The following is a 40957-nucleotide window of genomic DNA, read 5'->3' as shown; positions in this document are numbered from 1 at the left end:
TCTCGAGGTCATAAGTCACACAGGAATTGAAGGTAAAGTGCACCTTCTATTCCTGTGCGTCTTATGCATGTCGAGGCTTTCAAGGCGCTTGCGCTTTTTTTTTGCCATTTTTTCGCTGAATATTTAATTGAAAAAGACGGATAGTAAACATATAAACATTATAAAGGAGTGAAGGGAAATGAAGTTTGCTGTAGCAGCAAGCGGTGCTTTGGCGCTTTTTATCGCTGGGTGTGCCGCTGATCATAATAATGATGGAAAAAGAAATCTAGGGTTGAATACAAGCAGCCATAAAGACCGCAATAACATGATTGATGTCAGGAATACTGGAGACAATAACCGCCCTGATATTATGAATAATGATCCTGCAAATGATGGTACTATTAATCAAATGACAAATCGTCATGACAATGATTACAGCTTCTCTGATAAAGTAGCTAATCGTGTGGAAGCACTGAAAGACGTCAAGCATGCAAGAGTAGTTCTGGCAGACCATACTGCATATGTAGGTGCAGTGCTGGCTGATAAGAATGTTAAAGATGTTACTGGCAGCCTGGAAAATAAGATAGCAGATCAGGTTAAAGCAAGCGACAAATCTGTTGACAAAGTTTACGTGTCAATCAGCCCGGACTTTGTTCAGCGTTTGGATAACTATGCTAATGATTTCAAGAACGGTAAACCCGTAAAAGGGTTTGCAGATGAATTTAGCCAGACAATCAAGCGCATCTTTCCTGATGCAAGATAAATTAAAAAACGGCAAAGCCAAGTACCTTTGGTTTCGCCGTTTTTTTTTTGCTGGTTTTGTTTATTTCTCCTGCAGCAGCAGCCTATTGGGGAGGTTAGGGTAAGCCAGCCGAATGACGCACAAAAAAGAAGATCAATTTGATCTTCTTTCATGTATCTGCTTTATGTTATTATTTATCTTTTTTCTTTCTTTTCCTGATCGATTGGATAATGATCGTCAATATAACGATGATAAGAACCCATATCGCTATTGACCAAAGAGAGAAAAAAGCATGGCGTGCTGGCGTGGGCTTTGAATGAGCGTTTTTTAGATCCGGCTTTTCCTCAGCATATGCAATATGCTGGAGGTTAAAGGATTGGATAACCTGGCCCACTTGGTTTTTTATGGAAAGTTTTCCGTCTTTCATAGCTAAGACTTTTGGATGGTCGGCTTTTGCCTGTGTATAATAGACATCATTTTTTAATGAGTAGGTTGTGTCAGCCAGTTTAAACTTTTCGTTTTTATTGAGCTTTGCTGTCACAAAATGATTGAAACCATAGTCCAGCAGTTTTTCTGTATCTAGATAGGCATTTTTTGAAGAATTATTTTTCAATGTGACTGCAATCAAATCCAGCTGGTTTCTGTGGGCTGTAGTTATCAGAGTATGCCCGGCCTGGCGAACGTAACCGGTTTTTCCGCCTGTGATGCCTTCATATGGGAATTCGCCTTTTAGAAGCTTGTGATGGGTAACCAGTGTCGTATTCCAGGTTTTAACATGCCAAGGCAGTTCTTTAGTTCCTATAAAGGTTCTGAAATCAGGGTTCTGAAGTGCGAACCGGGTGATTTTCGCAAGATCCTCTGCTGTTGTTACATGCTGAGAATTGAAGAGACCATGCGGATTGGTAAAATGTGTGTGTTGAACATGCACCTCACTCTTCAAGAAACGATTGAGGTCAATGGCAAATTGCTTTTCGCTGCCAGACAGATGTTCAGCAATTGCATCTCCGGCATCATTGCCCGAGTTAATCAAAAAACCTTCGATAAGCTTTTTCAGCTGTATCTTTTCGCCCTTTTCAATATATACGGAAGAGCCAATTTCATTAGCTGCCTTCTCGCTGACAGTTACAAGTTCTCTTGGGTCTGCCTTTTCCAGTGCGTAAATGGCTGTTGCTACCTTCGTCAAACTGGCAGGGTACATTTTTTGCTCAGCATTTTTGCCGAATAGAATTTTTCCGGTTTTAGCATCCATTACAACGCCAGCACCGCTTGTGATGACAGGAGCTGTCAGTGATGAAGCATCAGAATGGGTTACAGAAGCCGAAAAAATGAAAATAAATGTGAAAAATAAGATGCGCAAGGGGTTCATATATCTGCTCATGTCTCTTTTCCTGATATTTTTTTATTTAATCCTTCACCATCATAAGGCAAAACGGGAAGGGAAAATGGCTGTGTCTTTATTTATATTGAAACTGTAATCCTTCCTTAATGCCTCCTTAATATTAAAGGAAGGATTCCCTCATAATATGAAGTATTTGGGATTTTTGCGGAGCAGCCTTTTTTAGTCTTTGCCATTAGTGCCGGATCTATTTCCGCGTATGTAAATTAGTTGCGGCAGTGCTTTTTAAGTTCGTAAACCTTGCTGCTATGAAACAAGGCGGCCGGTTTTTGCTTTTAGGATGCTCGCTTTCTGCGTGGAGGGGGGGGAGCATCCCCGGCTGCGCATGCAGGGTCACACCTGTTCCGCTGAATCTAAGCAGGTGGCTCGCACTTATGCTTCGCATGCTGATGCCAAATAAAAAAGGAAAAGCATTCGTGTACAGCGCATGGCTAATTACGAATGCTTTTCCCTGTGTAATTTTTTGGCTCTTTTCTTAAAAGTTGTTGTTATTTAATAAGTTTTCGAGGGCAAATCTATTGTTAAAGCAGGTTGATTGGAGCATCCTGTAGCGGAAATCAACCCCTTGTTCCATAGCAACAAAGTTTACAAAAACAGCCCATTTTTTTAAACACCTGATTGGATATAAAACGCTTATTTCTTAAAGTTCATTTTCAAAATCGCACTCTTTCAAAGGAACCATCTTTGTTTTGTAAATGAATTTATGTCCAAGCCAGAATATGAGAAAAAGCGGAAGGCCGATATAGGAAACTAATGCACCGCTCCAGTCAATGGAGCTGCCTGTGAAGGCGGTATAGTTTTGCCCTAATATAATCACGATGCAAATGACCAGGGCAAAAAGCGGTCCAAATGGGAACCATTTTGAACGGTAGGGAAGTTCATTTAAATCTCTTCCCTGAGCCACATACGCTTTTCTGAAGCGATAATGGCAGATTGCGATTCCGACCCATGCGATGAAGCCTGACATACCTGAGGCATTCAGAAGCCAGATATAAACGGCTCCGTCGCCAAAGAATGTCGTCAAGAAAGCAAGTGTACCGACAAGTGCAGTCACTATCAAAGCATTTACCGGAACGCCTCTTTTATCTAGATTTCCTAAGAAGCGCGGGGCCTTCCCTTCGCGGGCCATGTCCCATAGCATCCTTGTAGAAGCATACATTCCTGAATTGCCGGCTGATAAGACAGCTGTCAGTATGATGGCGTTCATGACGGAGGCCGAGAATGCCAATCCTGCTTTTTGGAAAACTAATGTAAATGGACTGACAGCAACATCGCTGCTTAAAAGACTGCTATTGGTATAAGGGATAATGAGCGCGATCACCAGGATAGCCAGTATATAAAACAGAATAATACGCCAAAACACCTGGCGGATTGCCTTAGGTATGGTTTTTCGGGGATTTTCACTCTCGCCCGCGGCAATTCCTAAAAGCTCTGTTCCCTGAAAAGAGAAGCCTGCTGCCATAAAGATGCCAAGGATAGTCAGGAACCCTCCGTGGAAAGGAGCGTCTCCAATTGTGAAATTACCGAAACCAATGGCTTTGCCGCCCATAATTCCAAAAATCATTAAAGATCCGACAATAATAAAGATAATGACAGTTATTACTTTAATCAAAGAAAACCAAAATTCAGCTTCTCCAAAACCCTTAACAGACAGATAATTTAAAAGAAACATGATGATTAAACAAATGGCGCTCCAAAGACTTGAAGGAGAGTCAGGAAACCAGAATTTCATAATAAGCACGGCTGCAGAAAGCTCAGCTGCTATAGTAATTGCCCAGTTATACCAGTAGTTCCAGCCAAGCGCAAATCCGAACGCCGGATCCACAAATTTATTAGCATACACCCTGAATGATCCGGCGACAGGCATAAAGGCTGCCATCTCAGCCAGGCCAGTCATAAGGAAATACACCATAATGCCAATAGCTGCATAAGCTGCCAGAGCTCCGCCGGGTCCTGCTGTATGGATGGCTCCCCCGCTTGCTAAAAAGAGCCCTGTGCCAATGGTGCCGCCTAGCGAAATCATGCTGAGGTGCCTTGCCTTCAGTCCTCTTTTCAGCTGGTTATTTTGGTTCCCCGCTTGCTTTGTCATGTATTACACTCCTTTAGATTTGGAAGAAAACACAAAAAACAGCCGTCGAAAAAGATCGACGGCTGTATATCCGTGTAATCCTTCCGAAGATAGCTCCCCACGTTTATAAAAACGTGACAGTGATGTTCCTGTTCGAAAACATCGCCAGAGTGGAAAAACAGGAATGATTCCACTCTTCGGCAGCTTATCCTTTTTAACGGAGTCTTTAATATTCACTGTATCTCGTCCGTTATACTGATATAAGCCGCGGCCTCTACCTCATCGGTTAATGAGGAATATTCAATTAAGTCCGGCAGCGATGCCGGTTTGATATGTTAGCAGTATAAATGAGTTTTTGTGATTCCGCAATAGTTTTATTTTACCTTTCCTGGCTTTTACTGCGAAAAGCGGAAAGTGCAGCTTAAACTGATTTCCTCTCGATAAGTGAGTAATCCAGCTTCACTTGCCGGGTTTCAGTTTGGCTGCTAAGAAGCTCAAAGGAAGTTATTCCAATCTGTTCTAGCGGCAAAGAAACGGTTGTAATATCCAGCATTTTTGAAATATAGTTATTGTCAAAACCAACAATTGCTAATTGTTCTGGTATCTGAATCCCTGACTTTCTTGCTGCAATCATACAACCGGCTGCAGCTTCATCATTGGTGATGATCAAGGCATCTGGCCTGTTATTCAGCATACTCCATTTATGAAAAAGTTCTTCGCCGTCCTTCATGGTATAGCAGCCTTCGAATATCCAGGTTTCCTGATACTCTGCATTGTATTTCTGGATCATATCTCTATATGCCTTTGTACGCTGGGAACTATTTCTGCTGTTTTTTCTTCCAAGGCTGTAGCCGATTTTTTTATGTCCTTTTTCTGCTAAATGCATGAGTGCGCAGGAAAAGGCAGCATAGTGGTCAATGCTAACCGATGAAAAAGCTGTCTGTGACGTATCTTCGCACAAAATGATGGGCCCGTAAGCCAAGTATTCCTTTAATAGGGAAATATCGCTGCTTCTTGAGCAGATGATGACACCATCAAGCTGTTTCATTTTCAGCATTTCCAGTGCTTCCTGTTCTTTTTCCTTTATATAATCCGTCTGGAAAATCACCAAATGGCAGCCGGCCTCCTGGGCTTTCTTAGAGATGCCCTCAATGATTCCCCCGTAGTAAGGGTGGTTGGAATAAGGGGTGACAACCCCAATCAGATTGGTTTTCCCCCGGGAAAGGTGGACTGCATTTATATTCCTGGAATATTGAGATTCCTCAATAGCACGAAGGACTGCTTCTTTTTTATCATTCCTTACATATGGGTGATTATTGAGCACCCTTGAAACTGTTGTCACTGATACTCCAGCGAGCTGTGCAATCTGCCGGATATTTGCCATTTTATCACCATTCTTTTTTTGCTCTTTCTCATATTTTACCTGATGTTAAAAGGCTCCGCCAGAAAAGGGTTAATCAATCGGATTTTTCTCTTTTTTAAGAAAGTCTCTTTTCTTATAGATTTTATGAATCTGTGCGGCGAACGTATTGATAAATCCGGTGACTGGAGCGTAAGTGTGGGAATCGGGAAGGTGAGACCCCGGGGAAAGGAGCTTCCTGAAGAGGATAACAGCCATTTGTTCAAGATCAACGTTGTTCACGAAAATAATCTTGCGGGAAAAATAAGAAAAAATATCCAGGCCTATATATTGTTGAGATTTTGTCTGATTAAAGTATAATGAGAAGGTGTATTTTAATTGGATTATTTGCGTTGTCCTCTTTAAGGGAGAGTTATCATGAAATCAGAAAAAAATGGTTCCACACGATTAGATTACGGCTTGGCATTTATATTATTTCTTATGTTTATAGCCAGTGCTATTTCCATATACAGTGCACAGAAGTCAGGACAGTATCATGGCGAAAACTTTTTGTTAAAACAGATTATCTGGTATGGAGTAGGCGCGGGTTTAATTGCCGCTACCATTACCCTTGATTCTGATCAGCTAAAGAAAATATCCTGGTATACATATGGATTTGGGATTTTTCTCCTTATTTTACTTATAGTTGCACCCGCAAGCATAGCCCCGCCCATTAATGGTGCTAAAAGCTGGTTCAAAGTCCCGGCAATGGGCTCCTTGCAGCCGTCGGAGTTTATGAAAATATTTCTGATCATGGCACTGGCAAATGTCAGTTCAAGCCATCATCTTAAGAATCAGGTCAAAACCATCCAGACGGATTTTTGGCTTCTCATTAAGCTCGGAATCGTAACACTCATTCCTTTGGCATTAATCATGCAGCAGCCTGACCTTGGAACATCTCTCGTATTAATAGCGATTTTATCCGGTATGGTTATTATATCCGGAATCTCCTGGAAAATTATCGTACCGATTTTTTCGGGAATAGCAGCCTTTGGAGCAGTTATCATTTATCTGGTTTTATGGCAGCCGAAAATATTGGATAAATATTTGGGAGTAAAGCAATATCAATTAGGCCGGATTTATTCGTGGATCGATCCTTATAATTATCAAAGCAATGAAGGCTTTCAATTAACCAAATCCCTATTGGCAATAGGTTCGGGACAGACGACAGGAAAGGGTCTGGACGGGCGCGAGGTCTATCTTCCAGAGGGGCATACAGACTTCATTTTCACCGTTATAGGGGAAGAGTTCGGATTCATCGGCTCGAGCATCGTCATCAGTTTATTCTTTTTGCTCGTTTATCACATTACGAAAATAGGCATGGATACCAAGAACAATTTCTATACGTACCTCTGTGTAGGCATTATCAGCATGATTACCTTTCACGTATTCCAAAACATTGGAATGACAATCGGTGTCCTGCCGATAACAGGTATCCCGCTGCCATTCATTAGCTATGGAGGAAGCTCGCTGATGGGCAACATGCTTGGCATGGGGCTTATCTTCAGCATCCGTTACCATTATAAAAAATATATGTTCTCAACTGATTCCTAATCGGCAGAGTCTGTATGTTAGGAGGGCAAGCGCATTTTATGTGCTTGTCTTTTTTTTGCCGTTTGACACAGGACTAGGGCAGACCATGCGCTTGCGCTTTCTGTGTATTTTGGAGTGGGTTTTTAGGCTTGTTTTTGGGTTTTTTATCCTGATTATCAGGGTACTATATACTATTCGAGAACAGCGGGAGGACAGGTACATGAATGGGATTAGGAAAAATCACCTTGGAATTTCTCTCCCTTTTGATTTTATTATTTTGATTTTAATAGATGCTGCTGCTGCGGTTTACGGAGAAAACAACGGGCTTGTCTGGCTGCTGTTCATTCTTCTGCATATTGTCTGTGCTGCAGGTTATGTAAATAGACGTTCCTTCCAAAAGCCAGGTCATCTTGAACCATGCATACCAGGCGGATATGGAGTTACGGATGCGGAGGGGAAGATCCTTACTCTTAATGAAGCAGGAAAACAAATTCTTGGAATAGAAAGCGGAGAAGGATTTGCCGGCATCTGGGATGTTACAGACAGAGACGGCAAGGTAAAAAAAACATGCCCTATTCTCCTCGGGCTGGAAAACCATGCAGCGGGACAAAAAGAAATTATAGGCCTAAAAAGCAAAAAAACTGGGCGTATTGAAAAGTGGCTTATTGTTCAGTGGCAGCCTTTTTCATCCTCTGCAGGCAGTAGCAGAACTGCTCTTTCTTTTACAGAAATCACTGAAGTCATGAGGGTGGATCACTTATTAAAAGAGAAGAATAAGCAATTGCAGAATCTGTCACTTACAGATGGTTTAACGGAGATTCCCAACCGCCGTTACTTTGACATTCTTATTAAAGAGCTTTGGAGGGAAATGAAGGATAAAAAAGGTGATCTTTCATTAATCATGCTGGATATTGATTGCTTTAAAAGCTATAACGATACTTATGGCCATATTGAGGGTGATGCCTGTTTAAGAAGCACGGCTGAGGCTTTAAAAAAAGCTGCGGGCGAAAAGGGGACGGTTTTCAGATACGGCGGGGAGGAATTTGCTGTTCTTTTGCCGTATACAGACTACCGTTCTGGGAGGAAGCTTACTGAAGAATTGATGTCTGCAGTTGAAAATCTCCGGATCACCCACGAATCATCTTTTCATAAACCTTATGTGACAGTTAGTGCGGGAATCGCAACTATAAGGCCGAATATGCCGGAAACGCTCCAGGATTTCATACAGCTTGCAGATGACCGGCTATACGAGTCAAAAAGAAACAGATCTTATAGAACAGAATCTGTTCTAACTAAATGAGCATTAACATAATGCAGGGCGCCAAGTCTGCCTTGGTGCCCTGTGCAAGTTAAGAACTTTTGTTTTTTAATATGTTCTGTGATGCGATCCCGTTGTTATACCGGGTTGATTGGAGTATAACGTGCGAGACTCATGCGGGATTAGCGGGAAGCTGAGAAGGCTCACCGCCTCCCCGCGGAAAGCGAGCATCCTGGAGCGGAAATCAGCCCTTGATCCATAGCAACAAAGTTTACGAAAACAGCCTATTTGAAAAGATTATGCTATTGAAGCTCCTGCTGGCTGTAGGGAAGCTGGTTTTTATAACCCGTAAACTGCTGAAATGATTGGCTTATTTTCTGAGGTTCCGCTTTTTCAAGAGAATACCATCCCATCTCGAACATTAAATTATACAATGTGCGCTGCATATTCTTCGTCTCAGTGGAAATGTTCAGCAATTCGTTGTAAAGCCCTGAATGGCTGGCTTCATTTAATGCAATAGAATATGAAGAATTAAAATACTTTTCTGTAGAAAGCATATCATTTAAAAAGTCGCGATCATTCATTTGGGCTGTCTTTGGTACGGATGTTTCCGGATTTTGAATCTTATTCTGATCTGGCATCTTATATTCTCCTGTTCTATAAATGTTTATTGGAGCTGATTTCCGCTTGATTGCTGTCCTTTATTTAAATGTGAAAGGATGGTTTCATAGTGGCGCTGATGCATTTGGCCACATTGATTCAGTGCCTCCACCACTTTCTGGTCCTGGCACTGTTCGGCGAAGAAGCGGGCCTTTTTTACAGCCAGCAGGTTCCAGGAGAGCATGTCTGTCAAATACATGGCATCTTTTGAAGATAAAATTTGGGGCGGCTGTTGCATGATTTGTGCACTGGCGCCTTGCTGGTTTTGATTTGCATTTTGCTGTTGCATGGTTTTGCCTCCTTGTCAAATTCATTCCTCTATAAACTTCCCTGTTCCCCGTGGTATATACCTCAATAATTTGTATCCAAATATAGTTTTAAATGATAAAATAATGGTGTCGAAATTTTGGTTATTTTCTGTTTTAACAAACTATAAACCGTTTTCAGGGGGATGCAATATGGAACAAACAATGAGGAATTTTTTTCTCTTTTTATCTAAAAATAGAGGCTTGACCAAGATGGCCAAAAGATATGGTTTGAGGTTCGGCGCTTCCCGATTTGTAGCAGGAGAAACAGTTGAGCTTGCTTCAGAAGTTATAAAGGATTTAAATAATAAGGGGTTGTCTGTAACTATCGATTACCTTGGAGAATTTGTGGATAATGAAAAGGAAGCCAATGAAATGGCGGATAATTGCATTGTGGCAATCAAGGAAATCGGCAGGCGCGGATTGGATTCTCAGCTTTCTCTTAAAATGACATCAATGGGTCTGGATATAAATGAGAGCGTTGTCATGAATAACATGAGGAGAATTCTGGAAGCGGCAAAGGAAAATCAAGTGTTTGTCACGATTGATATGGAAGATTTCGCCCGATGCGGAATAACAATTGATATTTTCAAGAAGCTTAAATCAGAATACGATAACATTGGCACAGTCATCCAGGCATATCTTTACAGGACTGAACAGGATATTAAAGACCTGAATGTATACAGCCCAAATCTCCGTCTTGTAAAAGGTGCGTATAAGGAATCACCTGAGGTTGCTTTTCCGGAAAAGAAGGATGTAGATGATAACTACAAAAAAATCATAAAAATGCATCTTCTGAACGGTAACTATACAGCAGTTGCCACCCATGATGATGCTATAATTGAGTACACCAAAAAACTGGTAAAGGAATATAATATTCCGAACGACCAGTTCGAGTTTCAAATGCTGTTCGGCATCCGCAATGAACGGCAGCTTGAACTTGCTAAAGAAGGCTATAAGATGCGTGTGTATGTCCCTTATGGAACAGACTGGTACGGATATTTCATGCGGCGCCTGGCAGAGCGGCCTGCCAATGTTGCCTTTGTATTAAAAGGAATTTTTAAATAAACGTTTAAGGGAAAAGCCAGGCCGCCATAAGCATGGCTTTTCCCCGATAAAACGGGAAGCTTCCCCGCTTTGCTTCTTAAAGGTAAACGGGGTATGACTGTCCGGAAATGCAGGTTCAGCTATCCGTCAAAAGAAGCCTGATGCAGGAAATTGGCTTCAATTTATCTTTTATACTGATTGTTCTGGCTGTTCACCTTATTTTTCCCGCCTTGCTCCGGAGATGGACCGGCGTTTCCTTTTACGCTGGCAGCACTTACTGCAGCCTTTGTGGGATCTTGTTTTCTTTTCATGCTATTTCACCTCGCGTTCTATAATAGTTTCTGCAGAGAAGCCGCCAATCATGAGAGGAAGTTATTTTCAAAAAAGTAATGGACAATAAATTCAAATTTTCTGGTATTTTTTGATTGCGGAATTTTCTAAAATATTCTATAGTTATTATAGGGAAAATGAATTTATATTTTTTTGCGAGAAAAATGAATGAGCATTCATTCAATACACTTCGTAAGGGGGATATGATTTTGGTTCGTCAAATACGAAAGGCTGCAGTTCTTGGATCAGGAGTAATGGGATCAGGAATTGCTGCACACCTTGCTAACATCGGCATTCCAACTTTATTATTAGATATTGTTCCTCGGGAGCTTTCTGAGGATGAAAAGAAAAAGGGCTTAACACTGGAAGATAAACAGGTACGCAACCGGATCAGCCAAACAGCCAAGCTTAAGCTTCTTAAACAGAAACCGGCTCCATTGACTGCGAAAAAAAATCTCGCTCTTATTGAAGCAGGAAACCTGGAAGATGATTGGGAGCGCCTCAAAGATATTGACTGGGTCATTGAAGTTGTTGTTGAAAATCTGGAAGTCAAAAAAAATGTTTTTTCAAAAGTAGATCAATACCGCAAGCCTGGAAGCATTATAAGCTCTAATACTTCAGGGATATCAATTGAAGCTATGGCAGAGGGCCGTTCAGAGGACTTTCAGAAAAATTTCCTCGGCACCCATTTCTTCAATCCGCCACGTTATTTAAAATTGCTGGAAGTGATCCCTACTCAATTCACAGATCCTGAAGTGCTGTCATTCATGAAGCAATTCGGTGAAGATATATTAGGCAAAGGCGTTGTAGAAGCAAAAGATACACCAAACTTTATCGCGAACCGCATTGGTACATACGGGCTATTGGTGACTGTCCGTGAAATGCTTGAAGGCGGCTATAGCGTAGGTGAAGTGGATTCAGTAACTGGCCCGATGATCGGAAGGCCGAAAAGCGCTACATTCCGCACTTTGGATGTTGTAGGTTTAGATACCTTTTCACATGTTGCCAAAAATGTGTATGACCAGGTAGATGGAGCAGAAAAAGAAGTTTTCCAATTGCCTGATTTCATGAAAAAAATGCTTGATCAAGGATGGCTTGGAAGCAAGTCCGGACAGGGCTTCTTTTTGAAAAAAGGCAAGGAAATCCTGGAGCTGAATCCTGAAACACTTGAATATGAAGAAAGAAAGAAATTAAAAACAGCATCGACAGAATTAAGCAAGCAGGCTAAAGGCGTCCCTGCTAAAATGAAAGCGCTTGTATACAGTGAGGATCGTGCCGGCCAGCTTTTATGGAATGTATTAAAACCTGTACTCCTTTATTCTGCGGAACTCCTTGGTGATATCGCTGATGATATCCTTGCCATCGACCAGGCTATGAAATGGGGATTCGGCTGGTCAATGGGACCATTTGAAACATGGGATGCAATTGGCCTCGAAAAATCGGCTGCAAGGATGGAGAAAGAGGGCCACACTGTGCCGCAGTGGATAAAGGATATGGCTGGAAAAGGATTTGAATCTTTTTACAGGCAGGAAGCTGGAGAAACCTCCTACTACAGTAACGGAGAATACAAGGAGATCACTGAGAATCCAAAGGTGATCAATCTTAAAAAAATAAAACAGCAAAACGGAGTAATTAAGAAAAACAGCGGTGCAAGCCTGATTGATATCGGAGATGGTATTGCCTTGCTTGAATTCACGTCCCCTAATAATGCAATTGGACTTGATATTATCCAGATGATCAACTACGCAGTGGATGAAGTAGAAGCGAATTACAAGGGCCTTGTCATCGGGAATCAGGGGAAAAACTTCTGCGTCGGCGCCAATATCGCCATGATGCTCATGGAAGCGCAGGATGACAACATCTTTGAATTGGATATGGTGATCAGCCAATTCCAAAAAGCGATGCTGAAAATTAAATATAGCGCAAAACCAGTTGTAGCGGCTCCTTTCAATATGGCTCTTGGAGGGGGAGCGGAGGTTTGCCTCCCTGCAGCACATATCCAGGCCTCCACAGAAACCTACATGGGGCTCGTGGAAGTCGGAGTAGGATTAATACCAGGAGGCGGAGGCACTAAAGAGCTTTATTACAAGCATCTGAAGAGCATGCCGCACGGGGTTGAATTTGATCTGCAAAAGGTAGCCAACAAGGTGTTTGAATCTGTAGCCATGGCTAAAGTATCCACTTCAGGAGAAGAAGCACGGGAAAATAATTTCCTGAATTTTGCTGACGGGATTAGCGTCAACCCTGATCATTTGCTGTATGATGCCAAACAGGCAGCACTGTCGCTGTATGAAGCTGGATATACAGCTCCTGCGAGGGTGAAGATTCCTGTAGTCGGTGAAACAGGATATGCTGCCTTATTACTGGGAGCAGAGTCGATGCGTCTGACAGGATTTATTTCTGATCATGATATGAGCATTGCCAAGAAATTGGCCTACGTTCTTGCGGGAGGCAAGGTGCCATATGGTACAGAAGTCGATGAGCAGTACCTGCTTGATCTGGAAAAAGAGGCATTTTTAAGTTTGATAGCACAGCCTAAATCTCAGCAGCGGATGCAGCATATGCTCCTTAAAGGCAAGCCGCTGCGCAATTAAGATTAAATGAAGAATGTAAAAAATGATTAACTAACTAAAAGCGCCGGTTTATGTGCAGGCAGATGTATCAGCGGGAAGAAAATCGGCTGGGCAGCAAAGAAATCTTTGTCTGCTGCAGCCGTTCCATACTGATTCCAAGGAGTCTGAACTATTCAATCAGGCGCTGCGTTCTAATAAGGAGGATCCCTCATGAGAGAAGCGGTAATAGTGGCTGGAGCAAGGACTCCGGTTGGTAAATCGAAAAAAGGGTCGCTTGCAAACGTCCGTCCGGATGATTTAGGGGCTCTTGTAGTAAAAGAGACTTTAAAACGCGCCGGAAATTACGAAGGCAATATTGATGATTTGATTATTGGATGTGCCATGCCTGAAGCGGAGCAAGGGCTAAATATGGCAAGAAACATCGGTGCTCTTGCCGGGCTTTCGCACAATGTGCCTGCCATCACCATTAACCGGTACTGCTCAAGCGGACTTCAAAGCATAGCATATGCAGCTGAGAGAATCATGCTTGGCCAAAGCGATACGGTGATTGCCGGCGGTGCAGAGTCTATGAGCCTTGTGCCAATGATGGGTCATGTAACCCGCCCTAATGCAAAGCTTGCTGAAACGGCTCCTGAATATTATATGGGAATGGGCCATACAGCAGAGGAAGTCGCGAGGAAATTCGGCATTTCACGTGAAGATCAGGATGCTTTTGCTGTAAGGAGCCACCAGAAAGCAGCCAAAGCGATTGCAGAAGGAAAATTTGCTGATGAAATCGTGCCAGTGGATGTTACATTGCGTTCCGTTGGAGCCGATCATAAGTTAAAAGAAAAGACATTTCAATTTACACAGGATGAAGGCGTACGTGAAGGAACGACTTCAGAAATCCTTGCTAAATTGAGGCCTGCATTTTCAGTTAAAGGAACTGTAACGGCGGGCAATGCTTCCCAGACGAGCGACGGTGCTGCAGCGGTCATGGTGATGGACAGCGAAAAAGCTTCCTCATTAGGACTGAGTGCGATGGGCAGGTTCAGATCTTTTGCTGTTGCCGGGGTTCCTCCTGAAATTATGGGAATCGGCCCGGTTGCCGCTATCCCAAAAGCTCTCAAGCTTGCCGGACTTGAACTATCTGATATTGGATTATTTGAGCTGAATGAAGCATTTGCTTCACAGTCCATTCAAATCATCCGGGAACTTGGCTTGAATGAGGAAATCGTCAATGTGAACGGGGGCGCAATTGCTCTGGGACACCCGCTTGGATGTACAGGTTCAAAGCTGACTTTAAGCCTGCTGCATGAAATGAAGCGCAGAAATACACAGTTTGGAGTAGTGACCATGTGTATTGGCGGAGGAATGGGTGCTGCAGGAGTATTTGAGCTTATCGGGTAATGCGGAAGGAAAACGTCTAGATTAATAGATATTCATTTCATTTAATATATTAGGAGGTAACAAGATGTCAAAATCAACTGAAAGCATAGTAAAAGGCGGCGGGTTTCTTGTAGAGGATGTTACGTATGACCAGGTTTTCACCCCTGAAGAATTCTCTGATGAACAAATTATGATTGCAAAAACGACAGATGACTTCCTGGTAAATGAAGTTCTTCCTCAGGTCGAATACCTGGAGAAGCATGAGTTTGACCGCTCCGTAAAGCTATTGAAGCAAGCGGGTGAACTTGGCCTTCTTGGAGCGGATGTTCCTGAAGAGTATGGCGGCCTTGGGCTTGATAAGGTCAGCTCAGCACTGATTTCGGAAAAACTTTCCCGTGCTGGCGGATTTTCCATCACTCATGGAGCACATGTTGGAATCGGTTCACTGCCAATCGTCCTTTTTGGAAATGAAGATCAAAAACATAAATACCTTCCATTACTGGCAACAGGAGAAAAAATTGCAGCATATGCACTCACGGAACCAGGTTCAGGTTCTGACGCGCTTGGCGCAAAAACAACGGCTAAATTGAATGCTGAAGGCACACATTATATCCTTAATGGAGAAAAGCAATGGATTACTAATGCAGGTTTTGCTGATGTATTCGTTGTGTATGCGAAGATTGATGGAGAAAAGTTCTCTGCCTTTATCGTAGAGCGTGAATATCCAGGAGTTTCTACGGGCGCTGAAGAAAAGAAAATGGGCATCAAAAGTTCATCAACACGCACGTTGATCCTGGAAGATGCCAAGGTTCCTGTTGAAAACCTTCTGGGGGAAGAAGGAAGAGGCCATGTAATCGCCTTTAACATCCTTAATATCGGACGTTATAAATTAGGTGTAGGAGCTGTGGGTGCCTCCAAGCACGCCTTTGCCCTTACAGCAGCTTATACAAACCAGCGCCAGCAATTCAAGACGCCAATTTCTTCTTTTAACTTAACAAAAGAAAAAATTTCTACAATGGCATCTAAGATTTATGCTGCAGAAAGCTCCGTTTACCGTACGGTCGGTCTATTCGAAAGCAGGATGAGCCAGCTTACAGACGAACAGGTAAAAGACGGCAAGGAAGTGGCAAATTCTATTGCAGAGTATGCCATTGAGTGTTCACTGAATAAATTTTTCGCCTCAGAAGTTCTCGACTATGTAGTGGATGAAGGCGTTCAGCTGCACGGAGGCTATGGTTTCATGCAGGAATATGAAATCGAAAGAGCTTACCGTGATTCCAGAATCAACCGGATCTTTGAAGGAACAAATGAAATCAACCGCCTGCTGGTTCCAGGCACATTCTTAAAGAAAGCTTTCAAGGGTGAGCTTCCTCTTCTTCAAAAAGCGCAAAGCCTGCAGGAAGAGCTGATGATGCTAATGCCGGAAGAGCCTGGTGAAGAGCCGCTGGCACAAGAAAAGCTGCTGGTGAAAAACGCCAAGAAAATCGGGCTGCTGGCTGCAGGGCTTGCCGCACAAAAGTTTGGGAACAAGCTTGAGCAAGAACAAGAAATCCTGATTAACATTGCTGACCTTGCTTCACTTGCATATGCCATGGAATCTGTTGTGCTTCGTACAGAAAAAGCCATTGCACAATCCGGAGAAGAAAAAAACCAGCAGAAGCTTCTTTATACTCAAATTTTCTGCCAGGAGTCATTCAACCAAATCGAGCAGCATGCGAAGGAAACCTTGGTTGCGGTAGAGACTGGCGATACGCTTCGCATCATGCTTTCTTCACTGCGCAAATTAACAAGGCATAATCCTGTTAATGTCATTGCTAAAAAACGCGAAGCTTCTGTGAAATTGTTAGACGCAGAAAAATATGTGCTTTAATTCGTAAGGCAAGCGGAGCCGCAGGGATATCCAAAATGGATATTCCTGCTTTTGCATGTGCAGCAGCTGTTTTTTTTGCTGGAAGCATAGCTTATTTTTTGAATTAATGCTTAAAAACGGGTATCCTATCGTTAGGTGGTGAAACCATGGGATTGATATTTTATTGGTATCCAAAATGCGGCACATGCAGAAATGCGAAAAAATGGCTGGACGATCATGAGGTTTCTTATGAAGCTGTCCATATAGCAGAAAATCCCCCTTCAAGGGAGCAGATTGAAGAGCTTTACCTGAAAAGCGGCTTGGAATTAAAGAAGTTTTTTAATACAAGCGGACAGAAATACAGGGAGCTTGGTTTAAAAGACAAGCTTAAGGATGCTTCTGATTCAGAAAAGCTGGATATTCTGGCCTCGGACGGAATGCTGCTGAAAAGGCCGATTGCTTCAGACGGAAATCAAGTGACAGTCGGGTTCAATGAACAGGAATACCAAAAGATTTGGCAATAGAAGAAGTTTTTTGCACCAAATCAGAGAAATCTATTTTATACTATAATAGATCATAATTTTACATAACTTGGAGGGGTATACCATGGCAACACCAAAGGATCTTCGTTATTCAGAGGAACACGAGTGGGTAAAAACAGAAGGTGATAAAGTCCGCGTCGGGATTACACATTTTGCACAATCAGAATTGGGCGATATCGTTTTTGTTGAGCTTCCTGAAGTGGGGGACGAGCTCAAGGCGGATGAGCCATTCGGCAGTGTAGAGTCTGTTAAAACGGTTTCTGAGCTTTATGCTCCAATCAGCGGCAAAGTGGTAGAAGTCAATGAAGAGCTGAATGACAACCCTGAGTATGTAAATGATTCACCTTATGAAAAGGCATGGATGGTTGTTATTGAGCCTTCTGACAGCAGTGAAGTGGAAAGCCTTATGACTTCAGAGCAATATGATGAAATGACAAACGAAGGATAATGCATGACGGGAAGGCTTCTTGCCTTCTCTATTTTTTTACGGTGCTTTTCTCGTAAACGCTGCTGCAATGGAACAAGGTGGCTGATTTTTGCTAAAGGGATGCTCGCTTTCCGGGGGCTCACGTGTTACCCGGAGTCTCGCACATTATGCTCCAATCAAAGCGACTCAACTCGGGAATCACCTAAGAACTTATTAAAATACAACAAACTTTAAGAAAAGAGCCTGCTTTTACAAAGAAAGCACTTTGGACACTTTTTTTTCCGTTTTGGGTTATTATATGAACAGGGTACGCATTTCTGTCCCGTATGTGGGCAGTGAATTCAACCCTGCCTGAAAGCCCGATTCGTTCAACCCATCATCAGCGGGGATGAGAGTGCCCTCTGCTGATGGAGGTTCACTTTATCCTTTAGCGGCGGTGATTGCATGGAATTCGGACAACCTGATAAAGTAATTATTGTAGAAGGGACTTCAGATAAAAGAAAAGTGAAAAGTGTATTGAAGGAAGAAGTGGAAATCATCTGCACCAATGGCACCATTTCAATTACAAGGCTTGACGAACTTGTTGATGAACTGGCTGAGAAAGATGTTTATATTTTAGTGGATGCTGATGAATCAGGGGAAAAGCTGCGCAAACAGTTTAAAAAAGAAATGCCAGAGGCTTACCATCTTTATATAGACCGAATGTATAAAGAAGTTGCTGCATCGCCGATGAATCATATTGCTACTGTTTTATTGGCGGCAGATATTGAGGTAAACCCCGTGTATTTAGAACAAAGGATGAATTAAGTAATTATGCAAGAGTGGAATGAAGAACAGTTAAATAATTCCTTGAAATGGAATCGGACATTTTGTTTATACCTTTACACCCCAATGTGCGGGACTTGCCAGGTTGCCTCGAAAATTCTAGCCGTTTCCCTGGAGCTGTTTCCTGATCTGGACTGCGGCAAAATGAATTTAAACTATATGGCGAATATTGCAGCTGAATATGAAATAGAAAGTGTTCCCTGCTTATTGGTTTTTAAAGAAGGAAAGCTTGATAAAAAAATATACGCCTTTCATTCTGTCCCGTATATATACGATATCCTTAAAGAAATATAAAAACATCACCATTCTTGCCCAAAAAGGCAAGAATTTTTTTATGCAGTTTAACGAAAAAGGAGAAGAGCTGCGTCGCTGTTCGGACATATAGTGTTTGGGAGTGTCTGGTTAATAGGTCAGGGCAGTTTTTGAAGAAAAGTAAAATAATTCAAATTATTATTTACATAGCATGGAGCAAGCATTAATATTTAGGGAGACGAAATAGTAAAGGGCGGATTATCAGCTATGTTTAAATTTACTGTAAAGCGTTTTGCATCTTATAACCGCAACATCAGAATGCTGCTTCTGGGCAATATTTTCATGCAGTCAGGCTTTGGCATCTTTATGGTCATTTATAATTTTTATATACGGGAGCTTGGATTCAGCGACAATGTGAATGGCCAGGTCATATCCTACGGATCGCTCGCGACCGCCTTGCTCTTGATTCCTGCAGGTTTGCTTGGAGACAAAATCGGAAGAAGAAAGCTTCTGATCTCAGGAGTGGCAGCTACCGGTTTTTTCATGCTCCTGAGATCCCTGCTTCATAGTGAAGTCAGCCTTTTGGCCATGGCTTTTTTAGCCGGAGGGGCAACAGCCTTTTTTCAGGTTTTGATCATCCCCCTTTTAGCTGAAAACTCATCAGTAAGGGAGAGGGTCCAAATCTTCAGCCTGCATTTTGCCGTAATGACAGCCGCTAATGTGGCAGGCAGTCTTTTGGGAGGTGCATTGACCGATATCCTCAAGCTTTTCATCTCTGATCTTTATGCCATCCGAATATCCTTATTGTCAGGGGGAATCATGTTCCTTTGCTCCATAGTGCCATTCCTGGCCATTGCAAAAGAGGAGCCTAAACCAATTGAATCCCATGAAAGCGATCCGGCGGGATTTGACAGGAAAAGCCTCAAGGTAATCATTCTCTTTTTTATCTCGCAGCTGCTGATTGGTACCGGGTCTGGACTTGTCATTCCTTATCTCAATTTATATTTTGCTGACCGCTTTTTCGTTTCAAACTCCATGATTGCTATTATTCTCTCGGCAGGACAGGGAGCCACGGCAGCTGCTATGCTTATCGGCCCAAGGTTTGTAAAACGCTTTGGAGAAGTTAAATCTGTTGTTATTCTGCAGATGCTGTCCCTGCCATTTTTATTGCTTACAGCATATACCCATCAATTATGGATAGCGGCCATCGCCTTTTTATTCCGGCAGGCTTTAATGAACGCAGGAAACCCCATACAGATGTCTTTAATGATGTCGCTTGTCAGCAACCGTTCTAAAGGACTGGCTAATTCAATGAACCAGATGGCCTTTAATCTGGGCTGGGCATTCATGGGGCCGGTATCAGCCTCTCTTGTCATATCATTGGGCAGCTATTGGGGATATGCAGCTGTATTTTCCATTACCGCAGGGATTTATTTGCTGGCAACAACCTTTTTCTTTATAGTGTTTAAGTCTTTGTCCAGCCGGCCGTCTTTCAAGGAGGGCGTTAGTAAGAAACCTGTATCGGGTTAATTTACATGCTTCAGGGGTGATGCGGCTGATGTCAAAACAACACGAGGCAGCAATGAGCTTCCCGCTTTTTCTTATTTCTTAGGAAATAAAGTCAAATTTTCAGTTATTTTCTGCTAATAGTCAGAAACGCTTTGAGATTATGTCGGCAATTAAGGTTAATGACAAAAATCACGGCAGGAATTTAGACGCTTTTTATCTATTCGTGATTTCCTTAGAATGTGTCTTCCTTCGGCGTATTTTTGCAGCAAGAGTAACATCGGGAAAAAATCCCAAAATAAAAATTGACTACCTCCTTAAGGGTATGCTATATTTTTGACTAAGCAAAATTTTCTGATTAATTAACTGAATCTTATCAAGAGTGGCGGAGGGACTGGCCCATCGAAGCCCGGCAACCGGTATATATCATACACGGTGCTAATTCCAGCAGAGTATCGGCTCTGGCAGATAAGGAGAGATAGCAAAGCCTCTTCTTTTTGAAGAGGCTTTTTTGTTTCTCGTTAACCTTCCAGGAATGATTTCAGACTCAGAGCCATGATTTCATTAAAAGTTGGGGGAGAAGAAAAATGGCAGAAAACAAAAATTATCGTTTTGAAACCTTGAGTATTCACGGAGGGCTGAAGGAAGATGCTACAGGAGCCAGGGCATTGCCTATTTATCAAAGCAATGCATATTTGTTCAAAGATACAGATCATGCAGCCAATCTATTTGGACTGAAGGAACCAGGGTATATTTACACGAGAATCCATAATCCGACTGTAACTGCTTTTGAAGAAAGAGCGGCACTCCTGGAAGGCGGGATCGGGGCTCTTGCCGTATCAAGCGGAATGGCTGCAATCACACTGGCCATCTTGAATATTGCTTCAGCGGGAGATGAAATTGTATCAGCTTCAACTTTATATGGAGGCACATATAACTTGTTCGCCAATACACTTCCAAGGTATGGAATCAAGGTTACCTTTGTAAAACCGGATGATCCTGAGAACTTCCGTAAAGCTATAACACCAAAGACGAAGGCAATATTCGGTGAAACAATCGGCAATCCAAGCCTTCGTGTACTTGATATAGAGAAGGTAGCAGAAATAGCCCATGAAGCAGGAATTCCGCTTATTGTGGATAATACCTTTGCAACGCCTTATTTGTGCAAGCCAATTGAATATGGTGCTGATATTATTGTGCATTCTGCTACCAAATGGCTTCTTGGCAACGGAACTGTACTAGGGGGCATCATCGTGGATGGCGGGAAATTCGACTGGAATTCCCCAGATTTTCCGGGGTTCACGGAGCCTGATCCAAGCTATGGAAATATCGTATACAGTGATGCAGCGGGCCCGGCTGCTTTTATTACCAAAGCACGTGTCCAGTTACTAAGGGATCTGGGGCCTTCGCTCAGTCCCCAAAGCGCCTTTCAATTCACTCTTGGGCTTGAGACCCTGCATGTAAGGATGAAAGAGCACATATCCAATACCGGGAAAATCATTGATTATTTAGAAAACCATCCGGCCGTAACTTGGGTGTCACACCCAGGGCATAAAGATCACCCTGATAGGAAACTGGCAGATAAATACCTTCCAAGAGGAGCAGGGGCCATTGTCATTTTTGGGATTGAAGGCGGCAGAGAAGCAGGAGCCAAGCTGATTAACTCCATACAGCTATGGTCACATGTAGCAAATGTTGGAGACGCAAAAAGCTTAATCATCCATCCTGCCAGCACAACCCATCAGCAGTTAAATAAAGATGAACTGATTCAATCTGGCGTAAGCGAGGATTTAGTAAGGCTATCAATCGGCATTGAAAATGCAGACGATTTGATTGAAGACCTTGAACAGGCGATTGAACAGGCAACTGGCCTGGCGTCCTTGGCTGTAAAATCTTTATAATTCGGAAAGAGAGGGTGCACATGCATTCTCTTTCTTCACTGATTCACGAAAAATTGTTTATCAAAGGATTTAAAATTTTTACTAACTTTTAAACGTTATGCATTGACACTTTTTCTTTCTGTATGTTACGATCACTTTCGTAATTAAAAATGAACATAATTGATGTGAACCGTCAATTACATATATCTGTTGCTCTTATCGAGAGAGGTGGAGGGATGTGCCCTATGAAACCCGGCAACCGGCAAGGATTTCCTTGAAAAGGTGCCAATTCACAAAAAGCTGATAAAGCTTTTAGAGATGAGAGAAAGGCCTTAGCTTATCTTGCCTTTCTGCTCATGCAGAAAGGCTTTTTCTGTTTAAGGCACTGATATTGGCCTTGCGCCATGCATGAAGAACAGATAATGCGCAATGATATATTGTAGATGGATACATGATTTAGCAAAAGTTTACTATGTTCATAGGCTTATACGGATAAGAGGTGGATTCAATGATAACGGTATCGAAAGTAAGTAAGCTATTTAAATCCAGCCTTGCGAAAGGCGAACCTATAAAAGCTGTTGATTCTGTAGATATCTCAATTGACAAAGGAGAAATTTTTGGGATTATCGGCTATAGCGGTGCCGGGAAAAGTACGCTGATCCGGATGCTGAACGGTCTTGAAAGGCCGACTGAAGGCTCGGTTCTTGTAGCAGGCAGAGAGATTTCCCGAATAAAGGGCGCGGAGCTTCGAAGCGCAAGACAAGAAATAAGCATGATTTTCCAGCACTTTAATCTATTATGGTCCAGGACTGTCGAAGAGAATATCTCCTTTCCCCTGGAAATTGCAGGCGTCCCGGCAAATAAGAGAAAAGAAAGGGTCAGCGAGCTTATTAATCTGGTCGGCCTAGAAGGGAGAGAGCGTGCATATCCCTCGCAGCTAAGCGGCGGACAAAAGCAGCGTGTCGGCATTGCAAGGGCGCTTGCCAACAATCCCAAGGTGCTCTTGTGTGATGAAGCGACTTCAGCACTTGATCCCCAGACTACTGATTCCATCCTGGAATTGCTCGTTGATATCAATAAAAGGCTGGGTCTTACCATTGTTTTGATTACGCATGAAATGCATGTCATCCGCAAAATCTGCCATCGTGTTGCTGTCATGGAAGGCGGCAGGGTTGTGGAGCAGGGACGTGTTTTGGAGGTTTTCCGAAATCCGACTGCGCAGATTACCAAACGTTTTGTCCAGCAGGTCACAGAACCAGAGGAAACAAAACCCGTATTGGATCATATTGGAGTCCGCTATCCAAAGGGCAAGGTCATACAGTTAACATTTATAGGAGAAAGTACAGAAAGTCCGCTCATTACCGGGCTAATCCGAAACTTCAATATCGATGTTAATATCCTCCAGGGGAAAATATCGCATACGCAAAATGGCCCTTATGGCACTCTGTTCATACATGTTGATGGAAAAAGCGATGAAATCACCCGTGCGATCACGTATTTAAATGAGCAGCAGGTAGGCGTGGAGGTGATATCAAATGCTGACTGATTTACTTCCAAATGTGGTTTGGGCAGATATGTGGGCAGCGACGAAAGAAACCTTATACATGACTGGTTTTTCATTGGTTGCTACATTTATTTTAGGCATTTTGCTTGGAACACTATTGTTTCTGACTTCTAAAGGTCAAATGTGGGAAAATAAAGCAATTAATGTCCTTGTTTCCGCGGTGGTCAACATTTTCCGTTCCATTCCTTTTATCATCCTGATTATTTTGCTGATCCCATTTACCCTGTTTTTGGTGAAGACCATGCTGGGTCCTGAGGCAGCTTTGCCAGCCTTAATTATTGGAGCAGCGCCCTTTTACGCCAGAATGGTGGAAATCGGGCTTCGCGAGGTTGATAAAGGTGTTGTGGAAGCAGCAAGATCAATGGGTGCAAAAACAAGTACTATCATCTTTAAGGTGCTGCTGCCTGAATCCATGCCGGCGCTTATTTCTGGCATTACTGTAACTGCAATAGCCCTAGTCGGCTATACTGCGATGGCCGGGGCAATTGGAGCAGGAGGGCTTGGAAATCTTGCATATTTGCAGGGATTTCAGCGGAGTAATAATGATGTTACTTTTGTTGCTACAATCACCATATTAATCATCGTATTTATCATTCAGTTTATTGGAGACATTATTTCATCCAAATTGGATAAAAGATAAAAAAAAATGAAATCTGGAGGAATACACAATGAAAAAGAAAAAGTGGTTTGCGGCTTTTGCGGCTTCGGCGGCACTGGCATTGGGGCTTACAGCCTGCGGAACAAGCGATAGCGGGAAGTCAGGGTCTGATGATAAGAAACTGATTGTGGGGGCTTCAAATATTCCCCATGCTAAAATATTGGAACAGGCAAAGCCTCTCTTGAAGAAAAAAGGCGTGGATCTTGAAATTAAAGTATTCCAGGATTATATTCTTCCGAATAAAGCACTTGCCAATAAAGAAATTGATGCTAACTATTTCCAGCATATCCCTTACATGGAATCACAAATGAAGGACCAGGGCTATAAATTTGAAAACGCCGGCGGAATTCATATTGAGCCAATCGGCATCTACTCGAAGAAATATAAAAAACTTCAGGATCTTCCAAAAGGCGGAACAATCATCATGAGGGACGCAGTGGCAGATGAAGGCCGCATTCTTTCCATCTTCCAGCAAAATGGACTTATTAAGCTGAAGCCGGGTGTGAAGAAAACAGATGCGACTATAAAGGATATTGTGGAAAACCCTAAAAAATTAAAATTCCAGCCGAATATCGAAGCAGGTTTATTGCCTCAGGTATATAAGAATAATCAGGGCGATGCTGTAGTCATCAATGCAAACTATGCACTGGATGCAGGCTTAGACCCGGTACATGACCCAATTGCGGTTGAATCAGGCAAAGATAATCCTTATGTCAATATCATCACGGTCCGCAAAGGCGATAAAAACAGAAAAGACATCAAAACGTTAGTTGAAGTTCTGCATTCGAAAAAAATCCAGGATTATATCACGAAAACATATAAAGGCGCTGTATTGCCTGTAGATAAATAAGTAAAAGGAGCGGCCTATAATGGGCCGCTTTTTCTATATTGCTCTCGCAGCAGTTCCTGCATAGTTGATCATTAACCGTCCATACTATGAAGGAAAATGAAACAAGGAGATGAAAGCATTTGAATAATGAACCCAGGAATGTAACTGAAAGTGTACTTCATGATTATAAAACCGGAATCGGAGTATTTCTGGAAAAAATGCCTGAGCTCGGCAGCAAATTCAATGCATTTACTGAAGCATGTTTCCAGGCAGGCGCACTTTCTCAAAAAGAGAAACAGCTGATTGCACTTGGGATAAGCCTATATACACAAGATGAGTATTGCATCATTTATCATGTTAAAGGATGTCTTGACCAGGGGGCCAGTGAGCAGGAGATTCATGAAGCAATTGGCGTAACGGCTGCATTTGGCGGAGGAGCGGTAATGAGCCAGGCAGTTACCCTGGTACAGGATACGATCCAGGAATTATCGGAATTTCATTAATCATGAATGCAAAAGCTTTAATGTTTTCTGTAAGCTTAAGCAATCAGAGGGTATTTGGAGCAATTCTCCATCTGGCAGCGATTTTCCTGAGCAAAGCCCATATGTTACGTTTTAACCCATTTTCATAAGGGTATAAGGACTTTGAACAATGATTTTGACTCATGTTAAAATTAAGCTGTTCTATAAAAGATGAAAGGATTGATTCATTATCAACTCTCTAGATTTACAAGTTACAGGTGAAATGGAAAAGGCTATGCAGCAATCACATGGAATTGGCTACAGCGAATACAGCAGGAGATTGGATACCCGGATCCAGGTCGAAAAACGAAGAGAGAAAGATTATGAACAAGGCAATCTGTTAGTGAATCATCTTAATCGAAGAATTCATTCTTAATGGATTTTAAATGAAAATTAAATATGACTGCCTCCCGCGGAGATAATGGTGAGCGAATCAAGAAGAAGGTATGCTTGATTTCTTAAACTTTATGCATCGCGGGTTTTTTTATTGAATAGGCCCGTGTTTTGAGGAAGAAGAACAGGATTAGTAAGTGCCCGAATGAATAATGCGATATTAAGAGATGCTATAATATGGAAGGAAGCGGAAAACTTATAAATATGTTTTCATTTTGACTTATAAGGGCCATGCGGTGATATTAGGGGATACAATGAAAATCCCTCTTTATTAGTTGCTTCCAGATTTCATTTGATATAAGATTGTAATGAGAATAAATTGAGAATCACTTTTGAAAATAAATAGAAGGAAAAATGCGTAATTTTTCAGTCTATTATTATGATATTAGTTTACGGAGGTATGAAAATGTCAGGATCAACTTTAACGATTAAAGATCTGCACGTATCAATCGATGGAAAAGAAATTTTAAAAGGGGTTAACCTTGAAGTGAAGGGCGGAGAAATCCATGCAATCATGGGCCCGAATGGTACAGGTAAATCTACTCTTTCTTCAGCAATCATGGGACATCCTAAATATGAAGTAACAAGCGGAAGCATTACATTTGACGGTGAAGACGTTCTGGAAATGGAAGTTGACGAGCGAGCAAGAGTCGGCCTTTTCCTTGCCATGCAGTACCCAAGTGAAATCAGCGGTGTAACGAACGCGGACTTCCTTCGTTCTGCGATTAACAGCCGCCGCGAAGAAGGCGATGAAATTTCATTAATGAAGTTCATCCGCAAAATGGACGAAAAAATGGAGTTTCTTGAAATGGACGAAGACATGGCACAGCGTTACCTTAATGAAGGATTTTCCGGCGGAGAAAAGAAGCGCAATGAAATTCTTCAACTAATGATGATTGAGCCTAAAATTGCCATTCTTGACGAAATTGACTCCGGTTTGGATATCGATGCTCTTAAAGTTGTTTCAAAAGGAATCAATGAAATGCGCAGCGAGGATTTCGGCTGCCTGATCATCACTCACTACCAGCGTCTGCTGAACTACATCACTCCTGACTTTGTCCACATTATGATGCAGGGACGCGTTGTTAAATCTGGAGGTCCTGAACTGGCACAGCGCCTGGAAGCAGAGGGCTATGATTGGATTAAGCAAGAATTAGGCATTGAAGACGAAACTGTCGGCCAAGAAGCGTAAGTAGGGGGATTGGAATGACTACCGAAACAAAACTACCATTTGATCAGGAGTACATCAGCTCCTTCTCTAAACAAAATAATGAACCTTCATGGCTTATGGAGCTCAGGACCAAATCACTTTCCGGTCTTGATGCGCTTCCAATGCCAAAACCTGATAAAACAAAGATCGATAAATGGAATTTCACTGCTTTCAGCAAACACATTGTTGAAAGTGAAGCTTTTGCATCTTTGGAAGACCTTCCGGAAAGCGTGAAAAGCCTTGTGCATCTTGAAGAAAGCAAAAACCTGTACATCCAGCGGAACAATACTGCTGCGTTTTCAAGACTTTCTGATGAATTGAAGGAGCAGGGTGTCATCTTCACCGATATTTTCACAGCAGCTCGCGAGCACAGCGATCTTGTCGAAAAATATTATATGAAAAATGGCGTTAAAGCAGATGAGCACCGCCTGGCAGCTTTGCATGCTGCTTTGGCTAACGGCGGTTCTTTCCTTTATGTTCCGAAGAACGTGGAAATTAAGGAGCCGATGCAGGCAGTATTCCTGGTCGACAATCCTGAGACTGCATTATTCAACCATGTATTGATTGTGGCTGAAAGCAACAGCTCAGTGACATATGTAGAAAACTACATCTCCACTGTAGAATCCAGCCAGGGAATTGCAAACATCGTAACAGAAGTTTTTGCAAATGATAATGCACGCGTTGCTTATGGTGCGGTTGATACCCTGTCAAAAGGCTATACAACGTACGTAAACCGCCGCGGGGTGGCAGGGCGCGATGCACGGATTGAATGGGCCCTTGGATTAATGAATGACGGCAATACCATTTCTGAAAACATCACTTATCTTATGGGAGATGGATCATTCGGAGATACAAAAATGGTTACTGTAGGCCGCGGAGAACAAAAACAAAACTTTACGACTTCCATTATTCATTACGGGCTTCGCTCTGAAGGGTATATTTTAAAGCATGGCGTCGTGAAAGACAGTGCGTCTGCCATTTTTAACGGAATCGGTAAAATAGAGCACGGTGCAACAAAAGCAAATGCTGAACAAGAATCAAGAGTTCTTATGTTAAGCGAAAAGGCACGCGGAGATGCAAACCCGATCCTTCTTATTGACGAAGATGATGTTACTGCAGGACATGCAGCATCGGTTGGCCGCGTTGACCCAGTCCAGCTTTACTATTTAATGAGCCGCGGAATTCCGAAGCAAGAGGCGGAAAGGCTTGTAATCCATGGTTTCCTTGCACCGGTTGTTAATGAACTGCCTGTTGAAGGAGTTAAGAAGCAATTGGTTGAGGTAATCGAAAGGAAAGTTAAGTAATGAATCCATACGAAATTCGCAAGCATTTCCCTATCTTAAATCAGGAAGTGAATGGCAAGCCATTGGTATACCTTGACAGTGCAGCCACTTCCCAAAAGCCATCTTCTGTAATTGAGTCAATTGATAAGTACTACCGCGAATATAATTCCAATGTCCATCGCGGTGTCCATACACTTGGAACAAAAGCAACAGATGCATATGAAGGGGCTCGTGAAAAGGTTCGGAAATTCATTAATGCTGCTTCTACAGAAGAAGTCATCTTTACAAGAGGAACGACTACTGCCTTGAACACAGTGGCAAGAAGCTATGGAAAAGCAAACTTGTCGGAGGGTGATGAAATTGTCATCTCTTATATGGAACACCACAGCAACATCATCCCTTGGCAGCAGGTTGCCAAAGAGACCGGCGCTTCATTGGTATACCTTCCGCTTCAGCAGGATGGCACGATCTCCCTTGAAGATGTCAGGAAAACGGTGACAAGCAAAACCAAAATCATTTCCATTATGCAGGTGTCCAATGTTTTGGGAGTAATTAATCCTGTTAAGCAAATTGCTGAGATTGCCCATGACAATGGTGCTATAATGGTAGTAGATGGTGCACAAAGCACACCGCATCTTAAAGTCGATGTCCGCAGCCTGGATTGTGATTTCTTCGCATTTTCAGGACATAAAATGGTTGGACCCACTGGGATTGGCGTTTTATACGGAAAAAAAGAGCTTCTGGAAAATATGGAGCCCATTGAATTCGGCGGGGAAATGATCGACTTTGTAGGCCTATATGACTCTACTTGGAAAGAGCTGCCGTGGAAATTCGAAGGCGGGACACCGATTATTGCCGGTGCCATCGGACTCGGTACTGCTATCGATTTCCTTGAAGAAATCGGGCTTGAACATATAGAAGCACATGAACATAAACTGGCAGCATATGCCCTAGAGAAAATGTCCGCGGTTGAAGGACTGCAGATTTATGGACCAATGGATGCTAAGCAGCGCGCTGGCGTTGTCACCTTCAATATTGGAGATGTTCATCCGCATGATGTGGCAACCGTCCTTGATGCTGAGGGAATTGCTGTAAGGGCAGGACATCACTGTGCACAGCCGCTTATGAAATGGCTCGATGTTTCAGCAACGGCCAGAGCCAGTTTTTACCTCTACAATACAGAGGAAGACATTGATAAGCTTGTAGAAGGGCTCGTCAAAACAAAGGAGTATTTCAGCAATGTCTTTTAATAACTTAGATACACTCTACCGGCAAGTCATCATGGATCATTACAAAAATCCTCGCAACAAAGGAACACTTGAGGATGGAAGCCTGACTATTGATATGAACAACCCTACTTGCGGCGACCGTATTCGTTTAACCATGAAAGTGGAAGACGGGAAGGTAAGTGACATAAAGTTTGACGGAGAAGGCTGTTCAATCTCTATGAGTTCCGCTTCTATGATGACTCAGACGATTAAAGGGAAAGATATAGATACAGCTTTAAAGCTTGCGGGTACTTTTTCTAACATGGTTCAGGGTAAAGAATATGATGACTACGGTGTTGACTTAGGAGACATGGAGGCCCTTCAAGGAGTTACCAAGTTCCCTGCACGAATCAAATGCGCTACCCTGGCTTGGAAAGCAATGGAAAAAGGCTTGCAGGAAGAAAATTGATAAATGAAGTTTGAAGCGTTTGGTTTATTAAAAAGATAAGAAAGTTCATCTTAACTTTCTTAACCCAGCGCCCAGCCCATCCAGGCCATAAGGGCCATCTGTAATAAGGCGTTTTATGCTTGCAGCGGCTGAGCTGACGCCTGGGCTTTTTAAGCGAAACGCTTCATCCATTTATGAAATGGAGGAATATGAACTATGGCTAAGAAAATGCCTGAAATCGGCGATTACAAATATGGTTTTGCAGATCGCGATGTGTCGATTTTTCGTTCAAAACGGGGACTTACCAAAGAAATCGTTGAAGAAATCTCACGCATGAAAGAAGAACCGCAATGGATGCTTGATTTCCGTCTTAAATCTCTGGAGCATTTTTATAAAATGCCTATGCCTCAATGGGGCGGGGACTTGATGAGCTTAAACTTTGATGAAATTACCTATTATGTTAAGCCGTCTGAGAAATCTGAAAAGTCATGGGATGAAGTTCCTGATGAAATTAAACAAACCTTTGATAAATTGGGAATCCCTGAAGCTGAGCAAAAATATCTTGCGGGTGTTTCTGCACAGTATGAATCGGAAGTTGTTTATCACAATATGAAGGAAGATCTTGAAGAAATGGGCATTGTCTTTAAAGACACTGATTCCGCTCTTAAAGAAAATGAAGACATTTTCCGCGAGCACTTCGGAAAAACCATTCCTCCTACCGATAATAAGTTCGCTGCATTGAATTCTGCTGTCTGGTCCGGAGGCTCATTCATTTACGTGCCAAAGGGCATAAAAGTGGATACGCCGCTTCAAGCTTATTTCCGGATTAACTCAGAAAACATGGGACAATTCGAACGTACGCTAATCATTGTTGATGAAGGTGCATCTGTTCATTATGTAGAAGGCTGTACAGCACCGGTTTATACGACGAACTCTCTTCACAGTGCAGTTGTTGAAATCGTAATCAAGAAGGACGCATATTGCCGTTATACAACAATCCAGAACTGGGCGAACAATGTCTATAACCTGGTTACCAAGCGCGCTGTTTGTGATGCAAATGCAACAATGGAATGGATTGACGGAAACATTGGTTCTAAGTTAACTATGAAATATCCGGCAGTCATCCTAAAAGGCGAAGGCGCCCGCGGCATGACCCTTTCCATTGCAATTGCAGGAAAAGGGCAGCATCAGGATGCTGGAGCAAAAATGACCCACCTTGCACCAAATACATCATCAACTATTGTGTCTAAATCCATCTCCAAGCATGGCGGAAAAGTGACATATCGAGGAATTGTACACTTCGGCCGCAAAGCAGATGGCGCACGTGCTAACATCGAGTGCGACACATTAATCATGGATAATCAGTCTACTTCTGATACGATCCCTTACAATGAAATTCTTAACGACAACATTTCCCTTGAGCATGAAGCGAAAGTTTCCAAGGTTTCTGAAGAGCAGTTATTCTATCTGATGAGCCGCGGAGTTTCTGAGCAGGAAGCAACCGAAATGATCGTCATGGGCTTCATTGAACCATTCACAAAAGAACTTCCTATGGAATATGCGGTTGAAATGAACCGTCTGATCAAGTTCGAAATGGAAGGGTCTATTGGATAATAAAGAAAAAACCTTTATATATCATGGGTTTGAGTGGTTTATATAAAGTGTAAAATTATTGGCATACCGATTTGAAATTAATTATCTCTTAATGAAGAAGGCGAACTTTTGAAGTTCGTCTTCTTCAATTTTTTCAGGTAAGTATCCACTGTTGTTTTGATGCTTTTATTCCCCAATCGATTTGAAACATATTTAAGGCTTGCACCTGATTCGAGAAGAAGGACAGCATGTGTATGTCTAAATACATGGGTGCCTTTATATTCAGCACCGGCTTTTTTATAATAACTTTGGATTGTTTCACGAATGATAGAAGGTGTTAAATAATGTCCCTTATAATCTTGAAAGGTTAGGCAATCTGCATTCTTGCGGAATCTTTCATTTCCTAAAATCAATTCATTTTGCTTTAACTTTTTTAATTCCCGTAATAAATCTTGGCCAATTTTAATTGTTCGATAAGAAGCAGCATTTTTTAATGTTGTTTTTAACTTTGTTATTATCATCACGGTTTGTTTGTTTATCGATCTTAATCTTATCACCATCAATATCTTCCCATCTTAAAGATGACCGAAGAAATAGAGCAATTTCCCAATCTCATGAACACGTACTCGAATGGTACCGGGTTTTACATCTTTTGCTTCACTCCGGAGAGCTAAATAAAGGAGACATCACGCTTGTGAATAGACAGTACCGCATTATTAACAACCAAGTGGCAGCATCTCAAAATTCCTTTCCCAAAGAGCTTCCTTACGTATTAAAGCCATCCTGAAGATATAGATTACCAAGAAATCGAGGACATTCGCCATTGCTCATTGAAAACTGCTGCCGTTCCTCATCGAAATATAGACAAGGACTGTATACTTGGGAAAACTATAAAGATTTGAAAATTCATTTGTATGTTTATCCAAAATTTTATGAAAAAAATCAACAATATTTTATGGATTTCTCCATACCAATTTAGTAATATTAATATTATCATTTAGTTAGAATATTTCAAAAAATATGATAATTTAACATATCTGATAATGATAACGCTTCCAGCCACCCGGAATTGTTATATTTTTTGAAAAAAACTAAGAAATGGGGGATTTGATTGTATAAAACGGCTAGTGGAGAAGAAATTTTCGTAATTGATGCCCATATCGCTTTGTGGGATGGGAGCAAGGAAAATCAACTAAATATCCATGGAGATCAATTTATTAGCTGTTTTTACGATTACCACAAAAACTTGAGTCCAAAAGAATATCTTTGGCCAAAAGAAAAATTTGTGAAATACGAACCTGAAACGCTGGTAAACGACGTGCTAGTAAAAGGATACGCGGACATGGCCATTTTCCAGCCGGTCTACTTGAAAGAATTCTATAAAAATGGTTTTGGTGATTTTGATGCCAACGAAGCGCTAGCAAAGCAATATCCCAACCGCTTTATTTGCAATGGTACATTTGATCCCCGCCATGAACATGAGGGGTTGGAAAAACTAGAAGAAATGAAAGAAAAATACAATTGGCAAGGCGTTAAATTATATACAGCGGATTGGCATAAGGGATCCAAAGGCTACAAGCTTTCCGATGAATGGTCAAAGCGCTATCTGGAGAAATGCGTCGAGCTGGGAATCAAGAACATCCACATACACAAAGGTCCGACAGTTACTCCTTTGAACCGTGATGCATTCGATGTAGCCGATGTCGACGATGCAGCCAGCTGCTTTCCTGAACTAAACTTCATAGTGGAACATGTAGGATTACCTAGATTGGAAGATTTTTGCTGGATTGCCACGCAGGAAAAGAATGTGTATGGAGGACTCGCTGTTGCAATTTCCTTGATTCATACACGCCCTCGCTATTTTGCCGAAATTATTAGTGAATTGTTATATTGGCTCGATGAAGACCGAATTATTTTTGGCAGTGATTATGGGATTTGGGAACCGAAATGGTTAATTGAAAAATTTATTGATTTTGAACTGCCGCAAGATATTCAAGAAGAAACTGGTGTCACGTTTGATTTGGACGTAAAGAAGAAAATTCTAGCTGGGAATGCAGCCAGGATTTATAACATCGACATTGACGCTCAAAAAGAGAAGCTCCGTACATGCAGACTTGCGGCGATGCAAGTTTAATGGAATAACGCATTAACAATAGATTAACTGCACAGGGAGGTGTTCAGCGTATATGAATAGGCTAGAACAAGTCTATACGATGTTGGATAAAGTATATGACCCCGAATTGGATCAGCCATTGACGGAATTGGGCTTCATCGATCATATCGAAATCCAGAAAGAAGAAGTTGAGGTCTATTTCCGATTGCCGACTTACTGGTGCTCTCCAAATTTTGCTTACATCATGGCAGAGGATATTCAGAAAAATGTGTCAGAGTTAGATTGGGTACAAGCAGTGAAAGTAAATCTTAAAGATCACTGTGCTTCGGATGAAATTAATCATGGCGCCTCTGCCGGGAAACGTTTCAGTGAATCCTTTAACGGTATGTCTGATGGTGACCTGGATCATTTGCGTAAAACTTTTGTGATAAAAGCCTTTTTAGCAAGACAAGAAAAATTAATTAAATTTTTGCGTCGCCAATGTGTTAATGATTCAGATATTGTGGGAATGTCTGTTGATCAGCTCCAGGAAATGCGGCTTTCTATAGAGGGACAATCGCTAAAGGAGAGATATCTGGAAAAAAAGGAAGCCTTAAACCACTCAAATGGTTTCGCATTTACAACTCCTGAAGACGAACAGCTCACCATGGAAGGATTCAAGGATTATCTGCAGGGTGCGAAATTCACAAGAATGAATATGGAATTTAATACTCACTATTGCAGAGTGCTCTTGGAAGCACGTTATGATTTACCATCTAAAGATGAAGTAACCCTGTTAAAAGGTTAGCTTTCGAAAATGCAAATGCATTTTTGATATAAAATAAATTTAAAAAGGAATGGTGATGTCAATGAGCAAAAATGTTTTGATCGTAACAGGAGATGCCGTAGAAGCTTTGGAAGTATTCTATCCATACTACCGCTGTATTGAAGAGGATATCAATTGTACGATTGCTTCCCCAGTTAAAAAGAAGCTTCAGACAGTCGTACATGATTTCTCGCCTGAAATGGAAACGTTTACAGAAAAATGGGCATATAAAATCGACTCCCATGCTTCTGTAGATGAGATAAATCCGGCTGATTATGATGGATTAATCATTCCTGGGGGACGTGCACCTGAATATATCCGCATGAATCCAAAAGTACAGGAAATCGCCGCTCACTTTCTTAAAGAAGATAAGCCTCTTGGCGTTATTTGCCATGGACAATTGGTGTTAACAACTGTTAGAGAATATATAAAAGGACGCGAAATGACTGCCTATTCAGCTTGCAGGCCTGAGGTAGAGGCTGCAGGTGCAACATACATTGAAGAATTGCTGCATGTCGACGGCAATATTGTTTCAGGTCATGCGTGGCCAGACTTGCCTGCATTCATGAGAGAATTCTTTAAGGTGCTAAATGTAAAGGTAGAAGCATCCGTAAAATAACACTACAGGGGCTGATCATTGTATCAGTCCTTTTTCGTTAAAATGTCCTGTTAATCTGTTCTAAAACATAATGTTGGCTAATTTGTTCTTTCAGAAGATTTCTAGTACTGTTATTGAAATTATGCAATGATTATGAATGGTGAGGATCACATGTTTCTTATTCCGGAACTTTCTACCAAAATTGTCAGGGAAGTACAGCAAGTACTCAGTGGGGATATTATCGTTGTTGATACAAAGGGTGAAATCATTGCTTCGACGCAACACGAAAGAATAGGCAACTTTCATGAAGGAGCTCAACTAGTTCTGCGTTCAAAAGAAAAGTTATACATCAATCAAACCATGACAAATAAATTAAAAGGTGTAAAAGCAGGCATCAATATGCCTATTATACTTGACGAAAAAGTGATTGGGGTAATAGGAGTAACTGGAGACCCGAAAGAAGTAGAACCATATGCTGAGTTAATTAGAAGAATGACGGAGCTGATCATAAAAGAGGCTTTTTATGCAGAACAATTAGAATGGAAAACGAAAGGCTTGGAATCATTTTTTCATGAATGGGTAAATCTCAAAATTGTCGATGAAGAGTTTCTGGAGCGCGGCAAATTAATGGGAATATCCATGAACGTGAATCATTTTTGCTGTATGCTGCAAATACCCAAAAGTGTGTTTCAAAAAAATGAAGGGCATATTCTCCAACGCAACATTTTCGAGTTATCGCAGGAATTTTTTCAAAGAAAAGATGACTATATTATTCGCTGGGGCGAAGGACGGTACTTATTGTTAAAAAGCGTGTCTCCAACGTATAACCGGGGCTGGTTCACTCGCCAGCTAAAAGAATTTAAAAGAGTCTTCGAACATAGATACAGATGCAATATCTCAATTGGAGTAGGAAAAACCTATGATGGAAAGGTTATTCATAGATCATATATTGAGGCAAAAAAAGCCCAAAAAGTGGCCCAAAAGACGGGCGGCCTCGTTTTTTACGAAGACCTCGTCATCGACGTGATACTCGAAGAAATCCCCAGAGATATGCAGCATGAGTTTTTGGAACGAACTGTAGGGATCCTGCTGGAACAACCGGAATTGATCGAAACACTGGAATGGTATATAAGCAATAATCAATCTGTAAAAGAAACTGCTTTGAAATTGCATCTTCATATCAACACCCTCTATTATCGCTTAAAACAAATTAAAGAATTAACAGGCATCGATCCAAAAGAAACGGACGGAATTGTCCTGTTCTATATAGCGCTAAGGTTCTTAAAAGATCTACATAGAGAATCTTTAAGTCTTTTGGGGGGATAACTGTAATTCGGTCAATAAGCCACTTCTAGCACTTTGTTATCTCTGTGACGCATACTTCAGCTTAGATATTCCAAACCTAGGGGAGCTGTACAAGCTCTCTTTTTTATAGAGGCATTTATGTTCAAACATGTTTCATATAGGAAACAGCTCAACCAAACTATCAATACATTCACCGCTCCATTCTCCCGTTGACTGCGGTCCTGATTGGATTCATTGATCACTCCGACAAACATCAGTTATAACACAAAAGGAACAATTATAGCTTGTACGATTATTTGGAACTTCTTTGCATCCCATCAAAAGCACAGGATCCAAATTAGGCCGCACAAAACCGGAGTACGCCGAAGGCTTTCCATTAGTAGCTCTTCTTTTTCTGCAACAATGCGTCTTTCAAATGATTGTATTATTTAACTTCTTCAAAACTAAATGATAATATAATGAAAAATGTTTTGAAGGAGAAATGTTACTGATGAAAATTGCCTTTATTTCGGATATTCATGGGAATGCGATTGCACTTGAATCTGTATTAAAAGATATTCAAAAGAAAAACATCGATAAAATTTATGTGCTTGGTGATCTTTGTTATCGCGGTCCTGATCCAAGGCGTTCCTTAGACTTAGTTCGTTCATTAAACGTAGAGGTAGTTAAGGGGAATGCTGATGAATGGGTAGTGCGAGGTGTCCAAAAAGGAGAAGTTCCTGATCAAGCTTTAGAATTAATGAATCGTGAGCGAGAATGGACAGTTTCCCAACTGCAGCAAAGTGATATAGACTACTTAGATGGCTTACCTGCTAAGCTTCACTTTGAAGTAGAAGGGGTATCTATCCATGCCTTCCACGCAACGCCGGTTAGTTTATTCGAAGTTATTACCCCAAATGAGGATGACCAGATTATAAAAGCAAAACTCATGTCATCAACAGATTCACAGGTCTATATTTATGGTCATATTCATAGGCCTTACATTCGATATATGAACGGAAAGGTAATCATGAATATTGGCAGTGTAGGATTACCTTTTGATGGACTGACAAAGGCTTCTTATGGTGTAATTGAAGTGCATAAACAAGGTTTTACTGCTTCTATTGAAAGAGTGAATGTTGATATCGAAAAAGTGATTGATCGATATAAGGAAGTACAGTACCCGAATGCGGAAATGATGATAAAGATTGTTACGAATGCTAGTCTTGAGTGATTTTGTTGGGAATGTATGTCATTTTAAAGGTGCTTTTATGAACAAGAAGAATGGATGAGGATTTAAACGGTTCCTTTGTTAAATACATTAAAATAGCCGGCTGCAATGAGCAGTCGGCCTTTTGTAGTTCCCGTTGCAAATAATCGCAGCATGATTTATCAGACAACGGAATCCATTCATTTATAATTTCCACGATCAGTTTTTTAAACAAAACCCCCTAAAACAACCTTGCCAATCGTCGAATTGCTCTCCAGCATCTTGCGGGCTTGACGAAGATTCTCTGCTCTGCTGATATGGGTCCAAGCACTTCGGCGAGCGTTGTTTTCAATTTTTCCCGTCCACTGCATCAGCGATTAGATTACGTTATTTACCTGAATGCTAATTCCCCAAGATCCGGATGCCAGCGACGGAAAGGTTCTGGTGATCATTGGGGCAGCCGGCGGCGCAGGGTATGATTATTTCATTTTGAAACACTGAAAGATCCTTTATCTATGCAGCTTCACACTTGCGGGTACCGTACCGGATTTGTGCCGGTTTCATGCCGAAATGAATTTATTTTTTAATATAAATTATTTTAAAAGATGGCTTTAAATCAATCTTCATCCTCTTTTTTTATAAATTATTTCGTCCCGTTTTAAGCAATATTAATCAAGTTCGAAATGTAAGGCTCTATCGGATAATTATTTTATTGAAAAAACTGTCATTAAGATCATCTTCATTGATCTTAATGGCAGCTTTTTTTCGTGGAATTCAGTATGATTGTCCGGGCATAATTGGGAGGGTTAATGTTTTGATTTAAAATCAAATAATCCGTGATTTATTGATGCTGTATGCGGATAGATCTTTTTATAAAGCTGGAATAGCTCCTTATAGCGCAGTACATTGTCTGGTATTGGCTCATAAATGGCATCTGATGAGGTAAAACACTCTGCACACTCCCTAAGGGATGAAAACCACTTTAAACCAGCTGCAGCAAGCATGGCTGCTCCCATTGCAGGTCCCTGTTCGCTTTTCAGTTTTATAATTTTAGCATTAAAAATATCTGCCTGAATCTGCAGCCATAGCTCATTTTTAGCCCCGCCGCCAGTTGAGACCACGATATCAATCTTTTTTCCGTTATTGCGGAATATCTCGACTGTTTCATTAATCGAGAAAACAATGCCTTCCAGCACAGCACGGGTGAAATCACGTTTTTTATGTGTGCTGTCAATCCCAGTGAAAGTGCCTCTGATTTTTGCATCCGCATGTGGTGTCCTTTCACCGGAAAGATAAGGTGCAAATAATAGGCCGTTTGCTCCAAGTGGTGATGCAGAAGCTTTTTCAATAAGCTCATCAAAACTTTCATTTTCTGCAAATGTATTTTTGAACCAGGTAAGGCTGTGTCCTGCAGAGAGAGTGACACCCATGCTATAGCAGGCATCCTTTTCTCCATGATTGAACAAGTGCACCTTCCCATCATAGCTTGTGGCGGTGTTTTCTTCATAAGATAAAAATACGCCGGATGTACCAATGCTGCAGAGTGCCTTGCCTTCAGACAGGATGCCTGCGCCAATTGCACCGCAAGCATTGTCAGCGCCGCCCGCGAACACTTTTACTTCAGGTGATAGACCTGTAATGCTTGCGATTTCAGGAAGTATTTTTCCTGTATGTTCTCCGGCATTTACGAGAGGAGGGCAGATATCAGCTGGAAGTTCAAAAGTGCGGATAATGTCCGTACTCCATGCTTTATTCTCAAGATCCAGCAAAAGTGTTCCCGAAGCATCTGAAAACTCGCTTTGAAGGCTGCCTGTCAGACGGAAACGGAGATAATCCTTCGGAAGCAGAAAAACGGCGGTTTTTTCAAAATTCTCAGGTTCATGCTCCTTCACCCAGAGAAGTTTAGGCAGCGTGAACCCTTCTAGAGCAGGATTTTTGGTGATTTCCATAAGCCTGCTGCCCATTTTGTGCTCAATCTCTCTGCACTGCATTGCCGTTCTAGTGTCATTCCAAAGAATCGCATTCCGGATGACCTTATGATTTTCATCCAGTAAAACAAGGCCATGCATTTGGCCTGAAAAGCTCAGTCCTTCAATATCCCGGGGCTTGGCGCCTCCTTCATCCATAAGCTGTTTCAACGCCTGGATGGTTTTCTCCACCCACTCCTCGGGATCTTGTTCACTATACCCGGGTTCATGCTGTATAAGAGGATATTGCTTAGTGGCTGAATGCTGCACATTCCCATCCTGATCAACAAGAATAACCTTCACAGAACTTGTACCCAAATCAACTCCGATCACATACTTCATCTTTAAACCTCCTAAATAAAATAAATAGCGGGCACGCTATAAAAGAAACCTGCATTCAAACTCAATCTTATCAACCATTATACCAACTTTGGGAAATGAACTGGGAAATGGGGTCTGACCCCATTTCCGATGGAAAAGTAAATACGCGGAACCCGCTCCACCCGTACATTTCCAGATTTAAAGCGTGAAAAACAGGGAAGAAGATACAAAGGGAAATACTCGGGAAATGGGGTCTGACCCCAAAAGGAGGGTAAGCTGTATGATTTATGTGGGTGTGACAGGATGGGGGGATCATGATTCTTTGTATTCTGGGAATGTGGCTGGGCGGGATAGGCTGAAGGTGTATGGTTCGCATTTTCCTGCTGTTGAGGTGGATGCTTCTTTTTATGCGGTCCAGCCGAAGCGGAATACTGATAAGTGGGTGCGTGATACACCGGAGTCTTTTCGGTTTATTGTAAAGGCATATCAAGGGATGACAGGGCACCAGCGGGGAGAAAATCCGTTTCCGAATAAGAGTGATATGTTTTCCGCTTTCAGGAAATCCTTAAAGTCTTATAGTGAAGCAGGAAAGCTGGCTATGGTTCTTTTTCAGTTTCCGCCATGGTTCGACTGCACAAAGGAGAATGTAAATTACCTGCGCTGGTGCAAACAGGAGATGAATGGCATTCCATCGGCTCTGGAGTTCCGCAATAATACGTGGTTCCTCCCGCATATGTATGACAAAACCCTTGCTTTTATGAAGGAGGAAGGCTGGATACACACTGTTTGTGATTTATATTAGGATATTCTGGTGTTATAAATAAATAATACAAATATAAGTATATAAAGTTGTAAATATCAATGTTTATGAGGAGGACTATTTCACACGAATAGTCTTTTTTTGTGTGGAAATTATTTCATCTATAGGATAATATAAGATGAATAAAGTATTAGGATATTTACTTATGTTTTTAGGAGGGCAGAGTCCCGTAGTGTTAATGACGTACTGCATT

At 41.8% G+C, this 40957-nt stretch carries 36 protein-coding genes, 1 pseudogene and 3 riboswitches; of the genes and pseudogenes, 29 read left to right on the top strand and 8 right to left on the bottom strand.

Translation table 11 applies throughout. The annotated features are described in order from the left end of the window. The first annotated feature begins 178 nt into the window (after positions 1 to 178). Positions 179 to 742, top strand: coding sequence for a YhcN/YlaJ family sporulation lipoprotein (locus BIV59_RS09870; RefSeq protein ID WP_071351316.1), 564 nt, complete (start codon positions 179 to 181; stop codon positions 740 to 742). Between the two features lie 169 nt (positions 743 to 911). Here BIV59_RS09870 and BIV59_RS09865 read toward each other — a convergent pair whose 3' ends face one another. The 3 genes from BIV59_RS09865 to BIV59_RS09850 all read right to left on the bottom strand — a co-directional run bounded on the left by BIV59_RS09865 (position 912) and on the right by BIV59_RS09850 (position 5569). Beyond that, positions 912 to 2099 carry a D-alanyl-D-alanine carboxypeptidase family protein gene (locus BIV59_RS09865; protein ID WP_071351315.1) on the bottom strand — a complete coding sequence of 396 codons (1188 nt, stop codon included), beginning with the start codon at positions 2097 to 2099 and terminating at the stop codon, positions 912 to 914. Between the two features lie 658 nt (positions 2100 to 2757). Beyond that, complete coding sequence (locus tag BIV59_RS09855) at positions 2758 to 4206, bottom strand: amino acid permease (protein ID WP_071351313.1); 1449 nt, start codon at positions 4204 to 4206, stop codon at positions 2758 to 2760. A gap of 82 nt (positions 4207 to 4288) precedes the next feature. Beyond that, a riboswitch (Lysine riboswitch) is annotated at positions 4289 to 4470 on the bottom strand. A 136-nt stretch (positions 4471 to 4606) separates the two neighbouring features. Continuing rightward, complete coding sequence (locus BIV59_RS09850; protein ID WP_071351312.1) at positions 4607 to 5569, bottom strand: LacI family DNA-binding transcriptional regulator; 963 nt, start codon at positions 5567 to 5569, stop codon at positions 4607 to 4609. A 393-nt stretch (positions 5570 to 5962) separates the two neighbouring features. On the opposite strand from BIV59_RS09850, the gene BIV59_RS09845 reads away from it, so the two are divergent. Both BIV59_RS09845 and BIV59_RS09840 read left to right on the top strand, forming a co-directional pair. Then, positions 5963 to 7138: an FtsW/RodA/SpoVE family cell cycle protein gene (locus tag BIV59_RS09845; RefSeq protein WP_071351311.1), complete on the top strand. Its 1176-nt coding sequence runs from the start codon at positions 5963 to 5965 to the stop codon at positions 7136 to 7138. A 199-nt stretch (positions 7139 to 7337) separates the two neighbouring features. After that, positions 7338 to 8417 carry a GGDEF domain-containing protein gene (locus BIV59_RS09840; protein WP_071351310.1) on the top strand — a complete coding sequence of 360 codons (1080 nt, stop codon included), beginning with the start codon at positions 7338 to 7340 and terminating at the stop codon, positions 8415 to 8417. A 260-nt stretch (positions 8418 to 8677) separates the two neighbouring features. On the opposite strand, the gene BIV59_RS09835 is transcribed toward BIV59_RS09840, so the two are convergent. Together BIV59_RS09835 and BIV59_RS09830 are read right to left on the bottom strand one after the other, a co-directional pair. After that, the gene (locus BIV59_RS09835; RefSeq protein WP_071351309.1) at positions 8678 to 9016 is read right to left on the bottom strand and encodes a spore coat protein; all 339 of its coding nucleotides are present in this window, start codon (positions 9014 to 9016) and stop codon (positions 8678 to 8680) included. A gap of 26 nt (positions 9017 to 9042) precedes the next feature. Then, complete coding sequence (locus BIV59_RS09830; RefSeq protein WP_071351308.1) at positions 9043 to 9324, bottom strand: hypothetical protein; 282 nt, start codon at positions 9322 to 9324, stop codon at positions 9043 to 9045. Positions 9325 to 9493: 169 nt separating this feature from the next. On the opposite strand from BIV59_RS09830, the gene BIV59_RS09825 reads away from it, so the two are divergent. After that, positions 9494 to 10408 carry a proline dehydrogenase family protein gene (locus BIV59_RS09825; protein ID WP_071351307.1) on the top strand — a complete coding sequence of 305 codons (915 nt, stop codon included), beginning with the start codon at positions 9494 to 9496 and terminating at the stop codon, positions 10406 to 10408. A 161-nt stretch (positions 10409 to 10569) separates the two neighbouring features. Here BIV59_RS09825 and BIV59_RS22775 read toward each other — a convergent pair whose 3' ends face one another. Then, positions 10570 to 10698: a YuzL family protein gene (locus BIV59_RS22775; RefSeq protein WP_083392113.1), complete on the bottom strand. Its 129-nt coding sequence runs from the start codon at positions 10696 to 10698 to the stop codon at positions 10570 to 10572. 228 nt (positions 10699 to 10926) lie between these two features. Between BIV59_RS22775 and BIV59_RS09820 the strand changes: the two genes are divergently transcribed. The 19 genes from BIV59_RS09820 to sufB all read left to right on the top strand — a co-directional run bounded on the left by BIV59_RS09820 (position 10927) and on the right by sufB (position 31667). Further along, entirely contained in the window at positions 10927 to 13311 is a 2385-nt protein-coding gene (locus BIV59_RS09820) for a 3-hydroxyacyl-CoA dehydrogenase/enoyl-CoA hydratase family protein (protein ID WP_071351306.1), read from the top strand. A 189-nt stretch (positions 13312 to 13500) separates the two neighbouring features. After that, positions 13501 to 14679, top strand: a complete 1179-nt coding sequence (locus BIV59_RS09815) for an acetyl-CoA C-acetyltransferase (RefSeq protein WP_071351305.1) — start codon at positions 13501 to 13503, stop codon at positions 14677 to 14679. A 64-nt stretch (positions 14680 to 14743) separates the two neighbouring features. Continuing rightward, entirely contained in the window at positions 14744 to 16528 is a 1785-nt protein-coding gene (locus BIV59_RS09810; RefSeq protein ID WP_071351304.1) for an acyl-CoA dehydrogenase family protein, read from the top strand. 146 nt (positions 16529 to 16674) lie between these two features. Further along, entirely contained in the window at positions 16675 to 17031 is a 357-nt protein-coding gene (locus tag BIV59_RS09805) for an arsenate reductase family protein (protein ID WP_071351303.1), read from the top strand. Positions 17032 to 17113: 82 nt separating this feature from the next. Beyond that, on the top strand, positions 17114 to 17497 hold the full coding sequence (gene gcvH, locus BIV59_RS09800; RefSeq protein WP_071351302.1) for a glycine cleavage system protein GcvH: 384 nt from the start codon (positions 17114 to 17116) through the stop codon (positions 17495 to 17497). A gap of 423 nt (positions 17498 to 17920) precedes the next feature. Next, positions 17921 to 18283 carry a toprim domain-containing protein gene (locus BIV59_RS09795; protein ID WP_071351301.1) on the top strand — a complete coding sequence of 121 codons (363 nt, stop codon included), beginning with the start codon at positions 17921 to 17923 and terminating at the stop codon, positions 18281 to 18283. A gap of 6 nt (positions 18284 to 18289) precedes the next feature. Beyond that, entirely contained in the window at positions 18290 to 18595 is a 306-nt protein-coding gene (locus tag BIV59_RS09790; RefSeq protein WP_071351300.1) for a thioredoxin family protein, read from the top strand. 225 nt (positions 18596 to 18820) lie between these two features. Continuing rightward, positions 18821 to 20083: an MFS transporter gene (locus BIV59_RS09785; RefSeq protein ID WP_071351299.1), complete on the top strand. Its 1263-nt coding sequence runs from the start codon at positions 18821 to 18823 to the stop codon at positions 20081 to 20083. A gap of 346 nt (positions 20084 to 20429) precedes the next feature. Beyond that, a riboswitch (SAM riboswitch) is annotated at positions 20430 to 20534 on the top strand. Between the two features lie 112 nt (positions 20535 to 20646). Next, positions 20647 to 21960: an O-acetylhomoserine aminocarboxypropyltransferase/cysteine synthase family protein gene (locus BIV59_RS09780; RefSeq protein WP_071351298.1), complete on the top strand. Its 1314-nt coding sequence runs from the start codon at positions 20647 to 20649 to the stop codon at positions 21958 to 21960. A 192-nt stretch (positions 21961 to 22152) separates the two neighbouring features. Next, a riboswitch (SAM riboswitch) is annotated at positions 22153 to 22264 on the top strand. Between the two features lie 183 nt (positions 22265 to 22447). Further along, complete coding sequence (locus tag BIV59_RS09775) at positions 22448 to 23485, top strand: methionine ABC transporter ATP-binding protein (protein ID WP_071351297.1); 1038 nt, start codon at positions 22448 to 22450, stop codon at positions 23483 to 23485. Beyond that, on the top strand, positions 23475 to 24143 hold the full coding sequence (locus tag BIV59_RS09770) for a methionine ABC transporter permease (RefSeq protein WP_071351296.1): 669 nt from the start codon (positions 23475 to 23477) through the stop codon (positions 24141 to 24143). Before BIV59_RS09775 ends, BIV59_RS09770 begins: the two co-directional genes overlap by 11 nt. Positions 24144 to 24171: 28 nt before the next feature. Then, positions 24172 to 25011 carry a MetQ/NlpA family ABC transporter substrate-binding protein gene (locus tag BIV59_RS09765; RefSeq protein ID WP_071351295.1) on the top strand — a complete coding sequence of 280 codons (840 nt, stop codon included), beginning with the start codon at positions 24172 to 24174 and terminating at the stop codon, positions 25009 to 25011. A 119-nt stretch (positions 25012 to 25130) separates the two neighbouring features. Then, complete coding sequence (locus BIV59_RS09760) at positions 25131 to 25493, top strand: carboxymuconolactone decarboxylase family protein (RefSeq protein WP_071351294.1); 363 nt, start codon at positions 25131 to 25133, stop codon at positions 25491 to 25493. Positions 25494 to 25734: 241 nt separating this feature from the next. After that, positions 25735 to 25887 (top strand): YuzK family famiily protein, encoded by a 153-nt coding sequence (locus BIV59_RS23600; protein ID WP_170846122.1) that lies wholly within the window; start codon positions 25735 to 25737, stop codon positions 25885 to 25887. Between the two features lie 423 nt (positions 25888 to 26310). Then, on the top strand, positions 26311 to 27096 hold the full coding sequence (sufC, locus tag BIV59_RS09755) for a Fe-S cluster assembly ATPase SufC (protein WP_071351293.1): 786 nt from the start codon (positions 26311 to 26313) through the stop codon (positions 27094 to 27096). A 14-nt stretch (positions 27097 to 27110) separates the two neighbouring features. Then, positions 27111 to 28418: a Fe-S cluster assembly protein SufD gene (gene sufD, locus BIV59_RS09750; RefSeq protein WP_071351292.1), complete on the top strand. Its 1308-nt coding sequence runs from the start codon at positions 27111 to 27113 to the stop codon at positions 28416 to 28418. Then, complete coding sequence (locus BIV59_RS09745) at positions 28418 to 29647, top strand: cysteine desulfurase (protein ID WP_071351291.1); 1230 nt, start codon at positions 28418 to 28420, stop codon at positions 29645 to 29647. The genes sufD and BIV59_RS09745 overlap by 1 nt, the downstream gene beginning before the upstream one ends. After that, the gene (gene sufU, locus BIV59_RS09740) at positions 29637 to 30074 is read left to right on the top strand and encodes a Fe-S cluster assembly sulfur transfer protein SufU (RefSeq protein WP_071351290.1); all 438 of its coding nucleotides are present in this window, start codon (positions 29637 to 29639) and stop codon (positions 30072 to 30074) included. Before BIV59_RS09745 ends, sufU begins: the two co-directional genes overlap by 11 nt. A gap of 195 nt (positions 30075 to 30269) precedes the next feature. Next, positions 30270 to 31667 (top strand): Fe-S cluster assembly protein SufB, encoded by a 1398-nt coding sequence (gene sufB / locus BIV59_RS09735; protein WP_071351289.1) that lies wholly within the window; start codon positions 30270 to 30272, stop codon positions 31665 to 31667. Between the two features lie 77 nt (positions 31668 to 31744). Here sufB and BIV59_RS09730 read toward each other — a convergent pair whose 3' ends face one another. After that, positions 31745 to 32206: a tyrosine-type recombinase/integrase gene (locus tag BIV59_RS09730; protein WP_071351288.1), complete on the bottom strand. Its 462-nt coding sequence runs from the start codon at positions 32204 to 32206 to the stop codon at positions 31745 to 31747. 551 nt (positions 32207 to 32757) lie between these two features. On the opposite strand from BIV59_RS09730, the gene BIV59_RS09725 reads away from it, so the two are divergent. The 5 genes from BIV59_RS09725 to BIV59_RS09705 all read left to right on the top strand — a co-directional run bounded on the left by BIV59_RS09725 (position 32758) and on the right by BIV59_RS09705 (position 37680). Then, complete coding sequence (locus BIV59_RS09725; RefSeq protein WP_071351287.1) at positions 32758 to 33780, top strand: amidohydrolase family protein; 1023 nt, start codon at positions 32758 to 32760, stop codon at positions 33778 to 33780. 52 nt (positions 33781 to 33832) lie between these two features. Next, the gene (locus tag BIV59_RS09720) at positions 33833 to 34546 is read left to right on the top strand and encodes an iron-sulfur cluster assembly protein (protein WP_071351286.1); all 714 of its coding nucleotides are present in this window, start codon (positions 33833 to 33835) and stop codon (positions 34544 to 34546) included. Positions 34547 to 34607: 61 nt separating this feature from the next. Continuing rightward, complete coding sequence (locus BIV59_RS09715; RefSeq protein ID WP_071351317.1) at positions 34608 to 35183, top strand: DJ-1/PfpI family protein; 576 nt, start codon at positions 34608 to 34610, stop codon at positions 35181 to 35183. 150 nt (positions 35184 to 35333) lie between these two features. Further along, positions 35334 to 36488, top strand: a complete 1155-nt coding sequence (locus BIV59_RS09710; RefSeq protein WP_071351285.1) for a CdaR family transcriptional regulator — start codon at positions 35334 to 35336, stop codon at positions 36486 to 36488. 469 nt (positions 36489 to 36957) lie between these two features. Beyond that, positions 36958 to 37680: a metallophosphoesterase family protein gene (locus BIV59_RS09705; RefSeq protein ID WP_071351284.1), complete on the top strand. Its 723-nt coding sequence runs from the start codon at positions 36958 to 36960 to the stop codon at positions 37678 to 37680. Positions 37681 to 38462: 782 nt separating this feature from the next. Here BIV59_RS09705 and xylB read toward each other — a convergent pair. Continuing rightward, the gene (gene xylB, locus BIV59_RS09695) at positions 38463 to 39965 is read right to left on the bottom strand and encodes a xylulokinase (protein ID WP_071351282.1); all 1503 of its coding nucleotides are present in this window, start codon (positions 39963 to 39965) and stop codon (positions 38463 to 38465) included. Between the two features lie 259 nt (positions 39966 to 40224). Here xylB and BIV59_RS09690 point away from each other — a divergent pair. Next, positions 40225 to 40737 (top strand): annotated as a pseudogene (locus tag BIV59_RS09690) (DUF72 domain-containing protein); the annotation flags it as partial. Positions 40738 to 40957 lie beyond the last annotated feature (220 nt).

It is taken from the genome of Bacillus sp. MUM 13 (assembly GCF_001866725.1).
Taxonomy (GTDB): Bacteria; Bacillota; Bacilli; order Bacillales; family DSM-1321; genus Peribacillus.
This window is presented reverse-complemented; position numbering and strand designations above follow the sequence as displayed.

Coding starts and splice junctions, on each gene's coding strand:
- gcvH (WP_071351302.1), top strand. CDS start 17,114: ATGGCAACACCAAAGGATCTTCGTTATTCAGAGGAACACGAGTGGGTA.
- BIV59_RS23600 (WP_170846122.1), top strand. CDS start 25,735: ATGGAAAAGGCTATGCAGCAATCACATGGAATTGGCTACAGCGAATAC.
- BIV59_RS09795 (WP_071351301.1), top strand. CDS start 17,921: ATGGAATTCGGACAACCTGATAAAGTAATTATTGTAGAAGGGACTTCA.
- BIV59_RS09705 (WP_071351284.1), top strand. CDS start 36,958: ATGAAAATTGCCTTTATTTCGGATATTCATGGGAATGCGATTGCACTT.
- BIV59_RS09770 (WP_071351296.1), top strand. CDS start 23,475: ATGCTGACTGATTTACTTCCAAATGTGGTTTGGGCAGATATGTGGGCA.
- BIV59_RS09845 (WP_071351311.1), top strand. CDS start 5,963: ATGAAATCAGAAAAAAATGGTTCCACACGATTAGATTACGGCTTGGCA.
- BIV59_RS09745 (WP_071351291.1), top strand. CDS start 28,418: ATGAATCCATACGAAATTCGCAAGCATTTCCCTATCTTAAATCAGGAA.
- sufC (WP_071351293.1), top strand. CDS start 26,311: ATGTCAGGATCAACTTTAACGATTAAAGATCTGCACGTATCAATCGAT.
- BIV59_RS09805 (WP_071351303.1), top strand. CDS start 16,675: ATGGGATTGATATTTTATTGGTATCCAAAATGCGGCACATGCAGAAAT.
- BIV59_RS09825 (WP_071351307.1), top strand. CDS start 9,494: ATGGAACAAACAATGAGGAATTTTTTTCTCTTTTTATCTAAAAATAGA.
- BIV59_RS09840 (WP_071351310.1), top strand. CDS start 7,338: ATGAATGGGATTAGGAAAAATCACCTTGGAATTTCTCTCCCTTTTGAT.
- BIV59_RS09765 (WP_071351295.1), top strand. CDS start 24,172: ATGAAAAAGAAAAAGTGGTTTGCGGCTTTTGCGGCTTCGGCGGCACTG.
- BIV59_RS22775 (WP_083392113.1), bottom strand. CDS start 10,698: ATGAAAAGAAAACAAGATCCCACAAAGGCTGCAGTAAGTGCTGCCAGC.
- BIV59_RS09815 (WP_071351305.1), top strand. CDS start 13,501: ATGAGAGAAGCGGTAATAGTGGCTGGAGCAAGGACTCCGGTTGGTAAA.
- BIV59_RS09850 (WP_071351312.1), bottom strand. CDS start 5,569: ATGGCAAATATCCGGCAGATTGCACAGCTCGCTGGAGTATCAGTGACA.
- BIV59_RS09865 (WP_071351315.1), bottom strand. CDS start 2,099: ATGAGCAGATATATGAACCCCTTGCGCATCTTATTTTTCACATTTATT.
- BIV59_RS09855 (WP_071351313.1), bottom strand. CDS start 4,206: ATGACAAAGCAAGCGGGGAACCAAAATAACCAGCTGAAAAGAGGACTG.
- sufB (WP_071351289.1), top strand. CDS start 30,270: ATGGCTAAGAAAATGCCTGAAATCGGCGATTACAAATATGGTTTTGCA.
- sufU (WP_071351290.1), top strand. CDS start 29,637: ATGTCTTTTAATAACTTAGATACACTCTACCGGCAAGTCATCATGGAT.
- BIV59_RS09775 (WP_071351297.1), top strand. CDS start 22,448: ATGATAACGGTATCGAAAGTAAGTAAGCTATTTAAATCCAGCCTTGCG.
- BIV59_RS09730 (WP_071351288.1), bottom strand. CDS start 32,206: ATGGTGATAAGATTAAGATCGATAAACAAACAAACCGTGATGATAATA.
- BIV59_RS09710 (WP_071351285.1), top strand. CDS start 35,334: ATGTTTCTTATTCCGGAACTTTCTACCAAAATTGTCAGGGAAGTACAG.
- xylB (WP_071351282.1), bottom strand. CDS start 39,965: ATGAAGTATGTGATCGGAGTTGATTTGGGTACAAGTTCTGTGAAGGTT.
- BIV59_RS09720 (WP_071351286.1), top strand. CDS start 33,833: ATGAATAGGCTAGAACAAGTCTATACGATGTTGGATAAAGTATATGAC.
- BIV59_RS09715 (WP_071351317.1), top strand. CDS start 34,608: ATGAGCAAAAATGTTTTGATCGTAACAGGAGATGCCGTAGAAGCTTTG.
- BIV59_RS09870 (WP_071351316.1), top strand. CDS start 179: ATGAAGTTTGCTGTAGCAGCAAGCGGTGCTTTGGCGCTTTTTATCGCT.
- BIV59_RS09810 (WP_071351304.1), top strand. CDS start 14,744: ATGTCAAAATCAACTGAAAGCATAGTAAAAGGCGGCGGGTTTCTTGTA.
- BIV59_RS09835 (WP_071351309.1), bottom strand. CDS start 9,016: ATGCCAGATCAGAATAAGATTCAAAATCCGGAAACATCCGTACCAAAG.
- BIV59_RS09830 (WP_071351308.1), bottom strand. CDS start 9,324: ATGCAACAGCAAAATGCAAATCAAAACCAGCAAGGCGCCAGTGCACAA.
- BIV59_RS09780 (WP_071351298.1), top strand. CDS start 20,647: ATGGCAGAAAACAAAAATTATCGTTTTGAAACCTTGAGTATTCACGGA.
- BIV59_RS09785 (WP_071351299.1), top strand. CDS start 18,821: ATGTTTAAATTTACTGTAAAGCGTTTTGCATCTTATAACCGCAACATC.
- sufD (WP_071351292.1), top strand. CDS start 27,111: ATGACTACCGAAACAAAACTACCATTTGATCAGGAGTACATCAGCTCC.
- BIV59_RS09790 (WP_071351300.1), top strand. CDS start 18,290: ATGCAAGAGTGGAATGAAGAACAGTTAAATAATTCCTTGAAATGGAAT.